Below are 57,051 nucleotides of genomic sequence, written 5' to 3' on the forward strand. Positions count from 1 at the left end.
TTTAACAACATCCCTGAACCACCCCCATAAGGTGTATCATCTACTGTTTTATGTTTGTCGTCAGCTGCATCTCTTATATTTACAATTTTAAGTTTCCATAAATTATTTGATAATGCTTTTCCATAAAGTCCTTTAGATAAAGGACCAGGGAAAATCTCTGGATAAAGTGTAAACACTTGAGCTTGCCACATAAATAATCTTTAAATTATTTTTTTTCCTCTGCTGGAGCTTCTTCCTTAGGAGCTTCTGCTGGAGCTGCTTCTGCTGGAGCTTCTGCTGGAGCTGCTTCTGCTGGAGCTTCTGCTGCTGGAGCTTCTGCTGCTGGAACCTCTGCTTTAGGAGCTTCTTCCTTAGGAGCTTCTGCTGGAGCTGCTTCTGCTTTTGGAGCTTCTTTATTATCCTCTTCTTTTTTATTTCTCTCTTTTTTTGGCACTGCTTTATTTGGATTATTTCCATTTGCAGGCATAGGCATTAGTTCGTTCTCACCTAAAATTCTTGCTACTCTAGTTGTTGGTTGAGCTCCTTGACCAAGCCAATATTTAATTCTCTCAGCTTCTAGACCCACTCTTTCTTTTTTCTCTTTTGGTAATAGAGGATTAAAGAAACCAACCTTTTCTATAAATCTTCCATCTCTTGCAAAACGACTGTCGGCAACAACAACTTTATAAACAGGACGTTTTTTTGTTCCACCTCTTGATAATCTTAATTTTAACATTTCTTCTCCTTTTTACTTTAATTGGTTAAATAGCTCTGGCGGTATACCTTTATCAGACATACCTTTCAGATTTCCTTTTGACATCTTTTTCATCATTTCAGACATCATTTTAAATTGCTTAAGCAATTTATTGATAGTGGCCGGATCTGTGCCAGAGCCATTAGCAATTCTTTTTTTTCTAGAACCATCTATTATTTTTGGGTTCTCTCTTTCTTTTTTTGTCATTGATAAAATAACAGCTTCATTTTTAATAATTATAGTTTCATCAATTCCCGCTGAATCCATTTGTGATTTAATTTTGGAAACTCCTGGCATAAAAGACATAATTCCCTCAATACCACCCATTTTTTTCATTTGTCTTAATTGAGATAAATAATCTTCCATAGAGAATTGACCTTTTTTTAAATTTTCCTCTGCTTTTTTAAGATTTTCTTCTCCTAAATCTTGAGCCGCCTTTTCTACAAGGGATACGATATCCCCCATACCAAGTATTCTGTTTGCAATTCTATCTGGATGGAATACTTCAAGATTATCTATTTTTTCTCCTATCCCTAAAAATTTAATTGGAACTTTTGAAACATATTTCATACTCACTGCGGCTCCACCTCTTGCATCACCATCAGCCCTAGTTAAAATAATTCCAGATAAATTAACTGTATTTTTAAATTCTTTTGCCACTGAGGCTGCAACTTGACCTGTTAAAGAGTCTGCAACTAAGAAAGTTTCTGTTGGATTAATGACAGCTTCAATTTGCTTAATTTCACTCATCATTTGTAAATCAATTTGAGTTCTACCAGCAGTATCAAATAAAATTATTTCAGCTCCATTTAAATTAGCGGCACTAATTGCTCTTCTACAAATATCAGCAGGTTGCTGACCTTCTATAATAGGTAAAGTTAAAATATTATTTTGTTCTCCTAAAGATCTAAGTTGTTCTTGTGCAGCTGGTCTGTAAATATCTAAACTGACCATCATTACTTTTTTCTTTTTATTATTTTCTAAAAATTTTGCCAATTTTGCTGTTGTTGTTGTTTTTCCAGAACCTTGTAACCCAACTAACATCATTGGCACGGGCGGAACTGCGTTTAAGTTTATCTCATTATTTGTTGCACCTAATAAGTCTACAAGCTCATCGTAAACAATTTTAACAACCATATCCCCAGGAGAGGTAGACCTTATTATCTCTTGGCCTAATGCTTTTGGCTTAACTTTTTCAATAAAATCTTTTGCAACATCTAATGAGACATCTGCTTCAAGTAAGGCTTGCCTAATACCTCTTAAACCTTCATCTACTTGAGCTTCATCAAGTGAAGGTGCCTTTTTCAGAGAAGAAAAAATTTCTTCAAATTTATTTGTTAAATTTTCAAACATATTTATTACGCATAGCAGTAACGCACTAGTGGGCGAACCCTCGCTGACTAGTGTCGATCTCTTTGTTTCCAAAGACACCGCAAAGTTAATGTTTTTGCGGAAACGGCAACAACCTATAATAGAGGTTCAAAAAGTCAATAAATAAGTTAAATATCTATATATGGATATTAAAGCTTTTAAAATGGACGGTTTAGGTAATGATTTTGTCATCATAGATAATAGGCAAACAATTACAAATTTGACGAAAGAGCAAATAATAAAGATTTGTGACAGAAAATTTATTGGTTGTGACCAACTAATATTGATTAAAAAAAATGATATTTCAGATGCTTCACTAGAATTTTATAATTCAGATGGAGGAATGTCTGGTGCGTGTGGAAATGGTACACGATGTATTGCTGATTTATTAGGCAAAGAAAATAACAAAAAAGAAATTGTCCTAACAACTTTATCTGGCAAATTAAAATCAAATATTGTTGGAGAAAAAATGGTTTCTACAGAAATAGGTGTTGCAAAAACAAAATGGGATGAGATTCCATTGTCTAAAGAATTAAATACGAATAATTTAGGAATTAAAATTAATGACAAAAATAATAACGAATTTTCTGGCGGAACTGCTGTAAATGTTGGAAACCCACATGTAGTTTTTTTTGTTGATAATAACGAAAATTTTGAAATTGAAAAAATTGGACCAAAAATCGAAACCCACTCTCTATTTCCAGAAAAATGTAATGTTACTTTAGCAACTGTTGTTAACAAAGAATTGATAAAAGTTAAGGTGTGGGAAAGAGGAGCTGGACTTACCAAAGCTTGTGGAACTGCAGCTTGCGCAACAGGTTTTGCCGCAAAACAAAACGGACTGGTAAATGATAAAGTTGATATTGAATTTTCTACAGGTAGATTGACAATTTCAATTGATGAAAACAATAGTATTCATATGAAAGGACCAGTTTCAGATATTGAGGAGATAAATTTTAAAATTTAATGGGAATTTTTGAAAAATTTAAATCAGGTTTTAAAAAAAGTGCTTCAGCTTTTACAACAGGTTTAAGAGATATAGTTGTAAAAAAAGAGATTGATGACAAAACATTAGACAAAATTGAAGATTACTTAATTCAATCTGATGTTGGTATTGTTTCTGCTTCAGAAATAAGAGAAATAATTTCTCAAACAAAAATTGATCCCAATAAAGATTTAACCGACGAAATAAATAATATTTTAAAAAATTATATTATTTCAATTATGAAACCTTTAGAAAATATTGAATTCTTCAAAAAAAAAGAAAAATTAAATGCAACATTAATTTCAGGTGTCAATGGTGTTGGAAAGACAACTACTATTGGAAAAATAAGCAAAATATTAAAGGGTAATGGAAACAAAGTAATGCTAGCTGCATCAGATACTTTTAGAGCAGCAGCTATAGAGCAACTAGAAAATTGGGCAAACAAAATTGATGTTCAAATTACAAAATCATCTCAAGGCTCTGATCCTGCATCAGTCGCTTATAAGGCTATTGAGGAAGCATTAAACAATAATTTTAATCAAGTTTTAATTGATACAGCCGGAAGACTACAAAATAAAAAAAATTTGATGGAAGAATATAAAAAAATTGCAAACGTTACTAAAAAAATTGATCCTGATGCTCCTCATGATGTTATTTTAGTTTTAGATGCAACTTCTGGCCAAAATGTAATTAATCAAGTTGAAGAATTTAATAAAATTATTCCAATAACTGGTCTTGTTATGACAAAATTAGATGGTACAGCAAAAGGAGGTATTCTTTTAGCTGTTGCTAAAAAATATAAACTACCAATTATTGCACTTGGATTAGGTGAAAAAGAAGATGATTTACAAATTTTTGAGGCTGAAAAATTCGCAGAGGCATTTACTCAAATTAATTAATTAAGGTACTGGAAATTAAAGGTTTATAAAAACTACATTTGTAGTGTTCTTTAAATTCATAATGTCCACAATTTTTAGCTATCGAAGAAATAATAAAATCAAATTTTCCATTTATAGGATAAAGCTCTAACTTTTTTTCAACAATATCAAATTTAAAATTAGCTTTTAAACTTTTTACAGCACTAATCATCACCAGAGTTTTGTTATCTTTTAAAAGATAATATGCAAAATCATCTGGAAAAACTGGGAAATCATACTCTTGCAAAAAATGTTTTGCCGTTTTGGGAAACCATTCATAAGAAATTAATGGCAAAGACTCTTTTGTTTTGTAGTTATAAATATAAAGATCTTTTGGAAAATCATTAATATAATTTGAATTTTCTCCTCGAGCTAAGACAGCTTTTTTACGAGTTTTAAAATATAATGCAAAATTTTTATCGTGTGAATTCATTTGATCAATATGAAAAAGGCTATCTACAGATGCTAAATTTTCTTTAGCATTTGATAAATTACTTAAAGAAAACAAGATAATAAAAAATATGAAAAGATTTTTCATAATTTAACTTAAAAAAAAAATTTGAGTTATGTTTGTTTAGATTGTGGCTTAATTTAAACTATCAACAAAAGATTTAAGAGCTAAAACAAGTTTATCATCATATTCCATCATATGATCGTCATATTTTGTAAAATATGAATATTTGGGTTCACTTGCTAAATTAAAAATTTTTTTACCCATCCAAAATGGAACTATTTGGTCAGCCTCACCATGCATTACTAATACTGGAATATTAATATTTTTAATTTTTTCATTATTTTCATACTTATCTTTTAAAATTAAACCTACTGGAATATATGGATAAAAATTTTTCGCAGCCTCTATCATTGATGTGAAGGGCGTTTCTAATATTAATCCTGCAAAATTTTTATTCTGAGTAATTTCAGTAGCAATGCCAGTTCCTAATGACTCTCCGTAAATAATTATATCTTCTTCATTTAGACCTTTTTCTTTGAGCCAGTTTATTGCACTAGCACCATCTGTATAAAGACCCTCCTCACTTGGTTTTCCTTTATTGCCGCTAAACCCTCTCCATGCAATAATTAAAAAATTAACATCCATGTCTTTAAAATGATTTAACTTATGGATTCTGTTTTCAAGTGTCCCTGCATTTCCATGAAAATAAACTATTGTTTTATAACTTTTTAAATTTTTATTATGAAACCAGCCTAAAAGATTAATATTATCTGTTGTTTTAATATTAACTTTTTCAATGTTAACTTCTAAATTATCTCCAGAATAATTATTCTCATCAGGATGATACATTAAATTTCTTTGAAAAAAGAATAAGAAAATTAAAACAATTAAGTAAATAGCAACAATACCAATAAATAATTCCAAAAAAAAATTCCTATGTTTTATTTTCATATTTTTTTCTATTTAATATTAAAAAAAATATATAAGAAATAATACTTAAGATTAAGAAAACTGAAAAAGCTGATTTAAAAGCAAATATTTCTGTGTAACCCATCCCTTTAACAATATCTATCACTAAGCCCATTAGCCATTGCATTATGAATGTTCCTGCAAATATTAATAAATTGAATGAAGTTAGTGCTTTACCAGCAGAATAACCTGAAAAGGAAAGGCCTACAGCTGGCTGTGTAACTGATAAAAAAATTGAACTTAAAATAAATAAAGTTATGTAAAAAGCACCTGCTTTTGGACCTAATATAATTATCACAAACATTACAGAAAAACTAATTGGCAAACCTAATTTAAGTATTCTTTTTGCAGTAAAACCTATACCTGAAATTTTTGGTAAAAAATAACCCCACAAAAAAAAGGACACCAACATAGTTACATTAATCCAAAATAATCCCGTCGCGCTCTGAAGTGGTGTATAACCAGCAACTCTAGTCATCCATGGTCCTGCCCATAAAGTTTGTATTGCCATTAAGCCCCCATAATTAAATAAACCCATTGGAATTACACTTATAAAAAATCTATTTTTCCAAACTTCAGATAAAGTTCCAGTATTGCTTGGCTCTTCCGACTCTTTATTTTTAGTTAAATTCCATTTTGGAATGAAAACTAACATTAAAAAAATACTAATTAAAATTAAGATAGCGATGCCACCAAATATCCATCTCCATCCGAGACTAGGCAATAAAAGTTGCACTGGCAATGTAGATGACAAAAAACCTAACGAAGCAATCATTAGCATCCATGAGTTTGCTCTTTGTTGTTGATTTTCTGCATACCATATTCTGTAACCAGTTAGTGGAGCCATTAAACAAGCACTAACACCTATGCCGATTAAAATTCGCGAAACCAACAATCCAGAAAAACTTTCAGCTAAAGCAAATGATCCTGTTCCAACTAATGCAATTAATAAAAAAGAAGAGACAATTTTTTTTGGTCCATATTTATCTAACAAATATCCAAGAGGTATTTGCATACAAGCAAAACCCAAGAAATAACCCCCAGCTAACAATCCTAAATCGGCTGCTAACAAATTAAATTCTGAGGTTAAAACGGGGGAAAGAGTTGCAGTAATTGCACGCAACAAACATGATAAAAAATAACCAAATGCAAATACAAAAAAAACAACAATAGCCTGTTTTTTTGGTAAAATATAATTTTCCATTAATTAAAAGTTTAAAGATATATCTCTATGAACTGAATTACACCTTGCAACAAATTTAGCTTGTTCTTTAGTTAATCTGTTTTGAAGTCTTAGACCAATATTATGTTTGATAGCATCATTATATTTAATTAATTCAGGCATCAAATTCTTATTAGCATCATCTCTCCATGAAACTTCTAAATTGAAAAGATTGAAAGTTTCTGAACTTACTTCAGTTAATTTTTGCTCATCTACCTCATCATTATCTATAACAGATATTAGGTCGTCTAATTTATTTGCAAATTCCTCGGTTCCAGAAATTTCTCCTAGTTTTTCAAAAAGATTATCAATTACTGATATTGAGTTTTCGTAATTTTTATTATCAATATTATATTTTAATTCTTTAATTTCTGATGAAAGTTCTTTTAATTTTTCATTATCATTTATAAACATTACTATTTGATCCAGAGTTTCATAAGCTTCATCAACATTTTTTCTATATCTTTTTGTTCTTGTGTTTTTTGCTTTGTGCAGTATTTCAAACTCTCCATTCTTAGCTTTCCAACTTTCAGGAACTTTATCTTGAAGTTCTTTAATTTCTAGCTCGTAATTCTCGATCTTTAATTCTAATTTATTTTTATTTGATAAGTTATCATCATCTAAATTTCTAATTTCAGCTTTTGTTTTTTTAATTTTCTGGTCTATTTTTCTAATTTTTTTCTCAATTTTTCTTACATTGAAATGCAAGTCCCTATAATCTTTTGTGAATAATTCATATTCTTCCTCTGTTTTTTGAAGTTTTTTAACAATAGCAAAAGTCCCAAGCGCATTATCAAAATGCTCTTCAAAAATATCTAATTTATCCATTGGAAGATTTGCGGGAGTTAATTTCTGCATGTCTTTTATTGCATTAGTAATTCTTTGTTCTTCAGTGTTGTAAATTGCAAATTTATACTCTTGTAAGCAATATTGTAACTTTGGATTCATCGGTGGTGGAGCAACGTTTGACGTTAAATATGTTCTTGCTGGTAGATAGTTTACTAATGATGGATAGAAACCAACAATTCCAAGACCTATTAATTGTAAAATAATGAATGGAACAACACCTTTCCAGATATTTAAAGTAGTAACAAGTTTTGAAGCTACACCCTTTAAGTAAAATAATGCAAAACCAAATGGTGGTGTTAAAAATGAAGTTTGTAAATTAACCCCAATCATTACACCAAGCCAAATTGCACTTACATTAGCTCCTGGTTCAGCTAATAATATCGGAGCAATGATAGGAACAACAACAACGGCTATTTCTATAAAATCAAGAAAGAAACCTAGTAAAAAAATCACTGCCATTACAACAATAAACTGTGTCCAAAATCCCCCTGGCAAATCTTGAAGAAAATCTCTTACTAGCTCTTCACCTCCAAACGCTCTAAATCCAGAGGTTAACATTGCAGCTCCTAATAAAATTATAAAGACCATTGAAGTCGTTACACATGTTTCTGTAACAACCTCTTTTAAAACATTCTCAATTTTGTATGCTCTCCAAAAACTCCAAACAATTCCAATTAAAAAAGTAATAGTAAAAAATCCTGTGATAAAAATTGCTGTAAGATCTCTAGTTTCTACAGCCTTAATATTTAAATTATAATTCTTAGATAAAATATAAATCGGAACAACAGATAAAATTGCAATTATAATTGGATAATAAGCATCTTTTTTTCCTTTATGTAAACGATAACCAGCCATCATGGTTGCACCTATTGCTCCAATTGATCCAGCTTGATTAACGGTTGCAATACCTAAGAGTATAGATCCTAAAACTGCGAAAATTAAAGCAAGGGGAGGAATAATTACTATTAAAACCTTAATCCAAAATTTTGAGTCAAAATTTCCTTTAAATGGAACAGGTGGAGCTGCCTTAGGATTTAATCTTGCATACACAAATACATATAGCATATACAAACCAACCAATACTAAGCCAGGCAATAGTGCTCCCAAAAACATATCTCCTGCAGAAGTAGAACCAACTCTAAATTCTCCTGGCATATTAAATTCACCAGTTAAAATTTTATAATCAGTCTGACGCATAGTATTTGCAACATCAGCTGCACTTGCCAATTGATCGGCAATAATAATTAATACAATTGAAGGAGGTATAATTTGTCCAAGAGTTCCTGAAGAACAGACGATTCCACTTGCTAGACTTTTATCATATTTATTATTAAGCATTGTGGGTAGTGATATTAGTCCCATTGCTATTACTGTTGCACCAACAATACCTGTGGTAGCTGCAAGTAATGCTCCAACAAAAATTACTGATATTCCTAGACCTCCAGGGATGGGTCCAAATAACTGCCCCATTGTAACTAAAAGATCTTCCGCAATTTTTGATTTTTGCAACATGATCCCCATGAAAATAAATAAAGGAATTGCAATTAAAGTATCAGTTTCTACATCCCAGTAGTTACTCCTAAAATTTGTAATACCGGCGGTTAACCATTCTTTAGGGCCATCAACAGCAAAATAAGCACTGCTATCCCCTGCAAACAAATAACCAAAAAAAGCCGCAAGCCCAATTGAAATTATTGCAGATCCAGGTAGAGCAAAAGCTACAGGAAAACCAGAAGCTAAAGCACCAATCATTATAATTACAAGTAAAGCTAAAAATAAGTGTTCCATTTTTTAATTCTTTAAAAGTTTGTGACTACTACTCATAAAGTAGCTAGTAAATTGAGTTAACATACTTACGGCAAATACTGCTAAATAAACTGCCATCAAGTAAAGCAAATATAATCCATTTGAACCTTGTTGAGTGATTTCAAATGAAATTACAGGGCCATTAATGATACTAGCTTTACCACCCATACCTAAAAATATTACAATCAAACATAAAGGAATTCCCAGAATTAATGAACCAATTGCATTAGTCCATGCTTTTTTACGTTCACTAAAACCAGTATAAAGAACATCAACTCTAACATGGCCCTCGTGAATTAACGCATATGCGCTTGCAAATAAATAAAGGGCAGCATACCAAAAACGAACAAGATCACCCTGAAATGCTTGTTCATACTGAAATATGAATCTTGAGAGAACTATCAAAAATTCACTTCCAACAACTAAAACTGCTAACCAAATAAACCCTACGGATCTAGTGAAATAACCAATTACAAAAGAGGCTAATATTAAAGGAAAGTGAATATAAGTAATTCTGAAAGCAGGTTTTACTAAATTAATTTTAACTTGCTCTCCAAAAATTGGCTCAACTAATTTTTCTACAACCATGAATGAGATTAAAAAATCTGCTACTCCAACAATTAATACTGCCCAGAAAGAGGATCTTACAACGTAGGCTGTAATTTTTGTTAAGATCTCAGAATCTGTTTGTAATGTTTGTTTTATAGACTTCAGAACAAAAAATATTACTCCTATAAAAGAAGCAAAATAAAATAGTAATTGAGTATATGATAAGTTTATTGCAAGCCCCTCTAAAGGCTTATTTAATTTTTTAAATCCAAATAATTCATAATGAGCAAAAAGCTTTTTAACTCCTGGCCATTCAAACCAAACTGTTAAAACATTATTTATTAAAAAAACTAGAGTTAAAGCTAAGATAGAATAACTAAATATTCTTATTAAAATAGATAAGTTATTTTTCTCAACCATATTTAAAATCTTTTAGTGATATATAAAAAGAGGGCCCATTTAAGGGCCCTCTAATATTAATTAGAATTAAATTATACTCCTAATGCTCTATTTCTTTGTGCAACATATGGCCCGTCAGACAAGTTAGTCCAAGCACCAATTTCCTTACGACCTTTAACAAAGGCAGCATGTACTTTTTTAGCAAGAGCACTATGTTGTTGAACTTCATCGAAAACTTCAGCAGCACCTTTAGCAAAAGCATCGTAAACTTTATCATTAAACTTCTCTAGTTTAACTCCACTTTCGTTAACTAATCGTGCTAAGGCAGCTCCGTTTTTAGCATTGTATTCGGCCATTGTAGTTGTGTCAGCCCAATCACATGCAGTTTTAATAATTAACTGATCTGATTTTGACAAACTAGTAAACCAAGATTTGTTCACTCCACAAGCTAGTGTAGATCCTGGTTCATGCATTCCTGGATAGTAATAATACTTAGCAGCTTCCTGGAACTTCATAGCTTCATCATTCCAAGGTCCTACCCATTCAGTTGCATCAATTGCTCCAGACACAAGGTTTTCATAAATTTGTCCGCCAGGAAGTGAAATTGGAGAACCACCAAGTTTTCCAAGAACTTGTCCACCCAAACCAGGCATACGCATTTTTAAACCTTTAAAGTCATTAGCTGATCTAATTTTTTTGTTAAACCAACCACCCATTTGCACTCCAGTGTTACCAGCAGCAAAACTTTGTGTTCCGAAATCATCTGTTAATTCATCCCACAACTCTTGTCCACCAGCAAATTTTAACCACGCATTCATTTCAGCATATGTGAAGCCAAATGGAACGGCAGTGAAATATCCAAATGCAGGGTGTTTTTTTACCCAGTAGTAATCAGCACCGTGATACATTTGAGAGTTACCTGATGCAACTTCGTCAAATGAGTCAAATGCTTTTACTCTTTCGTTAGCAGCATAATAAGTAACTTGAATTCTTCCGTCACTCATATCGCTTAATCTTTGAGCAAGTCTTTGTGCACCAGTTCCTAGGCCTGGAAAATCTCTAGGCCAAGTAGCTACCATAGAAGCTTCGACTCTTTCTTTGGCAACTGCTGGAGCAGATAAAGCAACAGCAGCAACACCAGTTGCAGCTGCAGTTTTAAAGAACTTACGTCTTGAAGGTGATCTTGAAACCTTCAATGATTTTTTTTCTTTAATCATTACTCTCTCCTCTTCTTTGTTAATTAACTGTAAAGATTAAATTACAAATGTGCGTTTAAGTCTAGATTAAAATAACTGTAAACTATTGTATTACAATCTGAGGTAGTAAATTTAGGAATTATTAAATTTATTTTTTGTCAAAGAAGGCTTCGTATAACATCATTGATATAGCAAGTATCATCAATATATAAACTGGTAATACATCAAGAAAACCTATCATCATAGATCTTGTAAGTGTTGTTGCTAAACCTAAAAGAAAAAAGATTGCAAAAGAAAGTCCTATTAGTGTTACAAGTTTATTCATTAAATTTTTCACTTTCTTTTTCAAGCCAACTGGAAACTCCTAAGAAACGATTATCGTCATATCTCTCTCCAATAACTTGAATTCCTAATGGTAAATTATTTTCACCCTGAAGTAAAGGAAGTGAAATACAAGGAGTTCCTAAATAAGACCAAACTTTGTTGAAATCAGCTGATCCAGTACTCTTTAGACCTTTTAGGGCAACACCGGGGCTGGATGGTGATAAAACTCCATGATAATCCTCGAATACTTCTTTATATGAGTCATAACTTCTTTTCATAAAATCTATTGCTTCAGCATATTCTTTTGCTGAGTGTTTTCTTCCATTTGCAATTGCATTTTGCATAATTTTTGAAAGTTTTGATTTATAATTTTTATAATAATCACTAAAATTATTAGCTAAATCACTTTCGTAAATTATTTGATGATATTTATGGATATCTTTAAAATAAGAAGGAGTATCATGGACTTCAATATTTTTTTTAAATGTCTTTATAAAATATTCAAAAGCTTCCTTAGATTTTTTGTCAATTGATTTCCAAAATTCAGTTTTATAAAATATGAACTTAGGTTCATATAAAGGACCTTTTTTTACGGCATCAACCATATTATTCGAAGAATAATAAACAGTAGCAGGGTCATGGGAATCTTTTTTAATTAACTCTTTAACTAAATAAGCTATGTCCTCGACTGTTTTTCCAAAAACTCCTAAATGATCAAGTTTTTCGGAAGTCTTTAACACTCCGTTTCTAGAAATTAAGCCAAATGAAGGTTTGTATCCAACAACACCACAATAAGATGCTGGTCTAATTATTGAGCCACCTGTTTGTGATCCAATTGAAAGTGGAGCCATATAAGACGCAATTACTGCAGCAGATCCACTTGATGATCCTCCTGGTGTTCGTGAATAATCATGTGGGTTTTTTGTTTTAGAGGGATTTAAATATGCTAATTCTGTAGTAACTGTTTTACCCATCACAATAGCCCCTGAAGATGTTAATAAATCAATTATTTCTGCATTTTGTGAATATGATTTTCCTTTTCTTATTGGCGTTCCACATTCTGTTGGCATATCTAAAGTACCAACAATATCCTTAACAGCTACAGGAATACCATGTAACGGTCCAGTTGGTTTTCCAGATTTTTTGTAAGCATCTGACTCTTTGGCTTTTTCCAATAACAATTCCTTGTCAAAAAAAGCCCAAGCATTTATATCTTTTTCAAACTTATTAACTCTCTCAATATAAGCTTCACATATTTCGACAGAAGTAATTTGAGAATTTGAAATTTTATTTATTAATTCTTCAACAGAATAATTTACAATTTCATTCATTAAATTAGTTTGCAAATAATTGATCAGGTAACCACAGAGCTATACCTGGAAATAAATACATCAAAACCATTCCAAAAATAACTATCGCCAAGAATGGCATGATGCCTTTGAATACCTCAATTAATTCAACATTTTTAGATTGTACACCTTTTAAATAATAAGCCGACATGGCCATGGGGGGCGTTAAAAATGATGTTTGTAAATTTAACGCAATTAACATAGCAAAAAAATAAGGGTTTACTCCAAAAAATTCTACTAAAGGTAAAAATATTGGAACAAATATAATTAATATTTCAGTCCACTCTAATGGCCAGCCTAATAAGAAAATTATAATTTGTGTAATTACTAAAAATTGCCAAGGCTGTATATCCATTGATTTAAAAAAATGCTCAAATACTTCATGTCCTCCTAAATATGAAAATACTGATGCAAATGTCCAAGATCCAATAAACAACCACATAATCATTGCAGTAGTTTTTGCGGTTAGAAAGACAGACTCTTTAAAATTTTTCCATTTTAGAGATTTATAAAAGAAAGATAAAACTAATGCTCCAAAAGCTCCGACACCTGCTGCTTCTGCAGGAGTAGCCAAACCAGCAAGAATACTTCCTAATACTAAAATAATTAATGAAAATAATGGTAAGAATGAAACCAAAACTTCTTTTAAGATCACTGATCTTGGAGGGATTTCTTCTTTAGGAGGCTTAGGTGCAATTGATGGATTAAAATAAGCCAAAATAATTGCATATAAAATATATAAACCCGCTAACATCAAACCTGGAAATATTGCTGCAGCAAATAATCTTAATGGGGATAACTGAGCAATTACTGCATAAACAATAAGCATAATACTGGGGGGGATTAAAATTCCTAAACATCCTCCAGCACATATTACTCCTGATGCAAATTTTTTATCATAACCAGCCTTCACCATTGCAGGCCAAGCAAGCAAACCCATTAAAGTCACTACTGCTCCTATTATACCCGTTGCTGTAGAAAATAAAGTACAAGTAACAAGGGCAGCGACAGCCATCGAAGCTGGTAGCGAATGAGATGCAAGTCTTATGGCATAAAACAATCTTGCAACTATACCTGCTCTTTCAACTAAATAGCCCATAAATAAAAATAAAGGCACGGCGGTGAGGACATGGTTATCCATGACAGAATAGGTATTTGAAACAAATAAATTAAATATCCTATTATCTAATAGATGATCCATTCTTGACGGATCAAAATATGCGTAATACCCAAATCCTAGACCCATTGCCATTAAAGTAAATGCAATAGGAAATCCTAGTAATACAGCAAACAGAAATATCACCATCATTAAAATTGCAATTTCTGGATTTGTTAGACTAAACAACATCTATTTTTTCTTCCTCTTTAGATTTTCTCATTAAAATTTTCTCTGTTTCTTCTGCACCAGCATCTCTTTCTGGCCAATGACCTGTTCTTATGCAAATAATTGCTCTAAAAACTTCACTAATTCCTTGTAGAGTAAGAAGTATCCCTGATAAAGGTATTAATGATTTTGCCATATAAATTTGAATTTGTGCTGGACTATTCCAACTTGTTTCTTTCACCATCCATGCCTTAGCTGCATATTCATATCCATAAAATGCAAGTGCAATCACCCCTGGAAAAAAGAAGATGAAATATAATATTAAATCAATCCATCCTTGAGCTTTAGTTGGGAACAACCTGTAAATAACATCCCCTCTAACGTGAGCCTCTGTTGCTAATGTGTAAGCTCCAGCCATCATAAATATCGCTCCGTACATTTGTAAACTAAAATCAAAATTCCATAAAGTAGGAGCATTAAATGCGTAAGCCATGACGACCTCATAGCATGTTCCACCCATTAAAATTACTATGCACCACGAAAAGGCTTTACCCATTGATGAGCTAAGAGTGTCTGCAAATTTTATATAAGAGTACATATTTAACTAGCTTATCTTAATTTTCTTAATAAATTCAATTAAAAAAAAGGGGGCTCAAAAGCCCCCTTAATTTTTTATATATTTAAACCTTAGATTTTAACTTTCGCTAACGGACCAAACTCGTTTTCGTAAGCAAGTCTGTAGTTAGGTTGATTCATTAGTAAGTATTTCATTACTCTTTTCGCGTAAGCTTTTTGAGAATCAACAATCTTCTTAAAGAATGGATCTTTAGAAGAGAAATCACCTACAACTTTATCCCAACCTTTTAACTGCTCTGCTAAAATTGCATCTGAAGTTTGGTAAACGTTTACTTTATGCTCATTCATCAATTTAGATAAATCAGCTGAGTATCTTACCAAAGCTTTAAAGTAGTTAGCGGTATTTGCTGCATACGAAGCATTTTTTAATATTGCTTGGTTTGCAGGAGATAAGCTATTAAATGTTTTTTTGTTAATAGGTATTTCAAACATCTCTTGCGATTGGTGGAAAGATCCTAAGTGATAATGCTTAGAAACATCTTGCATACCAAATTGAGAGTCTGAAGTAGGGTTGTTAAACTCAGCAGCTTCAATCAAACCAGTTTTCATTGCTGGCTGAATTTCACCACCTGGTAATTGTCTAACTACCATACCCATTGCGGTAAGAACGTTAGTTGCAAGACCAACTGTTCTATACTTCATACCTTTAACGTCACTTACTTTAGTTACGTTCTTTTTAAACCAACCAAATGGTTGAGCTGGCATAGGCATCGCAAAAACACCAACATAGTCGTATCCAACTTTTGCTAATGTTTCTTCATACAATGCTCTTCCACCACCTTCTTCCATCCAAGCCATTACTTCTTGAGATGATAGACCGTAAGATGGGCCAGTTCCGAAAAGAGACGCGGCAGGATTTTTTCCATACCAATAAGCAGTAACCCAGTGTCCCATATCAAGAACACCGTCACTTACAGCTTGTCCAATTTCTCCAGTTTTTACAACTGCTCCAACAGGTTGAAGATCAATTTTTAAACTTCCACCTGACATGTCTCCAACCATTTTGGCATAGTCTCCAGCCATTTCAAAAAAGATGTTTGCACCTGATGGCCATGCTGCTTGCATCTTTAATGTTTGCGGAGCACCAAAAGCAACATTTGGCATTGCTACAGCTGTTGCTGCGGCTGCACCAGTTGCTGCTGCGGCTTTGAAGAACTTTCTTCTTGAAGGAGTTTTAGAACCCTTCAATGATTTTTTATTTTTAATCATTTCTTCTCCTCTAGTTAATTAACTGACTGGAAGTAAAACATAGATTCAGATTAGAGTCTTTCTAAAAAGAGGCACAGATTGTCACTATTATTGTAAAATTAAAAATTTTTACAATTTAAGGTTGAGTTTAAATTAATTTGTTGTCCTCATACACACAACATTTTTCAGCGGGTATATGAAGTTTAACGTTCTGATTTGGTATTTCGGTTTCTCTAGTAACTTTTGATTTAATTGTAAAGCTTCCCATTCTAGCTGTGATTAATTTATAGTTTCCAAGATCCTCAACTTTTTCAACATTAACATCTACTAAATTTTCATTTTGATTTTGTGCGATCTTAATAAATTCTGATCTAATCCCTAATTTAATATTTTTAGTTTTTAAATTAGATAAATTTGTATGAGTTTTAATTAAAGTATTGTTTATTTTTAAACTATCGTTTGAGGAAGCTTCACTTTCAAATAAGTTCATAGCTGGTGATCCAATAAAGTATCCAACAAATGTAGTATTTGGTCTTTCAAAAAGTTCTTTAGGGGAACCGGTTTGAACCACCTCTCCTTCACTCATTACTATTATGTTATCTGCAAAAGTCATCGCTTCGTTTTGATCGTGCGTTACATAAACTAATGTTGTTTTATATTGCTCATTAATTTCTTTAAGATTTCTTCTTAATTTAAATTTTAAGTCTGGGTCAATAACAGTTAAAGGCTCATCCATTAGAACAGCGGCAACATCTTCTCTTACAAGACCTCTTCCTAAAGATATTAATTGCTTTTGATCTGCTGTTAATTTTCTTGCAGGAGAATTTAAAAAAGATTTTAAATTTAAAGTTTCAGCAACTGAATTAACTCTTTCATCGGTTTTGCTTTTAGAAAAATCTCTACATTTAAGTGGAAAAGCTAAATTTTCATAAACAGTCATTGTATTATAAATAACTGGAAATTGAAAAACTTGAGCAATATTTCTATCTTCTGTTTTAAAATCTGTAACATCTTTATCATCAAATAATATTCTTCCAGCAGAAGGCCTTACTAAGCCAGATACAATATTTAGCATTGTAGTTTTTCCGCATCCAGAGGGACCTAAGATTGCGTAACGATTTCCATTTTCCCATGTCATAGAGAAAGGATTTAAAGCAAAAACTGGATTTGGGTCATTTGGATTGTATGAATGAGATATGTTGCTTAAATCAATTTTAGCCATTCAAACCTCCAAAAGGCGAAGATGCTAATTTTCCATCAGCATGAAACGCATAGGCTCTATCAATTTTAAAATTAATTTTTACTTTATCGTGTATCTTAAAGTTTAGAACTTCTTCTATTGAAACTATAATTTTTGTATCTCCTCTTTTTAAATGTAACAATGTTTCTGAACCACTAATTTCTGCAAGCTCAACTTCAAATTCGTGTCCGTTTTCGTTTAATTGAATATCAGAAGATCTTAATCCGATTTTTAAACCATCTTCGGTTAATTTAGATAAATGTTGCGGAGCCTCTACATCTATTCCTTCAAATTGAATATTATCATCTGAAATTTTAGCTTCAATAATATTCATTGGTGGATCATTAGAAATTTCTGCAACTTTTAAAGAGTTAGGGTTTTCAAATATTTCTTTAGCTGGACCAACTTGTAAGACCTTGCCTTCGTCTAACACAATAACTTCACCATTTAATTCCATAGTTTCCCTAGGATCAGTAGTTGAATAAATTAATATTGTTTCATCTGCTAACCCTTTAGAAAATAAGTTTTTAAATTCTTCTCTGAGTTGCTCTCTCAATTTGTAGTCTAAGTTTACTAGAGGCTCATCTAGCAACAATATCTTAGCGTTTTTTACTAGAGATCTTGCAAGCGAAACCCTCTGTTGCTGTCCTCCAGAAAGTTCTTGAATCTTTCTATTTTCATAACCTAACAAGCCTACAGACTTTAAAGCATCCATTACTTTTTCATTAATAATACTTTGATCCATTTTTCTTTGTTTCAAAGGAAAGGCTATGTTTTCAAAAACATTTAAATGAGGATAGTTTATAAATTGCTGATAAACCATTGCTACATTTCTTTCCCAGACGGGAATTTTTAAAAAATTTTTACCATCAAATTCAATTTCACCACTATCTGGTGTTAAAAGACCAGCTATTGTTTTTAATAGAGTTGTTTTTCCAGACAATGTTCTTCCTAGAATTGTATATAGATTTCCTTCTTTAAAATTAAACGATACTTCGTTTAGATGATATTGATCATCTGGTTTATATGATAAATTATTTGCAACTAAATCCATTACTTAATAGCTCCTGATAAATTTCCTTTTGATAAATATCGTTCAACTATAAATGCAACAATAATTAATGGTGCTACTGAAACTAAAGCTGATGCTGATAAGCTCCACCAAGGAGTTACAGACGAATTTAATGCAACAATTTTAACCGGTAATAACTGGACCTCTGTAAATGTTAAAATGAAAGCAAAGAAAAAATCAATCCATCCAAAAATTATACAAAACATTCCTGCAACAATTAAACCAGGTATTGAATTTGGTAAGACCACTTTTAAAAATGCTTGATAAGGATTACAACCATCAATTAGAGCTGTCTCGTCAATTTCTATTGGCACTTTATTAAAAAAGTCGACCATAATCCAAACTGCTATTGGCATTAATAAAACAATATAAACAACAATTAGCCCAGTCAGACTATCTAATAAATTTATTGAACTTAAAAATAAGAAAAATGGAATTGATAAAACAATTGGAGGCATAATTCTTTGGGAAATAAAGAAAAAAGTGATGTCATTATTTTTTACAAAACCTGCCTTGAATGTATATCTTGATAGTGCGTATGCAGACAATGTTCCAAGAATAATGCTAATTAAACTTGCCGTACAAGTTACAAACAGACTATTAAAATAAGGTTCAATTATATCTACACCACCTTTAGCTGGTGATTTAATTAAAACTTTCCATCCTTCTAAATTAGGTTCAAAATCTACCCATGGAATATATGTTACTCCACCATTAACAGACTGAAAGTCTTTAAAGGATGTTGTTAAAGCCCAAAGAAAAGGTGCTACGACAAATACTGTCCAAACAACAATAAAGAAATATTTTAAAAAAATATATAATTTATTCATACTCTACTCTTTCAATAAAACTTTAGTTAAAACTTTTGCTATTATTGTTAAACTTATGATCATAATTATTAAGTAGGTGAATGACATTGAAGCTGCATAACCCATCTGAAATTCTCTTAGCCCTTTTATAAAAATATAAAAACTTGAAGTTTCGGTTGAAGTTCCTGGACCACCAGAAGTTAAAACGTAAACTGTATCCATTATCTTTGAGGCCTCAATTAACCTTATAATTATTGCTCCAATGGATATAGGGGCCATCAATGGAAATGTTACATAAATAAATTTTCTGACTGGACTAGCGCCATCAATCGCAGCAGCTAAAAATGGTTCTTTAGGCAATGATAATAAGCCTGCCAACAAAAGCAGAAACATAAAAGGTGTCCATTGCCATACCTCAACTATAATTACTGTAAATTTTGCGATAACTGGGTCTGTCAACCATTTGGGAGCTACACCAAAAATTGATAACAAATCATTTACTGGTCCAAGAGACTCATGAAAAAAAGTTCTCCAAATAACTGTCATGATCACCGGGGTTGTCATCATTGGAACTAAAAAAAGAACTCTAAAAAATCTTTTAAATTTAATATCTTTCCAAACCATATGTGCCAGTGCAAAACCAATCACATATTGTAAGATAACTGTTGTAACTGATAAAAAACTCAATCTAAAAAATGACTCCCAGAATCTAGGGTCATCAGTAAATAATCTTATGTAATTTTCTAAACCAATGTAATCTAAACCAGGATTATAACTATTCCATCCTGACAAACTTAATCTAACTACGAAAATTATTGGGAAAATTAATATTCCTATCAACACAAATAAACCTGGAAACAGAAAGAAATATTTATGCTTAAAATTCATTTATATAAAAAGGATTATATTATTTTTGTAATATGTGGCCATTTAAATCAATGGCCACATAAAGTATTTTTAAATTATAGCTTGTTGTCTTCCATTTTGACACCAACAGCATAGGCATCTTGAACCGCTTTTTTACCTACTCTGCTTACAATTGCTTCCCACTCTTTAGCAACTTCGTCTAAAGCTTCTTGAGGAGATAATTGTCCTGCTAAAGCTTTTGAAGTTCCTGTAGCAACAGCACTTGTAAATTCAAATACACCTGGAACTCTTAGAGGGAAAACTCTGTTATTACTCTTTTCCATATCTAAAAGTGTTTGAGTGTAACTGTTAGCAATTTCAGGATCCCAACCCATACTATTGATATAGATGTTAGGGTCAAAGTCTGAGTTTTTAAATGGGTTAACACCAAATCTACCAATAGCTAAATCAGCTTGGTGGTTTGCACCATTAGAAAAGAAGCAAAGATAATCAAATGCCATATCTTTTACCTTACTTTTCTTCGCAACACCTACGGCCCAACCCCAAACAATGTAAGGAGCCTGGTTGTATTGGTTTTCCCAGCTATTAGATACTCTGTTCCAAACTCTATCAGCGCCTGGAAGTGGAGCTGCACCAACTTTATTTTTAATTGGGCTGTCATCTTGCATCGCTGCAATAAATGCATCGTCCCAAGAGAAACTAAATAAAGTTTGTCCACCACCAAATGATCCGATTTCATCACCTAGACCAAAGTTAGTTCCTCCTGGAGGAACATATTTAGTAGCTTCAACCCAATCAGTTAATGCCTCAACAAATCCTGGGTTATTGATATTTGGCTTCATAGTTTCTAAATCAAAAAAGAAACCACCTGGAGTTCTAGGGTTTTTAGCATAAGCAACTGATCTGCTGAAAAAGGCTGCAAACATTAAGTCGTCTTTTTTCATAACTTCAGCTGAACCATATTCTTTTTCACCATCTCCATCCCAGTCCCAATCATTGAAATATTTAGCCATTTGAGCGTATTCTTTCCAAGTTCTCGGAACTCTCAACTCATTACCTGTGTCAGCTTTATATTTCTTCTGCATTTCTGGATTATCAATGACATCTTTTCTATATTTTAAATAATGTCTGTCACCATCAACTGGGTATTGATACATAGTTCCATCCCAAGATGATACACCCATATGAGATTTAGTTACGTCTTTCATCTCAGGTGAGTTCATATACTTCTTAGGAACTGGTGCTAAATATCTTTTCCAGTCATTGATGAAGTTAGAAAATCCAAACACAACATCATAAGGAGCTTGTCCAGCTTGGAAAGGAACCATTGCTTTTGAGTACAAATCACCTGCTGGTGTATGTGTAACTTCAACTTTTGCGCCAGTTAATTTCTCAAACTGTTCAGCATGTAAAGCTGTTGGCTCTCCCATTACTGGAATTGCGTGAGTGTTTATTTTAAGAGTTTTTCCTTTGTAATTTTTCTTAGACATCTTCTCATAAGAACAGTCACCAGGAATATCTCCTGTAGCTTTGATATGTGGAAACTGATCGCTCCACTTATCAGCATATGCCATAGGACTAAATATCATTAAACTTGATATAATAGCCGTCAAGCAAGTTTTCATTAGTTTCATTATTACCTCTCTCTTCCTTTACTTAATTACGGAACTAAAACAGCTCGTCCCTTAACTTTACCGTCGTTAAGATCATGGAGCGCTTTATTAGCATCGTCCAATTTATATTCTTGCATGGATAGCTTCACTTTTCCTCGATCAGCTAACTCCATCAATTCATATAATTCAGACCACGTTCCCACTAAATTACCTACGATTGTTTTTTCAGAAATAATTAAATCAACTGCTAATGATTTAATTTCTTCCCCATATCCAACAATGTAGTAAAAACCACCATTAGAAGTCATTTGAATTCCCATGGCAGTAGATCCTTTTTCACCTACGAAATCGATAACAGCTTCTGAACCTTTTCCTTTAGTTAGCTCTTGAACTTTTTCAATTTCATTTCCATCAATTAAAACTCCGTGATCACCACCAAGTTCCATTGCATGTTTTAAAGCCGCTTCAGATTTCTCAACTATAATAATGTCAGCCGCGCACATTGCTTTCAAACATTGAATAGCGATATGACCTAAACCTCCTGCACCAATTATTGTGCAGCTTTGACCTGGCAATAAATGTCTTGTTGCCTTTTTAACAACTCTATAAGCTGTAAGACCTGCATCTGAAAAAGGTGCAACATCTTTAGGTGCTAAAACTTTTGGAAGCTTAATTAAATTTCTAACACTCGTTTTTAATAGCTCTGAATATCCTCCTTCTTTAATACTTAAACCAGGAAATGCTCCAGCAGCAGCATGCATATCATTACCTCTTCTACAATCTAAACAAGTACCACCCGTTCCTGATATTAATGGGTGTAAAATGACTGGGTCACCTTTTTTATATTCTGTAACATCCTTACCTACGTCCTCTACCCATCCTGCATTTTCATGTCCCATCACACATGGTAACAAAGTTCCATCTGGATCTTGAATATGTTTCCATACTCCTTCGATTATATGTAAATCTGTTCTGCAAACTCCTGCAGCACCAATTTTAACAATTACATCTGATGCCTTCTCAATCTTTGGATCTGGCATTTCTTCACCTGTAACCCAAACTTTTTCCTTCATTTCTGGATCATACTTGTGCAAAACCTGTGCTTTCATCGTTTTCTCTCCCTTTTAATTTCTAAAACATTATTAAAAAATTGAATTGCTATGGAGTCAATGCCGCTTTTAAGTGTTCAATTAGTGGACAAATACAACCTGTGGTTAGTTGTTGAATACACGATTTTTAATTATCTTTTTCAAATGGGAAATTTATCTTCACTCAAAAAAGAGTTTAAAAATATCCTAAAAAAAAGAGGAATGATGTCCTATGAGATGGGCAAAGAAATTTCTGATAGTTGGTCGAGGTGTATTACTGAGGGGCTTAATCCATTTCAAGATCCAAAACAAAGCGTCGTATCTTCAATTGAATTAAAAGAGATTAAAGAAAAAAATGAGTCTCTTAGAAAAATAGTTCTTCCTGAATTAGAACTTCTATACTCTCAAATTGCTGGTACCAATTTTATGGTCGCGTATTCAGACGAGAATGGTTTGGTACTTGATACAATATATGACAAAACTTGTCTTCAAACCGATGTAGGTAAAACAGTTATACCGGGATCTATATGGGCTGAGAAAGTTTGTGGTACAAATGGTTTAGGATTATCTGTTGAATTAAAAAAACCAACAATAGTTTCTGGTAAAGAACATTTTTTTACAGCACATGAAAATATATCTTGTTTCGCAAGTCCAATAATTAATTATGACGGTAAGACTATTGGAATTATAGATGCTTCAACTGACTATATGTCTAGAGAGCAACATACTCTAGCCTTAGTAAAACTGGCAACCAGAAGTATCGAAACAAAATTATTTTTAAAAAAGTTTGAGAATGAATTAATTTTATCCTTTCATCCTCGACAAGAATATTTATCAACAACCAGTGTAGGTTTGTTGGCTGTCAATGGAGATGGTCTAATAGTAGGTGCAAACAGTAATGCAAAAATTATGCTTAATGGATTAGTAGATCTTAAAAATGAAAATTTTAATAAAATTTTTACTAATTCATTTTCATCTATTGCATCAGATTTATTAAATAATAAAACATTAAAAATAACTGATCATTTAGGCTCATCTGTTTTTGTGGTCAAAAGTCAAATATTTAAGAAAAACAAATTTGTTGAAACAAAAAAAGAAAAGAAAAGGAGTACTTGTAAAAATTGTGAAGATACAAAAATTAAAAGAGAGAAATGTACCTTAATTAGGTCAACTTTTGATGAAACAAATAATATCTCTGCAACTTCTAGAAAATTAGGTGTTTCTAGAACAACAATTTATAAACACTTACAATAAATTTATTTAATCAATTGGATAGTCCCAAGCATTACCGCCTATAACTTTAGAAATCGCCGAAAAATCTTTAGTATCATTTCCTTCTTTACAAAATTGGTCATAAATTTCTAGAGCCATTTTTCCTAATGGTGTTTGAGCATTTACGCTTTTCGCACAATCATTTGCAAGTTTAAGATCTTTATTCATCATTCCTGCAGAGAAGCCTGGACGATAATTATTATTTGAAGGCGTGCCATCAATTAAACCAGGCAAAGGTGGATAAACAGAAATTGGCCAACTGTTACCTGATGCATTTTTCATAATTTCATGAACTTTTTTAATATCTATATTTAATCTTTTTGCTAACATTAATGACTCTGAAGCAGCAATCATTGCAATTCCTAGGGCCATATTGTTACAAATCTTAGCACCATTCCCACTACCTAAATTACCTGCATGAAATATATTTTTTCCCATGATTTTTAATAAAGGAAGCGCTTTTGCAAAAGCTTCCTTTGATCCACCAACCATTATATTTAAAGTTGCTTTTTGCGCTCCCATTACTCCACCACTAACTGGCGCATCAATCATTTCTATTCCTTTTTCTGAAGCTTTTTTTCCAATCTTGGTAGAAGTTTGAATATCAATTGTAGAACAATCAATTAGCAAACAATTTTTTGAAACTTTATTTATTATTCCATTATCACCTAAATAAACTTCCTTAGAATGCTTGCCCTCTGGAAGCATAGTAATAACCGTCTCAACTTGATCTGTAATTAAATCATCTAAATTTTCCACTGTTTCAAGATTTTTATCTTTTGCAATCCCAAGAATTTTTTTTGAGACATCAAAAACTTTTACAGATTTACCTGCCTTCATTAAATTTTCAGCCATTGGACAACCCATGTTGCCAACGCCGATGAAAGCTATCGATTGAGACATTTTAATTTACTTTATTAATACAATTTCCAGTTCTAAAAAACTCATCTAAATTATCAATTGCTAAATTTCCCATTGCAATTCTTGTATCTTTTGTTGCACTGCCCAGATGAGGTAAAACAAAAGCACTTGGAATTTTTAAATAACCAGGATTTAGATTTGGCTCATTTTTATAAACATCTAATCCTGCTGCATAAATTTTTCTTCTATTCAATGCATCAATTAAAGCTTCATCATCAACTATATCACCTCTTGCAACATTAGTTATCACAGCACCTTTGGGGAAATACTCAACAGTATCTTTATTTATCAAGTTCTCTGTTTCTTTTGTAGCTGGACAACAAATTGATAAAACATCTGAGACTGAAAAAAGACTTTTTATGCTGTCATGATATGTTGCACCTTGCTCTTTATCTTCACTTAATTTTGAACGATTATGATAATGAATAACCATACCTAAAGATTTTGCAATTTTTGCAATTTTTTGGCCAATACGACCCATACCTAAAATTCCTAATCTTGTCCCTGTTAATTGTTTCCCAATTAAATAATCAGCAGACCATTTCCATCCACCTTCTTTTGCAGACTCTATTCCTTCGGAAGCTCTTCTGCACGCTCCTAAAATTAACAAAATTCCGATTTCTGCTGTAGCATCTGACAAAACTTCTGGTGTATTTGTTACTGCTATACCCTTTTTCTTTGCTGCTTCTAAATCAATGTTTCCAAATCCAACTGCAAAATTTGAAATAATTTTTACAGAGTCCGGTAATTGATTAATTGTTTCTGCATCTAATTTTTCAGTTAATGATGATAATATACCGTCAAATCCTTCACTCATTTCAATAATTTTTTTTTGTGAATAAAGTTCATCATTAGTGTTAAATTTTGCATCAAATAATTTAGATGCTTTGTCTTCACTTTCTCTTATTAAACGTCTTGTAATTAAAACCTTTTTCATAATTTTTATTTTAAAATTTCAGGTTTTGGTCCTCCAGTGTACCAATCTAAAACTTCAATTGTATGTAATATTGGAACTTTAGTACCATGAGCGATTTGGGTAATACAACCAATATTTCCTGTAGAGATAAAATCTGGATTTAAACTTTCAATATTATTTACTTTTTTCTTTAATAATTGTTTTGCAATTTTTGATTGCAAAATGTTGTAGGTACCAGCTGATCCACAACATATATGTCCTTCTGGAATTTCCATAATTTCATTATTAGTTTTCTCAAGTAATGAAACTGGCTGTGAATGAACCTTTTGACCATGCTGCATTGAACACGCAGAGTGATATGCTACTTTATATTTTTTTCCTTTATCTTTAATATCAAGTTTCAAACTTTCGAATATATATTCTGATATATCTTTTGTAAGTTCTGATATTACTTTGGCTTTTTTACTTAGCTCTTTATCTTCACGAAAAATAAATCCATAATCTTTCATGGTTGTTCCACAGCCGGACGTATTTGATAAAATTGCATCCAAATTTCCTTTTTGATGCTCCTCATACCAAGTGTTTATATTATTTTTAAAATCTAGATGAGCATCCTCCTCTTTTCCAAGATGATGATTTAAAGATCCACAACAACGAATTTTTTTTGGAACAACTACTTCTACACCGTGTCTGTTTAATAACCTTATTGTTGCTTCATTAATTTGAGGAGATATTTCTTTTTGTACACATCCTGTTAAAAGAGCAACCCTAGCAATTCTTTTTTCAGTGGAGGATTTATAAACTTCTTTTATTGGTAAACTTTTTTTAGGAAAATTTGTAGGCATTAATTCAATCATATCCTTAATTTTTGATGGCAATAAGAATTTGAAAGGCTTTGATAATTTTACTAATAAACTTGATAATCGAAAAACTTTTGTATTTGGAAGAGTAATAGATAAAAAATACCTTATTAATTTATCAAAGAAAGATCTTTGATAATTTTTTTCAATATATTTTTTTCCATGGTCAATTATATGCATGTAATTTACTCCTGCAGGACAAGTAGTCATACAGCTGTAACATGAGAGGCATCGATCGATATGCTTTACAACTTTTTCGGTAGGTTTCCTATTATTTTCGAGCATATCTTTAATAAGATAAATACGTCCTCTAGGACCATCTAACTCATCACCAAGAAGTTGATGCGTAGGGCAAGTAGCATTACACATTCCACAATGCACACATTTTTTAAAAACTTTTTCGTTCGCAAAATTGTCAGGATCTCTAAGTTGTTCTTCTGTAAATTTTGTTTGCATTAAACTCCTCTATACATTTTCCCTGGGTTTAAAATCCTTTTAGGATCAAAACTTTGTTTTACTTTTTCAGAAATCATTAAACGTACTTTATCAATAGTAAAAATAGCTTCTCCATAATCATATTCGGATGAAGTTTTAATTACTGTCAAATAACCTCCAAAATCTTTTGCCATTTGTTTTAAGTCTTTAATCTTTTCTTCTTTTTTACTATTAACTTCAATCCAAAATAACGACCCACACCAATCAACAAAATAGTTATGGTTGTTTTCTAGATGTTTGCATAGTTTTGAACCATTTGCAGGTGGTATCACCATTCGTATTAAATTATGCTCAGTCTTTTCAAATACCTCTAAATTATTCACTTTTTTCCAAAATGGTTCTGATTGATAAACATCAAGAGTAGAAATATCTGAATTACTTAATTTAAGTTCTTTTTTTAAATTGTTAATTTTTTCTTCAATTGAAATTTTGTCACCTTCAACTCTAAATGCTATAAATGAAATATTTGATTTAAGATCATTAAACTTAAAAACAGAATTTTTTTTAGTAACAAAATCTTTATCCTTTGATTGTTCGGGAACAAAAACGGCACCAGAAATTTCGCTACTTGAGCTAGATAGTTTATTAAAAAAATCATAAATTTGTTCGAAATTACTAGGATAAATTATTACAGTTTTAGAAGAATCTTTCTTAGGTAGCACCTTTAATGTAATTTCGGTTAAAGCAACAAGAGTACCAAACGAACCAGCTATAAGTTTTGATAAATCATAACCTGTAACGTTCTTAACAACAGTACCACCTGATTTAATTATATCTCCTTTTCCATTAACTCCCTTAAAACCTAGGACATGATCTCTCACACTACCAACTTTAAATCTTCGTGAACCTGCATAGTTGCAAGATAAGTATCCTGCTATTGTCCCTTTATTTGACTTACCTTCTTTAATATACCCAAAGTCTATTGGTTCAAAAGCTAGCTCTTGATTATTTTCGATTAAGACCTGCTCGATTTCATTGATTGGAGTACAAGCTTTAACTTTGATATACAATTCTTCAGGTCTATAATCGATAATACCTGAGATTTTAGATAAAGACGTGGTATTAGCTGACTGCGTTTTATTTCCAATAAAACTTTTTGAATTGTTACCGATAATTTCTGTTGGAGAATCTTGTTTATATAGTTCCCTAATTAAATCTGAAACTTCTGTCTCATCTTTGGGATAATAGATATTGTTAGAATCTTGGAAGATCTGGGAATTTATCTTTATTTTTGTGGACATGAACCCTTCCTTCCTCTGCACATTTTCTAAGTATAGGATAAACTTTTCCAGGATTTAATAAATTTTTTTCATCTAATGACTTTTTAATACTCAATTGTTGTTGAATATCATTATTATTAAACATTTCACACATAAGTTCTCGCTTTTCTATACCAACACCATGCTCTCCTGTAATTACTCCACCAAGTCTCACACATGTTTTTAATATTTCTGAACCAAACTCTTCAGTTTTTCTAAGTTGTTCTTTATCATTTCCATCAAACATAATAAGTGGATGTAAATTTCCATCACCTGCGTGAAAACAATTTGCCACTGGTAGTTCATATTTTTCAGATAATTTTTTTATTTCTAATAATGCTTCAGCAAGCTTACCTCTTGGAATGGAACCATCCATACAATAGTAATCAGGTGCCATAGCTCCACACGCTGGAAAAGCTGCTTTTCTTCCAGCCCAAAATGAAAGTCTTTCTTTCTCACTATTACTAAGTTTAAGACTAGAACAATTATTTTTTTTACAGATTGCCTCTACTTTTTTAATTAACTCATTAACCTCTGATTCTGTTCCATCAAGTTCAACTATTAATAATAATTCTGCGTCTCGTGGATATCCTGCTTTACTAAAATTATCTGTTGCCTCAATTAAGGCTTTATCCATTATTTCCATTCCTGCTGGAACTATTCCACTTGAAATAATTTCTGAAGCTGCATCTCCACCTTCTTTAATAGATGGAAAACCTATCAAAGCCGCTTTTACAACTTCGGGTGTTCTTAAAATTTTTACTGTAACTTCGGTGACAACCCCCAACAATCCTTCTGAACCACAAATTAAACCCATAAGATCATATCCCTCTTGATCAAACGATTTGCCTCCAAATCTGCAAATAGTTCCATCCATCATAACCATTTGTACACCTAAAATATTGTTTGTAGTCGTTCCATACTTTAATGAATGAACACCACCTGAATTTTCGGCAACATTTCCACCTATAGAACATGCTAACTGGCTCGAAGGATCTGGTGCATAGTAAAAACCTTTGTGTTGAACTGCATGAGTAATTCCTAAATTTGTTACTCCTGGCTGAGTCACAACACATTTGTTTTCGTAATCAATTTCTAATATTTTATTAAATTTACCTAAACCAAGTAGAATAGCATCCTGAAGAGGCAACGCTCCTCCAGATAAACCCGTGCCAGCGCCTCTTGGTACGACTTTAATATTTTCACTATGACAATATTTTAATATCTCACTAACTTCCTCAGTGTTTTCTGGAAGTACTACGGCTAATGGTGTTTGTGTATAAACTGATAAAGCATCAGTTTCATATGGTCTTAGTTCATCAGCCTCACTCAATACATTTTCTATATTAGTTAACTTTGAAAGTTTTTTTACTATTTCACTTTTTCTATTTAAAATAGAACTATCAATTTTTGGTAAAGCTATTTCAGACATAGCTTAGCCTAACATTTTTTTGATATTTTCCAATGCGTTAGAAATGTTATCTCGAGAAGCTGCAAAGCTAAATCTTACGTAATCTTTGCATGTTTTTCCAAAAGCTGTACCTGGAACTATAGCAACACCTGCTTCATGCATGGCTCTTTTACAGAATTCGCTTCCATCCATTCCAGTTCCAATAACTTTAGGAAATGCATAAAATGCTCCACCAGGTAAACTACATTCTACACCTGGCAAACTATTTAAACCTTCGTGAATTAATTTTCTTCTTAATGTAAATTTTTCCATCATCTCATGAATTGAATCATCTGGTCCATCTAAAGCAGCGATACCTGCAAACTGAGCAGCAGCATTCACACATGATACACTATTGATTAATAATTTATTTACATGTTCTACTAAATTCTCTGGCCAAAAACTCCAACCGAGTCTCCAACCTGTCATAGAGTAAGCTTTACTCCATCCTTCTAAGACAATTAATCTATCTCTTAATTCAGGGTAATTAAAAAATGTCGGCATTTCTTTTTCATCAAAAATTTGTCTGCTGTAAATTTCATCACTTAAAATAGTTACGTGAGGATGTTTTTTTAAACCTTCAGCTAATTTATCTATTTCTGGTTTTTCTACAAAACTGCCTGTTGGATTATTTGGATTTATTAAAATCAACAATCTAGTTTTATCAGTAATTAAAGATAAAATTTTGTCTGCACTGAACTTAAGATCTTTGTCTTCTGTTAAGTCATAAGGAACTGCAGTTGAGCCTGTATAATTAATCATAGACTCATAAATTGGAAAAGCAGGTGTTGGATGAATAATTTCAACTCCAGGCTCACCAAAACATTGTATTGCATAATGCATTGTCGGTTTTCCACCTGGCATAATTAAAATTCTTTCAGGATCTACATCTGCACTGTAACGCTTTTTAATCCATCTAGTTACTGCTTGTCTACATTCTAAAATTCCATTTGAAAGAACATATCCATGATGACCATCGTCTAAAGCTTTTTTAGCTGCATCAACAACATGTTTTGGAGTTTTAAAATCAGGCTGACCTAATCCTAAATGAATCATAGGTTTCCCTTGAGCTTCAAGTTTTTTTGCCTCAGCTAAAACTGAAAAAGCACTTTCTGTTCCAAGTCTATTTAAAGATTTTGCTAATTCCATAATAAAAATTTAAATTAAAAAGGGAAACTAAACGAAAAATAGTTTTTTGTCTATTTAGATAAAATAATTAATTTTGTTAATTAATTGTTAAATTTCCTTTATTTTAGTCTCTGTAGATTATTTTTGACGCATCAAGTTCTTTTACAGACTTACAGCCCATTAAAATCATATTTCTTCTAATTTCTTTTTGCATATTTTCCAACAACCTCTCAACACCTTTTTGTCCACCAGCCCCTAAACTAAAAAGAAACGCTTTTCCAAAACTACATGCTGTTGCTCCAGCTGCTAAAGCTTTAAGAACATGAGTTCCTCTTCTAACACCACCATCAAGAATAATTTCTAATTTATCACCAACTGCATCTGAAATTGCTTTAACTTGATCAAAAGGAGATCTTGATCCATCAAGTTGTCTTCCTCCATGATTTGAAATCATTATTGCCGTACAACCAATGTCTATTGCTTTTTTAGCATCTTCTACTGACATTACTCCTTTTAGCGCCATTGGTTTGTTCCATTTTTTAATACAATATTCTGCATCTTTCCAATTCATTGCTGGATCGTACTGTTCATTAATATAATCCATAACTGATTTTGCAATGTTGGTACCTTTATCAGTTTTATTTTTAATGTTTGCTAATTCAAATTTTTTATTGGTAAAATATTTAAAAACCCATCCCGGTCTCATTGCAAAACTCAATAAACTATCTAAAGTAAACTTAGGTGGTGTAGTAAATCCAGTTCTATGATCTCTCTCTCTATTTCCAGCAACTAGTGTATCAACTGTAATGCACATTCCATCAAAATTAGCTCTACTGCATCTTTCAATCAAATCATCGGTAATTGATTTATCTTTATGAATATAAAGTTGAAAAAGTTTTGGCCCACTAGAAACATTTGCAACCTCTTCAATTGAAAAAGATGCCATTGTGGACATGCTATAAATTGTATCAAATTTTTCAGCTGCTCTAGCAGAAGCTTTATCACCCTCAGGGTCATACAAACTTTGCATTGCCGTTGGAGATAAAAATAATGGCATACTAATTTTTCTTCCAAAAACAGTAGTAGATAAATCTGGCTCTCCAACACTATTCAAAATATTTGGAACTAAATCACAATCATTAAATGCATCGGTATTTCTATTTAAAGTAACTTCGTCATCTGCACCACCATCAATATAGTGGAATATTGGAGCTGGTAATTTTTTTTTAGCTAATTTTCTAAAATCATCAAAATTATAGCAATCATTAATATTCATGATGTCGTTTCTTAGAAGTTTTTAAGATAATTAAACATATAACTATTTGCCCCAGGATTCTTGTCTCCTAAACTAGCATTAGATACATGATTATAAGATATTCCCAAACTAGAACTTTTTGAAAGCTCGTAAGATAGTTGCACTTCAGATTTAAATTCAAGTACATGACCTAAATCTTTACCGTCACCTTTATGATAAAGTCCAGGTGCAAAACTTGGCGTAAAAGTTAAAGCTCCCATATCTACGTTCCATTCGAATCCAGTATAAACGTACACTGCAGAATTTTCTGTTATAAATCCTCCAGTTATTGGAGAAATATTTCCAATAAAAGTGTTTCTTTCCAAAGTTTCATTTTGATGTTGAAAACCAACTAAGAGTGCTGACTGTTTATCATCACTGAAATCAAAATTTCCTGTAAAAAAATTATATTGATGAGAGCTATTTTCTGCAGCTAAAACTTTAGTGCAAAAAAATATCGTAAAAAAAAATATATTTAATTTTTTTATATTCATAACTCTTATTATCAGATTAATTATGTTTTTTTTTAAGTTTTTTAAAGATTATTGCACCACCTAAAAGGAATATCAATAGAGGCATAAACCAAAGAATATATGTATTTTTATTTAATTTGGGATCATACAATATCCATTCCCCATACTTATTTTTAAAATATTCATAAATTTCAGCATCAGTTAATCCTTCATCAATTTTTCTATCGACTAAAATTTTCAAGCTATTTGCAAATTCAGAGTCAGAATCGTATATCGACTGGCCTTGGCAAACCAAACAACGTAGGTTTTTAGTTATATTATTTCTTTTATCTAATTCACTAGCTTTAAGCGCACTAGATGTATAAAACAAAATAACTATTAAAAAAAATCTTAATATGTTCATTTTATCAATAAATTAATTTCATTAACTAATTCTTGGTTAAGAGGCCCAATATATTTTTTAATAATTTGATTATTATAAATTAAAAATGATTCAGGAACTCCATAAGCTCCCCACTCAATTGCAATTGTACCATCTAAATCAATAAAAATTTCTTTATAAGGGTTTCCTAGCTCTTTTAAAAAATTTTTCGCATTTTTTAAATTATCTTTATAATTCATCCCAATAATATTTAATTTATTCTCTAAATTTAAATTCATCAAAAGAGGATGCTCTTGTCGACATGGTACACACCAAGATGACCAAATATTTAATAAATAAACCTTATCTAACTCAAAGATACTTGATGATTTCACATTTTCTTTAGAAAAAAATTCTTTAGTATTAAACACTGGTATCTCTTTTTTTGTATTAACATCCGGAGTGTATATTTTTGAGTCTTCTAAACCTTTATAAAAAATAAAAAATATTATTCCAAAAATAATAATAACTGAAAAAGGTAATATTTTATTTTTCATGATCTTTTTTGTAAAAAGCTAACAATTCCCCCAAAAGATATTAGAATTACTGACAACCAAATCCATAACATAAATGGTTTAACTTGATATCTAACGTTAAAAAAATCTTGATTTTGAACCAGATTAATTACAATAAATTTGTCTGACATAAGAGTTGTTTTAATATCTGCTTCACTTGTGGCAATTACAGGTTGATTATAAATTCTTAACTCTGGCGAAAGTCTATTTTCTTCACCATTCTGATTACTTATGAAAAAATTTGCAATAATAGCATTATAATTTTGTTCTTTTTTCTTATCAACACTTTCAAATACAATCTTTGTTTTTGAATTTTCAAAAGTTTCACCAACCTTAAGATTTGTTATAATTTCAGTTGCAAATAAATTGTTAAACAAAATACTTAGGATTAGTAAACTAAAACCAAAATGAGCAATATTTTGTGAAATATTTTTATTTTTTTTCGCAAAAAAATCTCTCAGCGTCATAAAGAATAAATAAAGAGCACTCGATATCAAAATTGTATTTATTAAAACATTTTGATTAAAATTTTTTAGAACTAAAAATGCTAATAAAATTGAGATAATCAAAAAAGAAACTAAATATATTTTGTCTTCTAGTTGAGATTTGATCCATTTTAATTTTGGACCAAGCGCCATCATAAGTAAAAATGGAATTAAAAAGGGGATTATCAATTTATGATAAAATGGTGGTCCGACAGATATTTTTTGAGAAGAAACTACATCTAAAAAAATTGGATAAACGGTACCTATTAATACAACTGATAAGAAATACATCATAAACCAGTTATTAATTAATATTGCAGTTTCTTTGCTAAGCCAAAAAAAACTATAAGATTTTCTGTCATTATCTTTATGAAAAAAGAAAAAAATTAAAATAGATAAAAAAATCAAAATGAATAAAAAAACAAGAATAAATAAACCTCTTTCAGGATCATTAGCAAATGTATGGACTGAATTTAATATTCCTGATCTTACTAAAAATGTTCCACACATACTTAATGTAAATGTTGCAATAGAAAGAATTATTACCCATGAAGTTAAAATAGATTTTTTTTCTAATACTAAAATACAATGTAAAAGAATGGTTAATGCAAGCCACGGCATTAAAGAAACATTCTCAACTGGATCCCAAAACCAAAAACCTCCCCAACCCAATTCGTAATAAGCCCAAATCGATCCAAGCAGTATTCCTAAAGTTAAAAATATCCACGAAATTAAGATCCATTTTTTTATATGTGATGCCCAACTAGTAGAAATAATTTTTAAACTTGTTGCTGCCAAAACTGATGAAAAAATAATTGAAGAACCAACATAGCCTAAATACAAAATAGGTGGATGAATTGCTAAAGCTGGATCTTGTAAAATTGGATTTAATCCAAGACCTTCAGCAGGTATTGGAAAAATATAATTAAATGGATTAGATGTTTTTATTAAAAATAAAAAGAAACCAATTATTATTATTTGTTGAAAAACTAGAGTTAAAATTTTGTATTTTACTGGTTGATTTTTGGTTCTTACTAAAAATAAGAAAATAAATAACGTTAAAACAAGTAACCATAATAATAAACTACCTTCATGATTTCCCCAAGTTCCACTGATTTTATAAAATAATGGTTTAGTAGTGTGAGAATTATTAAATACTGTTTCATTACTAAAATCAGAAACAACAAAAGAAAAAATTAAACACAAAAAACTAATAACAACAAAAAATAATTGTAAAAATGTAAATGATAATATTTTAGTATCTAATATGTTTGAGTTATTAAAATTTTTATATGAAAAATAAAATAACGATAATCCAATAATCAATCCTATTATTAATGAATAGTATCCAACAAGACTATAAATCAATTTATTTTTCTCCCAATGCTTCTTTCACTTCCGGTGGCATATAATTTTCATCATGCTTTGCTAAAATTTTTGTTGCAGAGAAAAAGTTTCTATCTTTTAAAAAACCCTCTGCAACAACCCCTTTTCCTTCGGCAAATAAATTTGGTACTGCACCCGAATAAGTAACATTTATTTCATTTTTAAAGTCTGTAATTATAAAGTTAACTTCATTTGAATTTATAGAAATAGAATTTTTTTTAACCATGCCTCCAACTCTTATTTTGCTTTTATCAATTTCAGTAAGTGATTTTATTTCAGAAGGTGATTGAAAATATACAACATTTTCCTCTAATGATTTTAAAATCAAAAATGTTGTTAAAATTAAAGTAATTAAGATTATGATTATAAACAGAAATCTTAATTTAACTTTTCGACCATACATGGTTTGAAAGTTAATTATTTGTTACGTTTGCTAAAATTTCTTTATTTATTCTTTGTAATTTTGCAGAATTAGCTTGCTCAGTAGTAAGAGATCCAAATTTAGCAACAAATTTGTTTTGTTCTTTAACAAATTGCATTTTAGTTACCAAATATAAACCTAAGAAACTTAATAAGGTAAAGCTAAATGCAGATAACACATACGCTGCATATCCATTCATAAAAAGTAATTCATTTATCATAATCTATCTAAGCCTTTATTTTTAATTTTTATCAGTTCTGTATTATATTTCATTAAGAAAATTAACAATGAAAAAAGAGCAAATGCCGCAGTCATTATTAATAATGGGTAAAGCATTGATGAATGAATTGAGCTTTTCGACAAAATATTAATAGATGCAGGTTGATGGAGTGTATTCCACCAATCAACTGAGTACTTTATAATTGGAACATTAATAATTCCTAAAATAGTTATAAAAGTTGAGATCTTGTAGACTTTTTCTTCTTTATCATAAATTCTCCATACAATTAAATACATTGCATAGAACAAAGCTAAAATTAACATTGATGTAATTCTCGCATCCCAAGCCCACCATGTTCCCCAAGTTGGTTTTCCCCAAATTGATCCTGTAACTAAAGCAATAATATTAAAAACAAATCCTGAGGGAGCTAAACTCTTAGAGATTAAAAAAAAATTTTTGTTTCTAAATACAAAACCACAAATAGATAACAAAGTTATAGAAGAAAATATTCCAAGTGAAATCCAAGCAGCAGGAACATGAACATACATAATCCTAACTGCATCACTTTGTTTGTAATCTTCAGGCGATATGACTAATGCTTCAACTAAACCAACACTCAATACAACAATAAACAAAAATAAAACGTGCTTAGGTGCTTTTGACGTGATTTTGAAAATCTTGTTAGGTTCAAAAAGTTTAAACATATTTTAATTTAGAATTTTTTTTGGTGATTTCTATTATGAAATAGTTTTCTGATCAAGAATGCAGAGGGGAGATAATAAGATTTAAATTAACGTTTAACACTCTTGACCAGAAGATACTAAAAATATAGCTAATTTGTATGGCCTAGATTTGAGCTAAATGTGGTTGAATGATGGTTGCCTTAATTAGAAAGCTTAAAATAACTAGATCCTTTTTTCCCTGAAAAAATCTCTTCAATTAAAGGGTGTTTTATTGGTTCATCAGAGTCATCCATCAGCAAGTTTTGCTCAGAAACATAAGCTTCATAAGTTATTTCATCGTTTTCTGCTAATAGATGATAAAATGGTTGATCTTTTCTTGGTCTGACATTTTTTGGAATAGACTGATACCATTCCTCAGTATTATTAAATTCAAAATCAACATCGTAAATCACACCTCTAAATTCAAAGTGTTTATGCTTAACTATGTCTCCAATTGAAAATTTGGCTTTTTGAACTGGCATTGATCTTAGTATGGGTATTTAGAAATAAAAATCAATGCTAAAAATATAAATGTTTTGTGATGTGGCAAATATGTTAATATCTTTTTGGTGAATAAATCTTTTTTAAAATTTGTTACTGATTTCGGTCCTTTAGCAATATTTTTTTTCTTTTATTACAATAGTGGTAAAAATTTATCTGTAGCAATACCTCCACTAATAGTTGCAACTTTAGTTGCATTAGCAGTGGTTTGGTTTTATGAAAAAAAAATTCCTCCAATGCCTTTGTTGAGTGGAATTTTAATTACTTTTTTTGGTGGATTAACTATCTACTTTAATGATCCTATATTTATTTATGTAAAACCCACAATCATCAATATCATGTTTGCTCTTGCATTATTTTTTGGAAAATATTTTACCAATGAACCTATTCTTAAAAAAATTATGGGTAAATCTATTCCTCTAACCAATATTGGATGGGAAATTCTTAATAAACGATGGATGTATTTTTTCTTTGGCCTTGCTTTATTAAATGAATTTATTTGGAGGACACAAACAGAAGAATTTTGGGTTAATTTTAAAGTGTGGGGAATGCTTCCAATAACAATAATATTCACAGGGTTCCAAGTACCATTAATTAATAAACATAAAATTGATGCATAGTAATTTAAAATTAGTAGTAAATAATCCTCATAATAAAATTGAAGAAAAACACTTTTTTGAAAAAGATGAGTTAAAAATTATATTAGACTTATATGCTAAGATGGTTTCTGAAGGGTCTTGGAAAGATTATGGTTTAAGTATATCAAGTAAACAAGTGGGGTTTAGTGTTTTTAGAAATGCTACTGAAAATGCTCTTTATAAAATTTGCAAAAATTTTAAGCCTAAAAATAAAAATCTTAAATATTTGATTACTGATACAACTGGTAAGATATTAAAAAATTCTCACGATCTTAGAATTTTATTAAAAAATACCAATTGGAAGAAACTTCAAAAATAAATTTATCTTCTTTGCCCAAATAATCTTAATAACATTATAAATAAATTGATAAAATCTAGATATAAAGTTAAAGCGCCCATTACAGCTTTCTTACCTATTAATTCACCTGAATCTGAAGCAACATACATATTTTTGATTTTTTGAGTGTCATAAGCTGTTAAACCAACAAATATTAAAACACCTAGAATTGAAATAACAAAATACATCATAGAAGATTTTAAAAAGATATTAACAATTGAAGCTATAATTATTCCAATTAGACCCATCATTAAAAAGGATCCGAACTTTGTAAGATCTCTTTTAGTTGTGTATCCGTAGATACTCATCGCTCCAAATGTTGCAGATGTTATGAAGAAAACTCTAGTCACACTCATTCCAGTGTAAACTAATAATATTGAAGATAAAGATAGGCCCATCAGAGCTGCAAAAACCCAAAAAGTAGTTTGTGCTTTTGATGCACTCATCTTATTAATTCCAAAACTCATGTAAAAAACGATACCTAGAGGAGCTAACATTACAAGCCATTTAAGACCTGATAAATAAATCGCATTTCCCATCTGCGTTAGACCAACGATTGAACCCGCATCATTAGTAACAACAGACATTTTGAATGTTATTAGTGCTACTATTCCAGTAAGCAATATACCTGTTGCCATGTAGTTATAAACTTTTAGCATATAGGCTCTTAAGCCTTCATCAGTTATAACAGCTGTTTTTTGCTCTGCTTTTGATCTATTTAGTATTCCGTTTTTATCAAATTCCATAATATGTAATATATATATTCTTTTACTAATTATTCAAGATACCTTAAAAGATTAACAAAATTTTAACTTAATATTTCAAATGAATTACAAAAATTTAGGTAATACCGATATTAAAGTGAGTACAATTTGTCTCGGTACTATGACGTGGGGAGAGCAAAATACTGAGCTTGAAGCATTTGAACAAATGAATTTTGCTCTAGATCAAGGAGTAAACTTTTGGGACACTGCTGAATTATATGCAGTGCCTCCTAGGAAAGAAACCTACGGTGATACAGAAGAAATTATTGGGAACTGGTTTGAAAAAACTAAAAAAAGAGACAAAGTCGTTCTTGCAACAAAAGTTGCTGGCCCAGCAAGAGATTATTTAAGAAGTGGAGAAAATAGTTTTACAGGTCCAAATTTAGAATCTGCTTTAAATGACAGTCTTAAAAGACTTAAATCCGATTATATAGATTTATATCAACTTCATTGGCCAGAAAGAAATGTAAATAATTTCGGAAGACTTGGTTATGTTCATAAGGAAAATGAATGGAATAAATTTGAAGATGTTCTCACAGAATTAGATAAATATATTGATCAGGGAAAAATAAGGTATGTTGGTTTATCAAATGAAACACCGTGGGGAGTTTTTAATTATCTTCAAATATCTAAAGACAAAAAATTACCAAGGATGATGTCAATTCAAAATCCTTACAGCTTATTAAACAGATCTTACGAAATTGGATTAGCTGAAGTTTCTATAAGAGAAAATATTGGCTGCTTAGCTTACTCTCCACTTGCAAGTGGATATTTAAGTGGAAAATATAGAAACAAAAGTTTTCCTAAAGGATCAAGAATGGAGAGAGATTTTGATTTTTGGACAAGGTATAGAAAGCCGAATACTGAGGATGCTGTTGAGCATTATTACAAAATTAGTGAAAAATTTGATCTAGATATGAGTCAAATGTCTATTAAATTTTGTGAAATCCAAGACTTTATGACTAGTGTAATAATTGGAGCAACTACAATGGAGCAGTTGAAAACAAATATAGAAAGTGTAAATGTAAAGTTATCTGATGATGTCATTAAAGAAATTAACCAAGTACAAACAATTTATCCAAATCCATGTCCATAATTAAAAAAATTACAATATTTTTAGGAATATTTTTTGTAAGTGGTGTTACTCAAATTTCAGCACAAGAAATTAAAAAAATTGGCAAATATAAAGATTGGGAAGCAATGGTTGTTATGGATGCTGATGGCAAAGTATGCTTTGCTCAATCACTGCCTATTTTACAAGCACCCAAAACAAATAAAAGAGATGCAAAATTATTTGTAGCATTCAGACCAAACGACAACATAAAAAATGAGGTAAGTGTTACCCCAGGTTATGAATTCAACAAAAATAATTCAGTAACAGCTGCTTCAGGGAAGAATAAATTTAAATTTGATATTAAAGAACAGGGTTTTGCATGGATTGCAGACAATAAAATCGAATTAAAAATGATCAAACAAATGAGAAAAGGATCTAGAATTATGATCACTGGCTACAATCAACAAGGTTCTCAAACAATTGATCATTACTCATTACTAGGATTTACTAAAGCTTATAACGCTTCAAGAAAAGCTTGCAGTTAATTCGATGAAATCAAAAAAAAAAATTGTTCTAGCTTATTCTGGAGGGCTCGATACCTCTATAATTTTAAAATGGCTTCAAGAAAATTATGATGCAGATGTAATTTGTTACACAGCAGATGTAGGACAAGAAATTGATAGAAAAAAAATTATTACTAATGCAAAAAAATTTGGTGTTAAAAATATAATTATAAAAAATTTAAAAGATATTTTTGTTAAAGATTATGTTTATCCCATGATTAGAGGACATGCGATCTATGAAGGTAATTACTTACTAGGTACATCGATAGCAAGGCCTCTTATTGCAAAAGATCAAATAAGAGTAGCTAAAAAATTTAAGGCCTATGCAGTTTCGCATGGAGCAACTGGTAAAGGTAATGACCAAGTTAGATTTGAATTAGGCTATCATTATTTTGGGCCTAAAATTAAAATCATAGCTCCATGGAGAATTTGGAAACTAAAATCTAGAACAGACTTAATTAATTATGCAAAAAAACATGGCATAGCTATACCGAAAGATAAAAAAGGTGCACCTCCTTTTTCAGTAGATGATAATTTATTTCATACATCAACTGAAGGTAAGGTTTTAGAAAATCCAAAAAACTCTGCACCTGAATTTATTTTTCAGCGAACAGTTTCTCCAGAAAAAGCGCCTAACAAACCATCGTTTGTAACTATCAATTTTAAAAATGGTGATCCTTGTGGAATTAATGGAAAAAAAATGTCTCCAGCTAAATTACTAAAAAAGCTAAATGACATTGCAGGTAAAAATGGAATTGGAAGAGTTGACTTGGTAGAGAATAGATTTTTAGGTATAAAATCTAGAGGAGTATATGAAACACCTGGTGGAACTCTTTTAATTAATGCTCATCGAGCAATTGAATCTGTCACTTTAGATAAAGACACTATGCATAAAAAAGATCAAATAATGTCTAGATATGCTGAATTAATTTACAATGGTTATTGGTATTCAAAAGAAAGATTTAAACTTCAAAAAATTGTAGATTTAAAAAGAAATAAAGTTAATGGCTCAGTTAAACTTAAATTGTATAAAGGAAATATTACAATTCAATCAAGATTAACTAATAGCAGTGCCTATTCAATGAAAAAAGTCTCATTTGAGGAAAACAAATCATTTAATAAATATAACGTCGAAAGATTTATCAATTTTCATAAAAAAAAATTAAAAAATTAGATCAATTTTTTTCAAAAAGAGCATTAAGACCAATTCTTTTAATTATTTTATAATTGAATTTAATTAAATGATTTTTAATCCTTTCATTATTTAAATTTTTTTCGTGGTTATCGACTTCTATACAAATAATCTTTGGTTTTATATTTAATAAATCTATTCCCTTAAGGACCTCATAATCATGTCCCTCAACATCAATATTTAAAAAATCAATTTTTGTAATTTGAATTTCATATTTTTTTACAATCTCAGTAAACGTACTTGTAAAAATATTTTTTTTAGAAAAGGGTTTTGTTTGAAATCTCTTTGAGATTGCTTGAGAAAAATTTTTTTCTATTGTGTTTACAGGACTATATAAATGATCAATATATTGTGTTACTTCTTTGTTTGAACTTGAAATAGCAGCACATATATTTTTATCTTTTTTTCTAAAAATGTTAAATAGGTCAATAGAAGTTTGATTCATATCAATATTAATTCCTTCCCATCCTCGATTGTATAACAAAGCAGTATTACTGTATTTTATTGGATGATAGCAGCCTATATCTAAATAAAATCCATTATCAATTTTTTTAAAATAATCGTTAATAAATAAATCTTCTTGATCCTGAGAATAACTGGCTCTTTTTATGTAAGCTTTATTTCTATAATATAAATTGTAATACAAATAAAATTTATAAAAAATACTATTAGGTGAAATTTTAGTCATTAAATTAAGAAATTTTCTTTAAATATTTAATTAAAATATCTTTTTGAGACAAATTAGCAATTGCTATAAATTCTCTAGTTTATAACTTTAACATATGGATTCGATAAAAAACTGGATGAAAGATGCAGCAAATATTTTATTTGACGATAGCAAGAATGATCTACGCGCACTTCCTAAGACAGTCAGATTACAAATTCTTTTAGTTTTAAGTTTTATTTGGACTACTGTTTTTAGTTTATATGTTTTTTCTTACACAACTTTCGCATTTGGATGGGCTGGACTTTTTTTAGCTCATATTGGTTTAATATTTGCTGTCTATACGACTTTTAAACAATTTCATAGAGCAGAAGAAAAGTCTGCGAGTGTATTTCAAACAAAAAATTTTGATCCGTTTAAAATCATGGTCATAGTTTTTGTAATAGTATTTATATTCGTATTTTCTAAAGGAATTGAGGTTTTGACAAGTCCAAACCCGAACTCTTATTCAATCCCTTATGATGGTCCCTTAAAATCTGCAATTGAAAAATGGTTGCCTTTTAGTAAAGATAAATAATGGATAAGATAGCAAAAAACTTACAGTTAGCATTAATGGTTATTATCTTAATTAGTACTGTTATTGCTGTTGGGATTGAAATGAAAAACATGTTCTTAAATCAATCTGTTACATTAGCAGATTTGCTTTTAATGTTTCTTTATTTGGAGGTACTAGCAATGGTTAGGGTTTTTTGGAACCAACAATCTATTAGTATTACCCTACCACTTCTTATTGCAATTACCGCCCTTGCACGATTTATTATTCTACAAGGTAAAGAAATGGATCCTACTGCTCTTGTTTATGAAGCAGTAGCTATTTTGTTAATAGCTGGAGCAATTGTTGTTTTAAGATTAAGACATAGTGACAAATTGGGTCTTAAAAGAAAAAAATCAAAATAATTTTAAATGATATTTGAAGCTTCAAGGGCTAAGGCCTTAAATAAATTAAATAATTTTGTTGAGAATAATCTTGGAGAATATTCAAAATTAAGAAATTTTGATTTTGGACCTGAAAAAAGATACAATATATCTTGCTTATCGCCTTACATTACTCATGGAATAATAAATGAACAAGAAGTCATTCAGAAAACTCTAAGTAAATTTTCTTTTTCAAAAAACGAAAAGTTTATTCAAGAAGTTCTATGGCGAACTTATTGGAAAGGTTGGTTAGAACTTAGGCCGAATGTTTGGGCTGATTATCTTATCGAATTAAATCAAGTCAAAAATGAATTTAAAGATAATAAAGATTATATCTCAGCAATCGAAGGAAAAACAAAAGTAGATTGCTTTAATGAATGGGTAAACGAGCTAAAAGAAAATAATTATTTACATAATCATACGAGAATGTGGTTTGCTAGTATATGGATTTTTACTCTAGAATTACCTTGGCAATTGGGTGCGGAATTTTTTATGCAACATCTTTATGATGGGGATGCAGCATCAAATACTCTTGGATGGCGATGGGTGGCTGGAGTTCAAACTCAGGGCAAACACTACCTTGCAAGTGAATGGAATATTAAAAAATTCACGAACAATAGATTTCAAAATATAAAATTAAATGAAAATGCTCCTCCAAAAGTATCTGAAAAATCTTATCAAATAATTAAAAAGGATTTCAAAAACCCACAAAATATTGAGAATAAGAATCTATTAATTTTTGAAAATAATCTCTCGTTTGAAATCACTGACTTTAAAGAAAAAAACTTTAAGAAAATTTACTTAGTTTCTAATAAAAATGAAAATAGAGCAATAAAACTCAGTGAAAAATTAGTGAAATTTAAATCTCATTTAATAGAAGACCAAGAACAAAGATTAAAAAATCAATCTATTGATTGTCAAATTATAGATATAAGTGAATTAACAAATATTGAAAATTATTACGGTTTGTATCCAACAGTAGGTGAAAATTTAGATTTTTTAAATTCTAATAATTTAAAGATAGATTTTTTATATAGAAAACTTGATCAATTGGCTTGGCAATACTGTAACAAAGGTTTTTTTAATTTTAAAAATTATATTCCCAAAATAGTTTCAAGTTTTAATTAAAACCAACGAACCATCCCAATAATTCCAGCGGTTGCATAAAAAAATTGCAAAAATAAAATTCCTTTATGACCACCTCTATAAGCCCAAATTCCAATTAGAATGGCTGACAATAACAGTAGACAAAAGCCGAAAAATTCTATGCCTATATTTAAAGCAACAAACAAAGAATACAATATTGCAGTTATAACCCCTGCCCATTCAAAAATTTTATTATTCATAAAAGTTTTTTATAATTTTCATAAAGGATCGTAGAGTAATTATTCATATCTTTCATGTTATCTTTTGCAGATTGATCAAACTTTTCTAATGCACCATTACCAAGCTGATCTTCCAAAGCTTTTTTGTATTCCGGAACACACCCCCACTCATTGACCGTGGTATCTTTAATTTCTATATGAAATTGAATACCATAAGCATGGTTTTGATATTTAAAAATTTGATATTTAGTAATTGGGGAGGAGGCTAATAAAGTTATATCTTTATTATTTTCAATACCTTGAACCTCATAAGAATGCCATTGTAAACTTTTAATTGTATTAGGAAATTTTGAAAATAATTTATCTTCATCTTTTTCATTAGAGAAATTAATATCCATAATCCCTATTTCTGCTGGTTTAGATTTAACCACTTTTCCACCAACTACTTCTCCTAAAAGCTGACAACCTAAACAAAAACCTAAATAAGGTTTCTTTAGATTAACAACAAATTCTTTAATTGCTTTTTTTTCTTCCATTAACCAAGGATATTCTTTTTCCATATAGGTATCCATTGGACCCCCCATACAAAACATTCCATCAAATTTACTTAAATCGTCTGGTATCCTTTCACCTTCATCTAACTCGATGGTAATTAAGTTAAATCCATCAGCTAACATTAAATCTTTAATGTATCCTGGATCTTCTATCTTAATATGCTGTAATACTATTATGTTCACTAATTCAACCTTAACTCAAAACACTTTACTGAACAAATTAAATAAATTTATCTAGCTAGTTTGATTAGTGAATGTCTTAAATATACTCACCGTAATAAAATAAATATTTGATACAACCCATAAGAACATTAGAAAAATTTCATAAACAGGGTTTATATCTGAATCCTTTATTATAATTAATAAAACTGAAATCATGAACCAAACAATTGTAAAAAAAATTGATAAATATTTTAGTTTTTTTACTCTTAAAGGATGAATGCATTTTAATGGAGAAAATTTAAGTAATATTAATAAAATTAAAAATAATAAATTAAAATTCTGGCTTGTTTCAAAAATGTAAAAATATAGAACAATAACATTCCAGATTGCGGGGAAACCATTGTAGTAATTATCATTTGTTAAAATGTTCAAATTTACATAAGAGTAAATAGATATAAAAATCAAGATTACAGGAATTAACACAACAAACTGATCTGGCACATAGTTAAACCAGTAAATCATTATAGAGGGTATTATAACATAATTAAAAAAATCAATTATGCTATCTAACATTTTACCATCAATATTAGGTAAATTTTTTTTTACATCAAATTTTCTTGCTAACGTTCCATCAATACTATCAATTAAAAATGCAAGTCCAAGCCAAAGAAAAGCATCTTTTTGATTATTATTCAAAACAGAAATTAAAGAAAAAAAACCTGCTACAATCCCAAAACCAGTTAATAAATGCACAAGAGTGCCCAAAAATCTATCTTGTTTAAATGAAATGTGTCTTTTAAAATTTTTTTCTTTACTCACTTGTTCTTAACTACCTAGCTAGCTTAATAAAAATATCACCCATTCCTGTTTTTAAACTATCTAATGGAGTACTATTTCGTAGTTCACAAAATCTTCCAGTTACTTGATGACTCTTTACAAAATCTAACTCTTCTTTTTTACAGCTTCTTCCCTCATGTAATAAACCTATTACTATTCGACCATTTAGATTATAAACTTGATCATTATTGATTTTTTCTCCATCACAAAAGTAATCTTTATTTACTCTGTCAGGAAAATCTTTTTTTTTACAAGGATTCTTGATTGTGAACACATAAAATTCATTCAAACCATCCGAAAATTTGTGTTTCATTTTTTCAACTTCGGAATATTTCATTATATCACAAGAACAAGGTATACAGCACTTATAATAATCACCACAAATTTTCTTCTCTGTTTTGCTCTCCTTAACAAATATAAAATCTGGTTCACCATTAGGATCAATTAATGATCCAGAAACTGCACAATATAATTTATTATATTCTTTAAAATCTTTATAAGTAATTTCTTTATCAATGATATATTTAAAAAACTTTGGCCCAGCTGCATTTCTATTTTGATCTGGAAATATTCTAGACCAATCAGTAATTAACTCTTTATGATAATTTTTTTCTTCTGCGAGTGACTCAAGTTGAAAAATTATAAAAAAAAATAAGATGAGTTTGAATAAATTTTTTTTCATTTTTGTTTTACAATGATAGCTTGATTTAACGAATTTATATTTATTAAATTTTTAGTACCATCGGTCCATTTGACTTCTACTTTAAAATCTTTTTCATTTTTTCTAATTCCATAATGTGCCACAGGCTCCATTTGACACAAATATCCTGATCCGGCATCAATAGTTTTTGCGTGTTTTCTTTGATTAGTAATTAATGTAACAGTTGCACCTCTTGCTGGAGCACCAAATTTGTTAATGGGTTTAATTCTTAAATATTTTCTCTGGTTATCAACTTTTGCTTTATATAGGGTTAATGGTTGTTCTTTACTTTCTCCACGGGATACGAGTAATTCTAAAATACCATCATCATCAATGTCAGCAACCGCAGCACCTGTTCCAAACCCATCTGTCTCAAGGCCTGTTTCCAGTATTATTTCTTCAAAGACTCCATTCTTTTTTATTCTAAATAACTTGTTAGGCTCGGCTATGTTGTTCATAAAGACTTCATCATAACCATCATTATCGAAATCAGCAGATATAATAGTTCGAATTCTAGAAGGTTTATCAAACTTACTACTACCTATGTCTTTAAATTGATTATTTTGTAAAACGTAAGCTCTGTGATAACCCTGCCAGTTTCCGCTTATTATATCTAACCTTCCACGATAAAGTATATCAGATAGTGCAGTTCCTCTTCCATTCTGAATTACATCATCTACTCGATAGTCAAACGCTACGTCTTCAAAAACCCCATTATTATTTTTTAAAAGAAAGTTTGCACCTCTCTCATTTGCTGCAAAAATGTCTGATCTTTCACTTAAAATATGTCCTGAAACAACTGCCCTCCCACCAGTGACCTTATCTAAATTCAAATTAATTGATTTATCTTTAATCTTTTTATCCTCAATTTCATAAAATCTTGTTGGTCCTCCATAATTTGAAACATATAGACCATAGGCACCATTACCTTTTCTGTCCACACAAGCGACAGACCTACCTGCTGTTAAATTTAAATCCTCTTTATTTTTTTCAATTTCGAACATGTCTAAAAACTTATTTCCATCCAAATCTATGAGTCTGTCAGAATATTTTTTTGTGCCACTATAAGTATCTGTATTCAGAAAATATATTTCTTCATATCCGTCTTTATCAACATCACATGCTGCAACTCCAATGGTTTTTCTAAATTCGTCAGAAAATACATTTTGATTAGCAATATTAATTAATTTTCCATTATCATGTGTTAAAGCCAAATTTGGATAGCCAAATCCTGTGACTATGAATTCATATTTTCCATTTTGATCAATATCTGCAACTGAAACTCCGTAGCTAAGCCTTTTAGGGTTATCTAAAATTTTATAAGTTATATCCTCAAAAAAATCAGCATTAACAATATTTGGTATCATTAAAATTAATAAAATTATTATTTTTTTTAAATTCATATTTAGATTTTTTTATTAGAACACCTTTTTGAACAATATTTGACTTTATCCCAACTCAACTTCCATTTCTTTCTCCATTTAAAAGGTCTTTTACAAACTAAACAAATTTTGGACGGTAGATTTTCTTTTTTCACTGTAAGGTATTTTGTTTAATAAATTTATCGGCTTCTGATAAAATTAATTTTTTTCTCTCAGATTTCATTTTGTCAAAAATCCTCACCATCATCGACAAACGAGGATTTTTTAAAAAAAATTTTCTATTTCGATCGATGAACCTCCAGTACAAACCATCCATGGTGTTACACCAATCACCTTTCTTAAAGTCCATCATTTTCATAAAATATGCAGATCCACAAATATAAGGTTTAGTTGCAAAAATTCCTCCGTCACTAAATAATCCCATTCCATAAACATTAGGAACCATTACCCAATCTGAGGAGTCTACAAACATTTCCATGAACCACTTGTAAACAATTGTTGGCTTAATTTCACAAAGGTTCATAATGTTTGATAAAATCATTAACCTTTCAATGTGATGGGACCAACCATGATTAACGGCATTTTTAATTGCATAATCCAAAGGTGGAAGACCAGTGGTTCCATCGTACCAAGAATTTTTCATTTTTCTATTTTGTTTGAAAAAATTTCCAGTTTCCATTTCTTGAGAGTATGACTGATAAATTCCTCGCATAAATTCTCGCCAACCAATCACTTGACGAATGTAGCCCTCTAAAGAATTCATTCTAATTTTATTTTTCTTGTGAAAGTCTAAAACTTTTTGGACAACAAATTCAGGGGTTATTAAACCTAAATTTATGTAAGGACTTAATGCACTATGGAACAAGATATTATCTTTTTGATCAACTGCATCCTCATAATCACCAAAAAGATTAGATTTTTCTTTTATAAAAAAATTCAATAGTTTAACTACATCTTCATATTCCGTTGCAAACCAAAAATTATTTGTACTCCCTGGGTGATTTTTAAATTCCTTTTCAATAATAGGCTTTAATTTTTTTGTGTGACTGGTTTCATTTATTTTTGGAAATTTAGGAATTGAAATATTTTTAGGTAATTTATTTCTATTATCTTCATCAAAGCTCCATTTACCTCCAACTGGATTACCATCAGAACCCATCAATATTCCAGATTTTTTTCTAACATCCTTATAGAAAGTTGCCATAAAAGGTTTTTTAGATTTTGATAAATATTTTTTAAATTCAACTCTTGAATTTAAAAACATGGGGGTTTGAATAACATTCCAGTGTATTTTTTCTTTTTTTAAAAATTGTGAAATTTTTTTTTCAAAAAATTTATCCTCTACTTCAAAACTAGAAATTTCTTTTACTTTTTTTTCTGTAATTTTTTTTTTTAATTTTTTTAAATAATCTTCATTAAATTCTTTATCTTCGATTTTAAAGTAATCTAATTTAAATTTGTTTTTTCTTAATCCATCTGCATAAGAACGCATAGAAGATAAAAATAATAAAATTTTTTGTTTATGATGCTTTTCATATGTGCATAAACCCTTATCTTCAGCCATAAAAAATAGGTGGTCTTTTTTGAAGCGGTCTAGGTATTTTGTTGGAAATAATTGATTACCAAGTATAAAAAATAACTTCATAGTTAAATATAACTAATAAAATTTTTTATGTCAGAAAAATATGTAGTTTTTGGTGCGACAGGTTCTATTGGATCAAGTTTAGCGGAGCAATTAAAAAACTCTGGAAACAATATTCATTTAGTTGGAAGAAATGAAAGTGAACTTAGTTCTGTCGCTGAAAAACTTGGATGCACACATACCGTTGCAGATGTTTTGGAGGATGGGTTTATAGAAAAAGTTAAATCAGATATTTCTGAAATTAAAGGCCTAGCGTATTGTGTGGGTTCAATTGATTTGAAACCATTAAGAATGGTAAATGAACAAGACTTTCAGAAATGTATGAAACTTAATCTTTATTCTGCTGTAGAAGCTATTAAAGGATATCAGGAAAGTTTAAAAAAAAATAAAGGTTCAATAGTATTATTTTCAACTGTTGCTGCTCAAAGAGGTTTTACCAATCATGCAATCATAGCTTCAGCAAAAGCTGCTGTTGAAGGATTGACGGTTTCTCTTGCAGCAGAATTCGCTCCGAACATAAGAGTGAATTGTGTGGCACCAAGTTTAACAAAATCTAAAATAGCAGAACCAATGTTAAAAAATACTGCTATAGCTGAAGGTATTGCAAAAGCACATCCTCTTAAAAGGTTAGGTGAAGGTAAAGACTCTGCTGCTCTTGCTAAATTCTTACTAACAGAAGATAGTTCTTGGATTACAGGCCAAATAATTGCTGTAGATGGTGGTAGATCTAAACTTTCATAAAGTGATCAAATATTTTTTTTCTATATTTTTCTTTTTTTTATTTTCATCAAAAAGTTTTTCTGAAAATTTTACTTTTAAAAAATTAGTTGATTTAAACGAGCCGTGGGGATCGTCTTTTATAAATAATGAAGAGCTTATTATCACTGAAAAAACTGGAAAAATAAAAATAGCAAATATTATTTCTGAAGAAGTTTATGAAGTTGAACATAACTTAAATTATTTTGTTCACGGACAGGGAGGTTTATTAGATGTTATTTACCATAATAATCACTTATGGATTTCTTATTCAGAAAATAGAGGGAATTGGAAAACTAGTACATCAATTGCAAAAGGTAAATTAAATAGAAAAAATTTAGATTTTGAAAATATATTTCAAGCTGAACCACCTATAGAATCTGGTTATCATTTCGGTTCAAGATTAGCTATAAAAGATAATTATCTTTTTGCGTCTACTGGAGAAAGAGGTGGAGGCATGATTGCTCAAGATCCAACAAACCATCCTGGAAGTATTATCAGAATTCACTTAGATGGTAGTATTCCAACAGATAACCCTAAATTCGAGGGTAAATCAGATTGGTTACCAGAAATTTATCAAATCGGTGTTCGAAATCCTCAAGGTCTAACTCATTCCTATTTTGATGGAAAAATTTATGCTAGCAACCATGGTGCAAAAGGTGGTGATTGGTTTGGTGAAATAAAAAAAGGAGAAAATTATGGTTGGAAAATTTTAGGTTGGGGCGGAACAAATTATTCAGGGTCAAAGATTGGACCTAAATGGAAACCAGGTTTTACCAAAGCAATCCAATATTGGGTACCTTCAATAGCTGCAAGTGCCATAACTATTTATAATGGAAAAGAATTTAATGAATGGAATGGCGAAGCGCTCATTACTTCTTTAAAAGATAAATCAATGAGAAAATTAAACTTTCAAAATTTATCTAACATTCAAGAAACAATTGTTTTTAAAGATAAAATTGGGAGAATAAGAGACATACAAGTTCACCCAGTTAATGGAAAAATATATTTTCTTGCGGGAAATAGCTTATGGTTAATGGAGAAAAAAAAATAATATGAAAGAAAGACCTTATCATCATCTGCCTGATGGTACTTTCAGGAATCCAAAAGGATCTCCGGTAATAATATCTAGGTCAGGAAAATTTTCTTATAGAACTTTCAGTAAATTGAGAAAAAAAGTTGATTTAACTTATCCAAAAGAACATGTGATTGAAAAACAAAAAGTATTAGCTGATTTAGAAAAATATAAAGACAATGATTATATTGCTTGGATAGGTCACGCGACATATCTTATAAAATTAGGTGCAACTATAATTATAACAGATCCTGTATTTTCAAAGAATGCTGGACCACTAATCTTTGGTCCAAAAAGATTTACTGATCCTGCAATAAAATTAAATGAGATACCTAAAACGGATATATTTTTACTAACTCATAATCATTACGATCATCAGGACATGTCAACAATTAGAAATTTTCCTTTTAAAAGTGCAAAAGTATTAGCACCACTAAATCTTGGTAAATATTTTAAAGGATATAAAGATGTAAATGAAATGGATTGGTATGATCAAATAATTATAAATGAAGATTTGAAAATTTCTTTACTTCCTGCAGTTCATTGGTCAAAGAGAAGTTTAACAGACACTAATAAAACTTTGTGGGGTAATTTTTTAATAGAATATAAAAATAAAAAAATTTTATTTGCATGTGACACTGGATATGGGAAAGTCTACAAAGAACTAGGTGAAAAATATGGTCCTATAGATCTGACAATGATTAATATTGGGGCTTATAATTTCAAACCAATGTTTGATAAAACTATTTATCATACTACACCAGAAGAAGCCCTGAATGTTGCACAAGACCTAAAAAGTAAAAAAGTATTAGGGATGCATTGGGGAACATTTGTTTTGTCATTGGAGCCAATTATGGAACCCCCAATTAGATTTAAAAATAGTGCTGAAAAATATGGTTTTAATAAAGAAAATGCAATTATTTTTAAAATTGGAGAAGTTAGTCCTCTAGATAAATTATTATAAAGTTAAATACTCAATTGCAAAAAATATAGTCCCTATAGATGCAATAGTAGATACAAAAATTGCTTTTATTATATTTTCGGGACTTACATTATAAGCGGCACATAAAACTATAGAAGTAACTCCACAAGGTGCAACACTCACAAAGAAAGCACCTGGTATTTCAGCAGGCAATCCTATATTAAAAAACACTAATCCAATTAACATTAAAATAATTGGGGAAATGACTAATTTTAAAACTGAAATAGAAACAGATAATTTGTTAATTACATTTTTAGTATAAAATGAAAGAGTTATGCCAATTGCAAACAATCCAACTGGTGAAACACATGCTGCAAGTTTATACAAAGTGTATTCAATCGGTGTTTGATCAATATTAAAATTTAATAATAAAAATAATAGACCTATAATTATTGAAAGAATAAATGGGTTTAAAAATAAATTTTTAATAAAATTAAATAAATTTACATTTTTTTTTGTAGATAATTCGAGAAAAAAAGCAATTACAGATAATAAAATTATTCCATCCATTAATATGATACTTGCAACTTGTGTAATTACATCTTGTTGAAAATATATTTCTGTTATTGGCAAAAGCAAAGTCACATGGTTTGATAATGCAACTGTTAAAGCCCAAATAATTGACTCTGGGATTGATCTTTTAAAATATTTTGAAGTAATTAAGTAAGCGATAATTCCACATATCGATTGCATGATTAAATAAGAGAAAATTTGTTTGAAATCTACTTGTCCAATTTCATTTTGTGCTATTAGTTTAATTATCAATGCCGGAACTGCAATATAGAACAAAAAAAGATTTAAAATTTTAGCATGACTAAGGTCTAAAACTTTTAACTTACCAAATACAAACCCTAAAAAAGTAATAAATATAAATGGAGTTAGTCCTAAAAAAATTGTGAACATAAATTATTTGATTGTTATTCTATGCATTATTCTATTTCCCTTAAAGGGTGTTGCCTGATGAAGCATAGATCTATTATCCCATATAGCCAATTGATTTTTTTCCCAAGGCAATGAAAATTGAAACTTCTTCTTTATTTGATGATTAAATAAAAATTTTTTGAACTTTTCTTGATTTTTTATTTTTGCACTAAAACCAACAAAATGTCCTGGGCTACAATAAATTGAATAATTTGTACTGACTTTTCTAATTATTTTATGTGAAGATCTAAGTTCTTTAATATTTTTTCCCTTTTCTTTTACTCTTTCTTTTGTTGTAACCGAAATCGGACCCTCAGAGGAATATTTACCTTTAATATTTTTAAATTTTTTTTTTATTGAATTTGGTAATTCTTTGTAAGCAAGATATTGAGAACAAAATTCTGTATTGGCCTTTCCTTTTTTTGGCACAAGTTTTGAAAGCAACATTGTAAATCTTGGTGGCTTGTTTGTATAAATGGAGTCTGTATGGAATTGTTCACCAAAACTTGGGCCTTTATCTGTTGATTTTCTTTGCACTACTGTAATTTGAGGAAATTTTTTATTTAAACCTTTTAGTCTTGGATAGTTGGCTAAATTTCCAAAATATTTTGCAAACTTAATATAAAGTTTAGAAGTTAATTTCTGTTCCTTAAAATATAACATTCCATATTTATTCAGTGCTTTTTTGATTTTTGAAATATCTTTATTTGAAATATCTTTTAAGTTTACAATTATTTCTGCTCCAATATTTTTTTTATTTGGAATTATTTTAAACATTTTTGAGAAAAAATTTTTTTAAGTGATTTATAGTTTGTTTAGGACTTTCCTCTGGAATGAAATGATCTGAATTAATTTCTGCACCATAAATTTTTTTATTTGTATATTTTTGCCAAATTTTAATTGAATTAAATTGCTTTCCAACTACTCCTTTTTTTCCCCACAAAACTTGGATAGGAATATTTAATTTTTTATTTCTATCTTTTTTATCGTGCTCTAAGTCTATAGTCGCCGCAGCTCTATAATCTTCACATGTTGCATGAATTCTTTTACTTTGTTTAAAGGCTCTAAAATATTCATCTTCAACTCTTCCGATCGCACGTTTAGATGACCTGTTAAACCGACTATGTAACCATCTTTTAGGGTCTGCCATTATCATTTTCTCTGGTAAAGGTGCGGGCTGTATTAAATAAAACCAATGAAAATATCCTTTTGCAAATTTCATATCTGTATGCTCATACATATCTAGAGTTGGACAAATATCTAATACACTTAATGCCATAATTTTATTTCTATAATCTCTTGCCATTCTGTGTGCAACTCGCCCACCTCTATCATGTCCTGCAACAAAAAATTTTTTAAAATTTAATTTACTCATCAATTGTACCATATCTTTAGCCATTTCTCTTTTAGAATAATTTTTATGATTAATTCCACCAGGCAAAACCAAACTGTCCCCGTATCCTCTAAGATCAGCAACTATTACTGTGAAATATTTACTAAGTTCAGGGGCAGTCTTGTGCCACATTACATGTGATTGTGGATATCCGTGAAGTAGTAATAAAGGAGGACCATTACCTTTAAATCTACAAAATATTTTACCCTTGTTTACCTTAACAAATTTTTTTTTGAAACCATTAAACATGATTAAACTATTTAATTATTTAATAGTTTATTTTTCGCCTTTTCAAATTCCTCTTGAGAAATAATTCCTTTTTCTTTTAAATCATTCAATTTAGTAAGTTCATCACTTAAATTGCTGCTTTGTTCATCAGAAGTCTCGCTTGTATCCCTACCCTCACTTTCAGCTTCCTCTTTCTCAGCTCTATTAGCTTCCTTAGACTTAAAACCATTCATAATTGCCATTCCACCTAAGTATAAAACATAAGCCATAATAGGAATAACCAATCCAAAAAAAATTATTTTTTCCATAATTTAATCTTCATCTTCTTCACGCCAATTTTTTTCATACATTAAATATGCAGCGTATATTACTGATACAGTACCTACAATCATACCATAATCAAAACCAGTTTGCTTGTCATGCAAATACCAACCTAGCTGAGTTGCACCAATAGGTGGAACTGTAAGAAGCAAAAAAATTATTCCAAATCTATAGGGTCTTTTAGGTTTTCTCATAATACTAACTTATCAATATTATCTTGAAGATTAAGATTTAGATTTAAAGATGTGACTAAATACACCTGACCAGACTAGTTCATAACTAAAATTACTCAAATATTTGTATATCTCGCTATTTTTTATATCCTTTTCATGAATCTCTACACAAATTAATTCTGGTTTAAATTTTTCAATATTAAATCCTTTTAGTACTTTTAAATCAGCACCCTCAACATCTATGTCCAGTAAGTCTAATTTTTTATCAGTAAAATTTATTTTTTCCAAAAGAGCATCTAATGTTAAAGATTGAATTTTAGATTTTTTAATATTGCCTTGAAAAGCTATTTTGGCTTGCTGCTTTTCAATTGTACTAATTTGACTTAACTCTTTTTGATAGAACATTTCAGTCACTTCGTTTTTATTTGAAATTGCACAATTTAAGTTAACATCATCTGGTCTTAAATAATTAAATAAATCAATACTAAACCGATGAATATCTATATTAATACCTGACCATCCTTTTTTATGTAAAAGATAAGTATTGTTTCTATGTATTGGGTGATAACAACCTACATCTATATAAAAACCATTATTTTTTTTTCTAAAATATTCAACTATAAAAATATCTTCACCATCCATTGAATAAGATTTTTTTTTAATAAAGTGTTTATGTTTTAAATAAATATTATGAAATATATGAATTTTTTTTTT

The 57,051-nt window shown here is 30.2% G+C and carries 64 protein-coding genes (2 of these 64 only partly in view); 14 read left to right on the forward strand and 50 right to left on the reverse strand.

All coding sequences use genetic code 11. The features are described 5' to 3' along the window. The 3 genes in view from trmD to ffh are tightly spaced (at most 14 nt apart) and all read right to left on the reverse strand, a layout consistent with a single transcriptional unit that may run on beyond the window. Window positions 1-191, reverse strand: partial view of a tRNA (guanosine(37)-N1)-methyltransferase TrmD gene (gene trmD, locus ACTT9R_RS02105; protein ID WP_440926420.1) — the start only. Its footprint begins 496 nt before the window's first position; 191 of the gene's 687 nt are visible here — the first part of the coding sequence; the start codon lies at window positions 189-191; its stop codon lies off the left edge, out of view. A gap of 14 nt (window positions 192-205) precedes the next feature. Then, on the reverse strand, window positions 206-715 hold the full coding sequence (gene rpsP / locus ACTT9R_RS02110) for a 30S ribosomal protein S16 (protein WP_440926421.1): 510 nt from the start codon (window positions 713-715) through the stop codon (window positions 206-208). 12 nt (window positions 716-727) lie between these two features. Next, the gene (gene ffh / locus ACTT9R_RS02115) at window positions 728-2,086 is read right to left on the reverse strand and encodes a signal recognition particle protein (protein ID WP_440926422.1); all 1,359 of its coding nucleotides are present in this window, start codon (window positions 2,084-2,086) and stop codon (window positions 728-730) included. A 160-nt stretch (window positions 2,087-2,246) separates the two neighbouring features. Here ffh and dapF point away from each other — a divergent pair, with 160 nt between their 5' ends. Both dapF and ftsY read left to right on the forward strand, forming a co-directional pair. Beyond that, on the forward strand, window positions 2,247-3,071 hold the full coding sequence (gene dapF, locus ACTT9R_RS02120; protein ID WP_440926423.1) for a diaminopimelate epimerase: 825 nt from the start codon (window positions 2,247-2,249) through the stop codon (window positions 3,069-3,071). Next, window positions 3,071-3,988 (forward strand): signal recognition particle-docking protein FtsY, encoded by a 918-nt coding sequence (ftsY, locus tag ACTT9R_RS02125; RefSeq protein WP_440926424.1) that lies wholly within the window; start codon window positions 3,071-3,073, stop codon window positions 3,986-3,988. The genes dapF and ftsY overlap by 1 nt, the downstream gene beginning before the upstream one ends. Here the strand turns inward: ftsY and ACTT9R_RS02130 are convergent. The 17 genes from ACTT9R_RS02130 to ACTT9R_RS02210 all read right to left on the reverse strand — a co-directional run bounded on the left by ACTT9R_RS02130 (window position 3,981) and on the right by ACTT9R_RS02210 (window position 22,981). Next, a complete protein-coding gene (locus tag ACTT9R_RS02130) occupies window positions 3,981-4,544 on the reverse strand; it encodes a hypothetical protein (protein WP_440926425.1) in 564 nt (187 codons plus the stop codon). The two genes, ftsY and ACTT9R_RS02130, sit on opposite strands and share 8 nt — an antisense overlap. A 48-nt stretch (window positions 4,545-4,592) precedes the next feature. Then, on the reverse strand, window positions 4,593-5,411 hold the full coding sequence (locus ACTT9R_RS02135; RefSeq protein WP_440926426.1) for an alpha/beta hydrolase: 819 nt from the start codon (window positions 5,409-5,411) through the stop codon (window positions 4,593-4,595). Continuing rightward, window positions 5,395-6,633 (reverse strand): MFS transporter, encoded by a 1,239-nt coding sequence (locus tag ACTT9R_RS02140; protein ID WP_440926427.1) that lies wholly within the window; start codon window positions 6,631-6,633, stop codon window positions 5,395-5,397. The genes ACTT9R_RS02135 and ACTT9R_RS02140 overlap by 17 nt, the downstream gene beginning before the upstream one ends. A gap of 3 nt (window positions 6,634-6,636) precedes the next feature. Continuing rightward, the gene (locus ACTT9R_RS02145; protein ID WP_440926428.1) at window positions 6,637-9,288 is read right to left on the reverse strand and encodes a TRAP transporter large permease subunit; all 2,652 of its coding nucleotides are present in this window, start codon (window positions 9,286-9,288) and stop codon (window positions 6,637-6,639) included. Window positions 9,289-9,291: 3 nt separating this feature from the next. Next, window positions 9,292-10,275 carry a TRAP transporter small permease subunit gene (locus tag ACTT9R_RS02150; RefSeq protein ID WP_440926429.1) on the reverse strand — a complete coding sequence of 328 codons (984 nt, stop codon included), beginning with the start codon at window positions 10,273-10,275 and terminating at the stop codon, window positions 9,292-9,294. A gap of 71 nt (window positions 10,276-10,346) precedes the next feature. Next, entirely contained in the window at window positions 10,347-11,471 is a 1,125-nt protein-coding gene (locus ACTT9R_RS02155; protein WP_023854623.1) for a TRAP transporter substrate-binding protein, read from the reverse strand. A gap of 127 nt (window positions 11,472-11,598) precedes the next feature. Further along, entirely contained in the window at window positions 11,599-11,775 is a 177-nt protein-coding gene (locus ACTT9R_RS02160; RefSeq protein WP_440925802.1) for a hypothetical protein, read from the reverse strand. Continuing rightward, entirely contained in the window at window positions 11,768-13,105 is a 1,338-nt protein-coding gene (locus ACTT9R_RS02165) for an amidase (RefSeq protein ID WP_440926430.1), read from the reverse strand. Before ACTT9R_RS02165 ends, ACTT9R_RS02160 begins: the two co-directional genes overlap by 8 nt. Window positions 13,106-13,109: 4 nt before the next feature. Continuing rightward, entirely contained in the window at window positions 13,110-14,471 is a 1,362-nt protein-coding gene (locus tag ACTT9R_RS02170) for a TRAP transporter large permease (protein WP_440926431.1), read from the reverse strand. Further along, window positions 14,461-15,045 (reverse strand): TRAP transporter small permease subunit, encoded by a 585-nt coding sequence (locus ACTT9R_RS02175; RefSeq protein ID WP_440926432.1) that lies wholly within the window; start codon window positions 15,043-15,045, stop codon window positions 14,461-14,463. Before ACTT9R_RS02175 ends, ACTT9R_RS02170 begins: the two co-directional genes overlap by 11 nt. Before the next feature lie 89 nt (window positions 15,046-15,134). Beyond that, on the reverse strand, window positions 15,135-16,292 hold the full coding sequence (locus tag ACTT9R_RS02180) for a TRAP transporter substrate-binding protein (RefSeq protein WP_440925806.1): 1,158 nt from the start codon (window positions 16,290-16,292) through the stop codon (window positions 15,135-15,137). Between the two features lie 127 nt (window positions 16,293-16,419). Further along, window positions 16,420-17,493 (reverse strand): ABC transporter ATP-binding protein, encoded by a 1,074-nt coding sequence (locus tag ACTT9R_RS02185; RefSeq protein WP_440926433.1) that lies wholly within the window; start codon window positions 17,491-17,493, stop codon window positions 16,420-16,422. Continuing rightward, window positions 17,486-18,565 (reverse strand): ABC transporter ATP-binding protein, encoded by a 1,080-nt coding sequence (locus ACTT9R_RS02190; protein ID WP_440926434.1) that lies wholly within the window; start codon window positions 18,563-18,565, stop codon window positions 17,486-17,488. Before ACTT9R_RS02190 ends, ACTT9R_RS02185 begins: the two co-directional genes overlap by 8 nt. Next, complete coding sequence (locus ACTT9R_RS02195) at window positions 18,565-19,413, reverse strand: carbohydrate ABC transporter permease (RefSeq protein ID WP_440926435.1); 849 nt, start codon at window positions 19,411-19,413, stop codon at window positions 18,565-18,567. Before ACTT9R_RS02195 ends, ACTT9R_RS02190 begins: the two co-directional genes overlap by 1 nt. Before the next feature lie 3 nt (window positions 19,414-19,416). After that, window positions 19,417-20,280 (reverse strand): carbohydrate ABC transporter permease, encoded by an 864-nt coding sequence (locus ACTT9R_RS02200; protein WP_440926436.1) that lies wholly within the window; start codon window positions 20,278-20,280, stop codon window positions 19,417-19,419. A 74-nt stretch (window positions 20,281-20,354) separates the two neighbouring features. Next, window positions 20,355-21,893 (reverse strand): extracellular solute-binding protein, encoded by a 1,539-nt coding sequence (locus ACTT9R_RS02205; RefSeq protein WP_440926437.1) that lies wholly within the window; start codon window positions 21,891-21,893, stop codon window positions 20,355-20,357. 26 nt (window positions 21,894-21,919) lie between these two features. After that, window positions 21,920-22,981 (reverse strand): NAD(P)-dependent alcohol dehydrogenase, encoded by a 1,062-nt coding sequence (locus tag ACTT9R_RS02210; protein WP_440926438.1) that lies wholly within the window; start codon window positions 22,979-22,981, stop codon window positions 21,920-21,922. Window positions 22,982-23,032: 51 nt separating this feature from the next. On the opposite strand from ACTT9R_RS02210, the gene ACTT9R_RS02215 reads away from it, so the two are divergent. Further along, window positions 23,033-24,214, forward strand: a complete 1,182-nt coding sequence (locus ACTT9R_RS02215) for a GAF domain-containing protein (protein ID WP_440926439.1) — start codon at window positions 23,033-23,035, stop codon at window positions 24,212-24,214. Window positions 24,215-24,220: 6 nt separating this feature from the next. Here ACTT9R_RS02215 and mmsB read toward each other — a convergent pair whose 3' ends face one another. The 15 genes from mmsB to hspQ all read right to left on the reverse strand — a co-directional run bounded on the left by mmsB (window position 24,221) and on the right by hspQ (window position 37,680). Next, complete coding sequence (mmsB, locus tag ACTT9R_RS02220; protein ID WP_440926440.1) at window positions 24,221-25,135, reverse strand: 3-hydroxyisobutyrate dehydrogenase; 915 nt, start codon at window positions 25,133-25,135, stop codon at window positions 24,221-24,223. Between the two features lies 1 nt (window position 25,136). Next, window positions 25,137-26,090: a 2-hydroxyacid dehydrogenase gene (locus ACTT9R_RS02225; RefSeq protein WP_440926441.1), complete on the reverse strand. Its 954-nt coding sequence runs from the start codon at window positions 26,088-26,090 to the stop codon at window positions 25,137-25,139. Window positions 26,091-26,095: 5 nt separating this feature from the next. Then, window positions 26,096-27,385, reverse strand: a complete 1,290-nt coding sequence (gene glcF, locus ACTT9R_RS02230; protein ID WP_440926442.1) for a glycolate oxidase subunit GlcF — start codon at window positions 27,383-27,385, stop codon at window positions 26,096-26,098. After that, window positions 27,385-28,665: an FAD-binding protein gene (locus ACTT9R_RS02235; protein WP_440926443.1), complete on the reverse strand. Its 1,281-nt coding sequence runs from the start codon at window positions 28,663-28,665 to the stop codon at window positions 27,385-27,387. The genes glcF and ACTT9R_RS02235 overlap by 1 nt, the downstream gene beginning before the upstream one ends. Further along, a complete protein-coding gene (locus ACTT9R_RS02240) occupies window positions 28,619-30,115 on the reverse strand; it encodes an FAD-linked oxidase C-terminal domain-containing protein (protein WP_440926444.1) in 1,497 nt (498 codons plus the stop codon). The genes ACTT9R_RS02235 and ACTT9R_RS02240 overlap by 47 nt, the downstream gene beginning before the upstream one ends. Before the next feature lie 3 nt (window positions 30,116-30,118). Continuing rightward, window positions 30,119-31,282 (reverse strand): pyridoxal phosphate-dependent aminotransferase, encoded by a 1,164-nt coding sequence (locus ACTT9R_RS02245; protein ID WP_440926445.1) that lies wholly within the window; start codon window positions 31,280-31,282, stop codon window positions 30,119-30,121. 103 nt (window positions 31,283-31,385) lie between these two features. Continuing rightward, window positions 31,386-32,537: an alpha-hydroxy acid oxidase gene (locus ACTT9R_RS02250; RefSeq protein WP_440926446.1), complete on the reverse strand. Its 1,152-nt coding sequence runs from the start codon at window positions 32,535-32,537 to the stop codon at window positions 31,386-31,388. Between the two features lie 11 nt (window positions 32,538-32,548). Next, complete coding sequence (locus ACTT9R_RS02255; RefSeq protein ID WP_440926447.1) at window positions 32,549-33,049, reverse strand: acyloxyacyl hydrolase; 501 nt, start codon at window positions 33,047-33,049, stop codon at window positions 32,549-32,551. Between the two features lie 16 nt (window positions 33,050-33,065). Beyond that, window positions 33,066-33,431, reverse strand: coding sequence for a cytochrome c-type biogenesis protein (locus ACTT9R_RS02260; RefSeq protein WP_440926448.1), 366 nt, complete (start codon window positions 33,429-33,431; stop codon window positions 33,066-33,068). Further along, complete coding sequence (locus ACTT9R_RS02265) at window positions 33,428-33,946, reverse strand: DsbE family thiol:disulfide interchange protein (RefSeq protein ID WP_440926449.1); 519 nt, start codon at window positions 33,944-33,946, stop codon at window positions 33,428-33,430. The genes ACTT9R_RS02260 and ACTT9R_RS02265 overlap by 4 nt, the downstream gene beginning before the upstream one ends. Then, window positions 33,943-35,817 carry a heme lyase CcmF/NrfE family subunit gene (locus tag ACTT9R_RS02270; protein ID WP_440926450.1) on the reverse strand — a complete coding sequence of 625 codons (1,875 nt, stop codon included), beginning with the start codon at window positions 35,815-35,817 and terminating at the stop codon, window positions 33,943-33,945. The genes ACTT9R_RS02265 and ACTT9R_RS02270 overlap by 4 nt, the downstream gene beginning before the upstream one ends. A gap of 1 nt (window position 35,818) precedes the next feature. Continuing rightward, window positions 35,819-36,238, reverse strand: a complete 420-nt coding sequence (gene ccmE, locus ACTT9R_RS02275; RefSeq protein ID WP_440926451.1) for a cytochrome c maturation protein CcmE — start codon at window positions 36,236-36,238, stop codon at window positions 35,819-35,821. 10 nt (window positions 36,239-36,248) lie between these two features. Then, window positions 36,249-36,476, reverse strand: coding sequence for a heme exporter protein CcmD (locus ACTT9R_RS02280; RefSeq protein WP_440926452.1), 228 nt, complete (start codon window positions 36,474-36,476; stop codon window positions 36,249-36,251). Next, window positions 36,473-37,180, reverse strand: a complete 708-nt coding sequence (ccmC, locus tag ACTT9R_RS02285) for a heme ABC transporter permease CcmC (RefSeq protein ID WP_440926453.1) — start codon at window positions 37,178-37,180, stop codon at window positions 36,473-36,475. The genes ACTT9R_RS02280 and ccmC overlap by 4 nt, the downstream gene beginning before the upstream one ends. Before the next feature lie 179 nt (window positions 37,181-37,359). After that, window positions 37,360-37,680: a heat shock protein HspQ gene (gene hspQ, locus ACTT9R_RS02290; protein WP_440926454.1), complete on the reverse strand. Its 321-nt coding sequence runs from the start codon at window positions 37,678-37,680 to the stop codon at window positions 37,360-37,362. A gap of 87 nt (window positions 37,681-37,767) precedes the next feature. On the opposite strand from hspQ, the gene ACTT9R_RS02295 reads away from it, so the two are divergent. Beyond that, a complete protein-coding gene (locus tag ACTT9R_RS02295) occupies window positions 37,768-38,319 on the forward strand; it encodes a septation protein A (protein WP_440926455.1) in 552 nt (183 codons plus the stop codon). Then, a complete protein-coding gene (locus ACTT9R_RS02300) occupies window positions 38,312-38,656 on the forward strand; it encodes a DUF2794 domain-containing protein (protein WP_440926456.1) in 345 nt (114 codons plus the stop codon). The genes ACTT9R_RS02295 and ACTT9R_RS02300 overlap by 8 nt, the downstream gene beginning before the upstream one ends. 2 nt (window positions 38,657-38,658) lie before the next feature. Here the strand turns inward: ACTT9R_RS02300 and ACTT9R_RS02305 are convergent, their stop codons facing one another. Then, window positions 38,659-39,420: a Bax inhibitor-1/YccA family protein gene (locus ACTT9R_RS02305; protein ID WP_440926457.1), complete on the reverse strand. Its 762-nt coding sequence runs from the start codon at window positions 39,418-39,420 to the stop codon at window positions 38,659-38,661. Window positions 39,421-39,499: 79 nt separating this feature from the next. Here ACTT9R_RS02305 and ACTT9R_RS02310 point away from each other — a divergent pair, with 79 nt between their 5' ends. From ACTT9R_RS02310 to ACTT9R_RS02320, 3 genes are read left to right on the forward strand one after another with little or no spacing between them, the layout of a single operon-like run. Beyond that, window positions 39,500-40,534 (forward strand): aldo/keto reductase, encoded by a 1,035-nt coding sequence (locus ACTT9R_RS02310; RefSeq protein WP_440926458.1) that lies wholly within the window; start codon window positions 39,500-39,502, stop codon window positions 40,532-40,534. Further along, window positions 40,525-41,037, forward strand: coding sequence for an invasion associated locus B family protein (locus ACTT9R_RS02315; RefSeq protein WP_440926459.1), 513 nt, complete (start codon window positions 40,525-40,527; stop codon window positions 41,035-41,037). The genes ACTT9R_RS02310 and ACTT9R_RS02315 overlap by 10 nt, the downstream gene beginning before the upstream one ends. Before the next feature lie 4 nt (window positions 41,038-41,041). Beyond that, complete coding sequence (locus ACTT9R_RS02320; protein ID WP_440926460.1) at window positions 41,042-42,229, forward strand: argininosuccinate synthase; 1,188 nt, start codon at window positions 41,042-41,044, stop codon at window positions 42,227-42,229. A 1-nt stretch (window position 42,230) separates the two neighbouring features. Here ACTT9R_RS02320 and ACTT9R_RS02325 read toward each other — a convergent pair whose 3' ends face one another. Continuing rightward, entirely contained in the window at window positions 42,231-42,935 is a 705-nt protein-coding gene (locus ACTT9R_RS02325) for an FkbM family methyltransferase (protein ID WP_440926461.1), read from the reverse strand. Window positions 42,936-43,029: 94 nt separating this feature from the next. Here ACTT9R_RS02325 and ACTT9R_RS02330 point away from each other — a divergent pair, with 94 nt between their 5' ends. From ACTT9R_RS02330 to ACTT9R_RS02340, 3 genes are read left to right on the forward strand one after another with little or no spacing between them, the layout of a single operon-like run. Then, window positions 43,030-43,488 carry a hypothetical protein gene (locus ACTT9R_RS02330; RefSeq protein WP_440926462.1) on the forward strand — a complete coding sequence of 153 codons (459 nt, stop codon included), beginning with the start codon at window positions 43,030-43,032 and terminating at the stop codon, window positions 43,486-43,488. Next, window positions 43,488-43,868 carry a phosphate-starvation-inducible protein PsiE gene (locus ACTT9R_RS02335; RefSeq protein WP_440926463.1) on the forward strand — a complete coding sequence of 127 codons (381 nt, stop codon included), beginning with the start codon at window positions 43,488-43,490 and terminating at the stop codon, window positions 43,866-43,868. The genes ACTT9R_RS02330 and ACTT9R_RS02335 overlap by 1 nt, the downstream gene beginning before the upstream one ends. A 6-nt stretch (window positions 43,869-43,874) precedes the next feature. Beyond that, complete coding sequence (locus tag ACTT9R_RS02340; protein ID WP_440926464.1) at window positions 43,875-45,014, forward strand: FAD-binding domain-containing protein; 1,140 nt, start codon at window positions 43,875-43,877, stop codon at window positions 45,012-45,014. Here ACTT9R_RS02340 and ACTT9R_RS02345 read toward each other — a convergent pair. Genes ACTT9R_RS02345 through ACTT9R_RS02375 form a run of 7 tightly spaced genes read right to left on the reverse strand, consistent with a single transcriptional unit; the run spans window position 45,011 to window position 50,491 of the window. After that, a complete protein-coding gene (locus tag ACTT9R_RS02345) occupies window positions 45,011-45,232 on the reverse strand; it encodes a hypothetical protein (protein ID WP_440908485.1) in 222 nt (73 codons plus the stop codon). The genes ACTT9R_RS02340 and ACTT9R_RS02345 overlap by 4 nt on opposite strands. Then, complete coding sequence (locus ACTT9R_RS02350) at window positions 45,229-45,948, reverse strand: type 1 glutamine amidotransferase (RefSeq protein ID WP_440926465.1); 720 nt, start codon at window positions 45,946-45,948, stop codon at window positions 45,229-45,231. The genes ACTT9R_RS02345 and ACTT9R_RS02350 overlap by 4 nt, the downstream gene beginning before the upstream one ends. A gap of 51 nt (window positions 45,949-45,999) precedes the next feature. Beyond that, complete coding sequence (locus ACTT9R_RS02355; protein ID WP_440926466.1) at window positions 46,000-46,746, reverse strand: CDP-alcohol phosphatidyltransferase family protein; 747 nt, start codon at window positions 46,744-46,746, stop codon at window positions 46,000-46,002. Window positions 46,747-46,756: 10 nt separating this feature from the next. Further along, window positions 46,757-47,446, reverse strand: a complete 690-nt coding sequence (locus ACTT9R_RS02360; RefSeq protein WP_440926467.1) for a hypothetical protein — start codon at window positions 47,444-47,446, stop codon at window positions 46,757-46,759. Next, complete coding sequence (locus tag ACTT9R_RS02365; protein WP_440926468.1) at window positions 47,443-48,867, reverse strand: CRTAC1 family protein; 1,425 nt, start codon at window positions 48,865-48,867, stop codon at window positions 47,443-47,445. Before ACTT9R_RS02365 ends, ACTT9R_RS02360 begins: the two co-directional genes overlap by 4 nt. A gap of 2 nt (window positions 48,868-48,869) precedes the next feature. After that, on the reverse strand, window positions 48,870-49,001 hold the full coding sequence (locus ACTT9R_RS02370; protein ID WP_440926469.1) for a DUF2256 domain-containing protein: 132 nt from the start codon (window positions 48,999-49,001) through the stop codon (window positions 48,870-48,872). Next, on the reverse strand, window positions 48,998-50,491 hold the full coding sequence (locus ACTT9R_RS02375; RefSeq protein WP_440926470.1) for a cryptochrome/photolyase family protein: 1,494 nt from the start codon (window positions 50,489-50,491) through the stop codon (window positions 48,998-49,000). The genes ACTT9R_RS02370 and ACTT9R_RS02375 overlap by 4 nt, the downstream gene beginning before the upstream one ends. A gap of 27 nt (window positions 50,492-50,518) precedes the next feature. Here ACTT9R_RS02375 and ACTT9R_RS02380 point away from each other — a divergent pair, with 27 nt between their 5' ends. From ACTT9R_RS02380 to ACTT9R_RS02390, 3 genes are read left to right on the forward strand one after another with little or no spacing between them, the layout of a single operon-like run. Then, window positions 50,519-51,229: an SDR family NAD(P)-dependent oxidoreductase gene (locus ACTT9R_RS02380; RefSeq protein ID WP_440926471.1), complete on the forward strand. Its 711-nt coding sequence runs from the start codon at window positions 50,519-50,521 to the stop codon at window positions 51,227-51,229. Continuing rightward, window positions 51,204-52,298, forward strand: a complete 1,095-nt coding sequence (locus ACTT9R_RS02385; RefSeq protein WP_440926472.1) for a PQQ-dependent sugar dehydrogenase — start codon at window positions 51,204-51,206, stop codon at window positions 52,296-52,298. The genes ACTT9R_RS02380 and ACTT9R_RS02385 overlap by 26 nt, the downstream gene beginning before the upstream one ends. A gap of 1 nt (window position 52,299) precedes the next feature. Beyond that, complete coding sequence (locus ACTT9R_RS02390) at window positions 52,300-53,283, forward strand: MBL fold metallo-hydrolase (protein WP_440926473.1); 984 nt, start codon at window positions 52,300-52,302, stop codon at window positions 53,281-53,283. Here ACTT9R_RS02390 and ACTT9R_RS02395 read toward each other — a convergent pair. The 6 genes in view from ACTT9R_RS02395 to ACTT9R_RS02420 are tightly spaced (at most 30 nt apart) and all read right to left on the reverse strand, a layout consistent with a single transcriptional unit that may run on beyond the window. Further along, window positions 53,278-54,204: an AEC family transporter gene (locus tag ACTT9R_RS02395; protein WP_440926474.1), complete on the reverse strand. Its 927-nt coding sequence runs from the start codon at window positions 54,202-54,204 to the stop codon at window positions 53,278-53,280. The two genes, ACTT9R_RS02390 and ACTT9R_RS02395, sit on opposite strands and share 6 nt — an antisense overlap. 3 nt (window positions 54,205-54,207) lie before the next feature. Beyond that, window positions 54,208-54,999, reverse strand: a complete 792-nt coding sequence (locus ACTT9R_RS02400) for a TauD/TfdA dioxygenase family protein (RefSeq protein WP_440926475.1) — start codon at window positions 54,997-54,999, stop codon at window positions 54,208-54,210. Further along, window positions 54,992-55,864: an alpha/beta hydrolase gene (locus ACTT9R_RS02405; protein WP_440926476.1), complete on the reverse strand. Its 873-nt coding sequence runs from the start codon at window positions 55,862-55,864 to the stop codon at window positions 54,992-54,994. Before ACTT9R_RS02405 ends, ACTT9R_RS02400 begins: the two co-directional genes overlap by 8 nt. An 11-nt stretch (window positions 55,865-55,875) precedes the next feature. After that, window positions 55,876-56,151 carry an SHOCT domain-containing protein gene (locus ACTT9R_RS02410; protein WP_440926477.1) on the reverse strand — a complete coding sequence of 92 codons (276 nt, stop codon included), beginning with the start codon at window positions 56,149-56,151 and terminating at the stop codon, window positions 55,876-55,878. 3 nt (window positions 56,152-56,154) lie between these two features. Next, a complete protein-coding gene (locus tag ACTT9R_RS02415) occupies window positions 56,155-56,358 on the reverse strand; it encodes a hypothetical protein (RefSeq protein ID WP_440926478.1) in 204 nt (67 codons plus the stop codon). Window positions 56,359-56,388: 30 nt separating this feature from the next. Then, window positions 56,389-57,051: the 3' portion of an FkbM family methyltransferase gene (locus ACTT9R_RS02420; protein WP_440926479.1), read on the reverse strand. 15 nt of this gene lie beyond the right edge of the window; the window shows 663 of its 678 coding nt (coding positions 16-678); its start codon lies off the right edge, out of view — the gene reads right to left on this strand; its stop codon occupies window positions 56,389-56,391.

The organism is Candidatus Pelagibacter sp. (assembly GCF_052049835.1).
In the GTDB taxonomy this organism is placed as follows: Bacteria; Pseudomonadota; Alphaproteobacteria; order Pelagibacterales; family Pelagibacteraceae; genus Pelagibacter.

Bases quoted from the DNA above. Each gene is read 5' to 3' on its own strand.
- ACTT9R_RS02175 (WP_440926432.1), bottom strand. From the start codon at position 15,045: ATGTACTCTTATATAAAATTTGCAGACACTCTTAGCTCATCAATGGGT.
- ACTT9R_RS02150 (WP_440926429.1), bottom strand. From the start codon at position 10,275: ATGGTTGAGAAAAATAACTTATCTATTTTAATAAGAATATTTAGTTAT.
- ACTT9R_RS02215 (WP_440926439.1), top strand. From the start codon at position 23,033: ATGGAGTCAATGCCGCTTTTAAGTGTTCAATTAGTGGACAAATACAAC.
- ACTT9R_RS02400 (WP_440926475.1), bottom strand. From the start codon at position 54,999: ATGTTTAAAATAATTCCAAATAAAAAAAATATTGGAGCAGAAATAATT.
- ACTT9R_RS02195 (WP_440926435.1), bottom strand. From the start codon at position 19,413: ATGAATAAATTATATATTTTTTTAAAATATTTCTTTATTGTTGTTTGG.
- ACTT9R_RS02345 (WP_440908485.1), bottom strand. From the start codon at position 45,232: ATGAATAATAAAATTTTTGAATGGGCAGGGGTTATAACTGCAATATTG.
- ACTT9R_RS02365 (WP_440926468.1), bottom strand. From the start codon at position 48,867: ATGAATTTAAAAAAAATAATAATTTTATTAATTTTAATGATACCAAAT.
- ACTT9R_RS02315 (WP_440926459.1), top strand. From the start codon at position 40,525: ATGTCCATAATTAAAAAAATTACAATATTTTTAGGAATATTTTTTGTA.
- ccmC (WP_440926453.1), bottom strand. From the start codon at position 37,180: ATGTTTAAACTTTTTGAACCTAACAAGATTTTCAAAATCACGTCAAAA.
- ACTT9R_RS02395 (WP_440926474.1), bottom strand. From the start codon at position 54,204: ATGTTCACAATTTTTTTAGGACTAACTCCATTTATATTTATTACTTTT.
- ACTT9R_RS02155 (WP_023854623.1), bottom strand. From the start codon at position 11,471: ATGATTAAAGAAAAAAAATCATTGAAGGTTTCAAGATCACCTTCAAGA.
- ACTT9R_RS02235 (WP_440926443.1), bottom strand. From the start codon at position 28,665: ATGTCCACAAAAATAAAGATAAATTCCCAGATCTTCCAAGATTCTAAC.
- ACTT9R_RS02205 (WP_440926437.1), bottom strand. From the start codon at position 21,893: ATGAAACTAATGAAAACTTGCTTGACGGCTATTATATCAAGTTTAATG.
- hspQ (WP_440926454.1), bottom strand. From the start codon at position 37,680: ATGCCAGTTCAAAAAGCCAAATTTTCAATTGGAGACATAGTTAAGCAT.
- ACTT9R_RS02210 (WP_440926438.1), bottom strand. From the start codon at position 22,981: ATGAAAGCACAGGTTTTGCACAAGTATGATCCAGAAATGAAGGAAAAA.
- ffh (WP_440926422.1), bottom strand. From the start codon at position 2,086: ATGTTTGAAAATTTAACAAATAAATTTGAAGAAATTTTTTCTTCTCTG.
- ACTT9R_RS02135 (WP_440926426.1), bottom strand. From the start codon at position 5,411: ATGAAAATAAAACATAGGAATTTTTTTTTGGAATTATTTATTGGTATT.
- ACTT9R_RS02330 (WP_440926462.1), top strand. From the start codon at position 43,030: ATGGATTCGATAAAAAACTGGATGAAAGATGCAGCAAATATTTTATTT.
- ACTT9R_RS02245 (WP_440926445.1), bottom strand. From the start codon at position 31,282: ATGGAATTAGCAAAATCTTTAAATAGACTTGGAACAGAAAGTGCTTTT.
- ACTT9R_RS02160 (WP_440925802.1), bottom strand. From the start codon at position 11,775: ATGAATAAACTTGTAACACTAATAGGACTTTCTTTTGCAATCTTTTTT.
- ACTT9R_RS02380 (WP_440926471.1), top strand. From the start codon at position 50,519: ATGTCAGAAAAATATGTAGTTTTTGGTGCGACAGGTTCTATTGGATCA.
- ACTT9R_RS02280 (WP_440926452.1), bottom strand. From the start codon at position 36,476: ATGATAAATGAATTACTTTTTATGAATGGATATGCAGCGTATGTGTTA.
- dapF (WP_440926423.1), top strand. From the start codon at position 2,247: ATGGATATTAAAGCTTTTAAAATGGACGGTTTAGGTAATGATTTTGTC.
- glcF (WP_440926442.1), bottom strand. From the start codon at position 27,385: ATGCAAACAAAATTTACAGAAGAACAACTTAGAGATCCTGACAATTTT.
- ACTT9R_RS02180 (WP_440925806.1), bottom strand. From the start codon at position 16,292: ATGATTAAAAATAAAAAATCATTGAAGGGTTCTAAAACTCCTTCAAGA.
- ACTT9R_RS02200 (WP_440926436.1), bottom strand. From the start codon at position 20,280: ATGAATTTTAAGCATAAATATTTCTTTCTGTTTCCAGGTTTATTTGTG.
- ACTT9R_RS02190 (WP_440926434.1), bottom strand. From the start codon at position 18,565: ATGGATTTAGTTGCAAATAATTTATCATATAAACCAGATGATCAATAT.
- ACTT9R_RS02225 (WP_440926441.1), bottom strand. From the start codon at position 26,090: ATGAAAAAGGTTTTAATTACAAGACGTTTAATAAGAGAAAGTGAAGAC.
- ACTT9R_RS02410 (WP_440926477.1), bottom strand. From the start codon at position 56,151: ATGGAAAAAATAATTTTTTTTGGATTGGTTATTCCTATTATGGCTTAT.
- ACTT9R_RS02300 (WP_440926456.1), top strand. From the start codon at position 38,312: ATGCATAGTAATTTAAAATTAGTAGTAAATAATCCTCATAATAAAATT.
- ACTT9R_RS02170 (WP_440926431.1), bottom strand. From the start codon at position 14,471: ATGTTGTTTAGTCTAACAAATCCAGAAATTGCAATTTTAATGATGGTG.
- ACTT9R_RS02145 (WP_440926428.1), bottom strand. From the start codon at position 9,288: ATGGAACACTTATTTTTAGCTTTACTTGTAATTATAATGATTGGTGCT.
- ACTT9R_RS02305 (WP_440926457.1), bottom strand. From the start codon at position 39,420: ATGGAATTTGATAAAAACGGAATACTAAATAGATCAAAAGCAGAGCAA.
- ACTT9R_RS02360 (WP_440926467.1), bottom strand. From the start codon at position 47,446: ATGAAAAAAAATTTATTCAAACTCATCTTATTTTTTTTTATAATTTTT.
- ftsY (WP_440926424.1), top strand. From the start codon at position 3,071: ATGGGAATTTTTGAAAAATTTAAATCAGGTTTTAAAAAAAGTGCTTCA.
- ACTT9R_RS02405 (WP_440926476.1), bottom strand. From the start codon at position 55,864: ATGTTTAATGGTTTCAAAAAAAAATTTGTTAAGGTAAACAAGGGTAAA.
- ACTT9R_RS02320 (WP_440926460.1), top strand. From the start codon at position 41,042: ATGAAATCAAAAAAAAAAATTGTTCTAGCTTATTCTGGAGGGCTCGAT.
- ACTT9R_RS02130 (WP_440926425.1), bottom strand. From the start codon at position 4,544: ATGAAAAATCTTTTCATATTTTTTATTATCTTGTTTTCTTTAAGTAAT.
- ACTT9R_RS02240 (WP_440926444.1), bottom strand. From the start codon at position 30,115: ATGTCTGAAATAGCTTTACCAAAAATTGATAGTTCTATTTTAAATAGA.
- ACTT9R_RS02265 (WP_440926449.1), bottom strand. From the start codon at position 33,946: ATGAAAAATAAAATATTACCTTTTTCAGTTATTATTATTTTTGGAATA.
- ACTT9R_RS02335 (WP_440926463.1), top strand. From the start codon at position 43,488: ATGGATAAGATAGCAAAAAACTTACAGTTAGCATTAATGGTTATTATC.
- ACTT9R_RS02385 (WP_440926472.1), top strand. From the start codon at position 51,204: ATGGTGGTAGATCTAAACTTTCATAAAGTGATCAAATATTTTTTTTCT.
- ACTT9R_RS02415 (WP_440926478.1), bottom strand. From the start codon at position 56,358: ATGAGAAAACCTAAAAGACCCTATAGATTTGGAATAATTTTTTTGCTT.
- ACTT9R_RS02340 (WP_440926464.1), top strand. From the start codon at position 43,875: ATGATATTTGAAGCTTCAAGGGCTAAGGCCTTAAATAAATTAAATAAT.
- ACTT9R_RS02255 (WP_440926447.1), bottom strand. From the start codon at position 33,049: ATGAATATAAAAAAATTAAATATATTTTTTTTTACGATATTTTTTTGC.
- ACTT9R_RS02375 (WP_440926470.1), bottom strand. From the start codon at position 50,491: ATGAAGTTATTTTTTATACTTGGTAATCAATTATTTCCAACAAAATAC.
- ACTT9R_RS02165 (WP_440926430.1), bottom strand. From the start codon at position 13,105: ATGAATGAAATTGTAAATTATTCTGTTGAAGAATTAATAAATAAAATT.
- ACTT9R_RS02185 (WP_440926433.1), bottom strand. From the start codon at position 17,493: ATGGCTAAAATTGATTTAAGCAACATATCTCATTCATACAATCCAAAT.
- ACTT9R_RS02250 (WP_440926446.1), bottom strand. From the start codon at position 32,537: ATGAATATTAATGATTGCTATAATTTTGATGATTTTAGAAAATTAGCT.
- ACTT9R_RS02325 (WP_440926461.1), bottom strand. From the start codon at position 42,935: ATGACTAAAATTTCACCTAATAGTATTTTTTATAAATTTTATTTGTAT.
- mmsB (WP_440926440.1), bottom strand. From the start codon at position 25,135: ATGTCTCAATCGATAGCTTTCATCGGCGTTGGCAACATGGGTTGTCCA.
- ACTT9R_RS02140 (WP_440926427.1), bottom strand. From the start codon at position 6,633: ATGGAAAATTATATTTTACCAAAAAAACAGGCTATTGTTGTTTTTTTT.
- ccmE (WP_440926451.1), bottom strand. From the start codon at position 36,238: ATGTATGGTCGAAAAGTTAAATTAAGATTTCTGTTTATAATCATAATC.
- ACTT9R_RS02310 (WP_440926458.1), top strand. From the start codon at position 39,500: ATGAATTACAAAAATTTAGGTAATACCGATATTAAAGTGAGTACAATT.
- ACTT9R_RS02390 (WP_440926473.1), top strand. From the start codon at position 52,300: ATGAAAGAAAGACCTTATCATCATCTGCCTGATGGTACTTTCAGGAAT.
- ACTT9R_RS02260 (WP_440926448.1), bottom strand. From the start codon at position 33,431: ATGAACATATTAAGATTTTTTTTAATAGTTATTTTGTTTTATACATCT.
- rpsP (WP_440926421.1), bottom strand. From the start codon at position 715: ATGTTAAAATTAAGATTATCAAGAGGTGGAACAAAAAAACGTCCTGTT.